Here is a 57,183-nt window from a genome sequence, read left to right as displayed (position 1 = left end):
ACGCTCTGCTCGTGAAGGTGAACCAGATTGGTTCCCTAACCGAGACGCTCGACGCCGTTGAGGCTGCACACCGCGCGGGCTTCAAGTCGATGACTTCGCACCGCTCCGGCGAGACCGAGGACACCACGATTGCTGACCTTGCTGTTGCAACGAACTCCGGCCAGATTAAGACCGGTGCTCCGGCTCGCTCTGAGCGCGTTGCAAAGTACAACCAGCTTCTGCGTATTGAGGAAGAGCTTGCTGACGCAGCGGTTTACGCTGGCCGTAGCGCTTTCCCGCGCGCGAGCTTCTAACTCTTTGCAGCGAGTGGTCTAACCACTAGCTGATAGAGCATCGGGACGGGGCCTTCGGGCCCCGTCCCTTTTGTTTTACCCGCCGCCGGCGCGGTTTAGGCAACTTCGCTTAAGTTTTGTAAAACTAGAGACATGAGTGAGCGTAGGGTCAGCGGAGTTCGTCGTCCAATCATGCCTAAAGGCATGAGGAGCGGCGCGAAGAAAGCTACCACGCAATCCAAGCCCACCGGTATCACGCGAAAGGGGGCGCGGCCGCACTCGGCTACGGCAAGCAGCAGGCCACGCTCGCGGGCAAGAAAGAACAGCGTCACCATGGTGGCAGAAGCTCCCGCTGCGGAGCGAAAGGTGTCGCTGAAGGCGTTCGCCTTGACCTTGGCTTTAGTGGTCGCTCTTTTGGGAGTGACCCAGCCGTTACATCAGTGGTGGTCGCAGCAGCGTGAATACCGTTCGGTTCTAATCCAAATAGAGCAGGCGAAACAGACTAACGCCGAGTTGCAAGATCAGCTGGACCGATGGGGCGATAAGTCGTACGTGGCCTCACAGGCGCGGGCACGGCTACAGTATGTCCAGCCGGGGGAGACGCAGTATCAGGTGCTTGACGCGCCCGGCATTGCGGATGGGATGGCAGATACCAAGCCCGTTGAGGATCAGGGTCCGCCTCGACCTTGGTACCTGGTGGTGGCTGATACTGCGGATGCCGCCGATGATATGAACCAGCCGGTTCGCCTTGACCCGTCGGTGCGCGTAAAGAAAAACGAGGAGTAGGCGTTGGACAAGACGCAAGATGTTGATCTGAAGATTCTTGAGCTTCAGTTGGGGCGCGAGCCGCGTGGTGTTTTAGGGATTGCAGCAAGGTGTGTTTGCGGCGCTCCCCTGGTGGTAGCAACTGCTCCTCGTTTGGAAAATGGTAGCCCCTTTCCGACCATGTTTTACCTGACTCACCCTGCGGCTGTGAAGGGGTGTTCCGTCCTCGAGTCTAATCAGTGGATGGAGCATTTGAATGAGCGTCTTGGCGAAGATGAGCAGCTGCGTAGCGAATACGCCACGGCTCACCTCGCCTACATTGCGGCGCGCGATGCTGTGGAGAAAGTCGATGAGATCAGTGGTTTTTCGGCTGGAGGAATGCCGCAGCGCGTGAAGTGTCTGCATGCCCTGCTTGGCCACGCGCTTGCCGCTGGTCCGGGCGTAAATCCGATTGGAGATTGGACACTTGCCAAGTTAGAGGAGATGGGGCTGTGGGACCAGAAGAAGTGTTCCTGCCTACCTGGCCAAACTCCCGCGGATTTTGAAGGAGCAGACGCGTGAGTGAAGACTTCCCGTGGCTTCTGGGGCGCGAGGGTGGCAAGGTGGCAGCCATTGATTGCGGTACAAACTCCATCAGGCTTCTGATTGGACACATGGAGGCTGGCTCGTTTGTTGACGACCTACGCACAATGGAAATCGTGCGACTTGGCGAGGGCGTGGATCGCACCGGCTGCCTCTCTGAGGCGGCGATTACGCGCACGGCTAACCAGGCGAAGGAATATGCCCAGATCTGCCGCGAAGCCGGCGTGAATAAACTGCGATTTGTGGCCACGTCTGCGAGTCGCGATGCGCAAAACCGCGACGACTTCCGCGCAGCCATTAAAGACGCAGTGGGGATTGAACCAGAAGTTGTGGAGGGCAACGAGGAGGCCGCACTTTCATTTACCGGCGCGGTCTCGAGCTTGCACGAAGCTGAAAATCCCGTGATGGTGATTGATATCGGGGGAGGTTCCACCGAGTTCGTGGCGGGCGCTGCTAAGGCTGGCGTGCTAGGCGCGATCTCTATGAACATGGGATCGGTCCGCGTCACTGAGAAGTTCCCCGAAATCGTAGCCCCTAACCCGGATACTAGCGGGGCCGTAGCGTGGATTGACAGCTTGATTGACGAGGCCGCAGCGGCCGTGCCGTTCACTCAGGTGAACTCGCTAGTTGGCGTTGCTGGTACGGTTACGACCATTACCTGCCACGCCCTGGGGCTTGAAAAATGGGATCCAGAGGCCGTGCATGCGTCGCGCTTTAGTCTTGAGCAGATGGTGGATTCCTGCGACTACATGATCAATGCGAGCGTGGATGAGCTTGCCAGGCTACCCTACATGCCGGCTGGTCGTGAAGACGTCATTAGTGGCGGCGCGCTCATTTGGAGGCAAATAGTTTGCCGCGCAGCATCGGATAATCCGAAGCTACGCGGCAACTGGGTTTCGGAGCACGACATCCTCGATGGAATAGCGCTGTCCATCATCTAGTTGATCCTCTAAGCAGATTACGAGGAGAGCGCGCGCAAGCGGTTCGCGGCCGCGCCACGCGCGTGCAGGTGAGCACGGTAGTGCACCGCGTAACCACCCGCGATGGCCGCAATCGCAGTACCCATCATGACGCCCATCTTGGCGTGCGGAATGTGAACCGAATCGGCAGGGAATGCGAGCCCCGCGATCAGTAGCGCCACGGTGAAGCCAATGCCGGCAAGCATTGCAATGGCTGCAATGTCGGGCATATCCACGCCGGCACCCAGGCGCAGACGCGTGAACTTGGTTAGTAGCCAAACGGAACCCGCGATTCCCAGCAGCTTACCGATTGGCAGGCCGAGGGAGACGCCAATTGCTACCGGGTCGGCAAGCGTCTCTACAATGCCGCCGGATTCCGAAACGTTCACGCCAGCGGCAAAGAACGCGAAGAAGGGGACTACAAGGCCGGCTGAAATCGGGTTGATCTTTTCTGCCAGGTGGTGGGACCACTGCGGCTCGCCGCGCCTACGGACTGCGGGCACCAGCAGGCCCATCGCTACGCCCGCGATCGTGGCGTGCACACCGGATGCGTGCATGAAGCCCCACGCTACTGTTGCTACCGGTATCAGGAGCCACCAGTGCATGTAGCGGCGTTGGCCCAAGAAGCCGAATAGGGCAATGAGTGCCAGCGAAATGCCGAGGGCAATGAAGTTCAGATCAGTGGAGTAAACCACGGCAATGATGATGATTGCGAGGAGGTCATCAACCACGGCCAGGGTGAGTAGGAAGGTGCGTGCCGCAGGGGGCATGCCTTTGCCAAACACTCCGAGGAGGGCCACTGCGAACGCAATATCGGTTGCTGCGGGGATTGCCCAGCCCGAGAACGCCTCGGAACCTGTAAAAATCTGTACCAGCAGGTACACCACAGCAGGGCCTACCATGCCAAAAACCGCGGCAAGCATGGGAAGAGCTGCTTCGCGAATGTCTCGAAGCGCACCGGTTACGAACTCGGTTTTCAGCTCAAGACCAACTACGAAAAAGAAGATGGTCAAAACGCCATCTGCAGCCCAGGCGGAGAGCGGCAAATGTAGGTGCCAAGCCTGCGGCCCAAAGGTGAAGTTAGCCATGGTTTCATAAATGAAGCCGATCGGTGAGTTTGCCCAAGCAAGTGCCAGCAATGCCGCAACCACCAGGAGCATGCCCGCCTTCGTTTCATCCGATACGAAGCGAACGAATGACTTGGGCAGGTCCTTGACGCTCTTTGACGCGTGCGGTCTAGCGGCGTTGCGTTCTCGTTCGATTCGCCTAATCTGCGACGAAGAGAGTGCGAAGGGGCGTTGCATTCCCACGTTTCCCGGCAGGTTGTGTGTTGACCTGCGTTTAATGCTGGGGTCAGGGTTGACGCCGGGCCTTCTACGGCCGTCAGACCACATACGGCTCACCTTTCTTTCAGCTAATAGGTGCCTCGCGCGAGACACACCTTATCCTCGACTCTAATAAATCTGCCCGCCCCATGAGTGGACAAGATTAAAATGTGGGCGAAACCGTGCGATTTGTAACAGTTTGTACCTGCTTCGTGTTGTTTATTGGAAATGGGGCCGGCAGGCGCGTTTGGTGTAACCAGGCATTTTGCCCGTAGAATGGGCGCGAGCCCCCATAGCCCAATTGGTAGAGGCAGTCGACTTAAAATCGACCGAGTGCCGGTTCGAGCCCGGCTGGGGGTACCAAGTTGGCAGTTAAATGTTTCGGCCACGTGCAAAGTTCGTTATATTCATAGCAATTCACGAGACAGCTATATTTAGGAGCGGATGCATATGAGCGGTAATCCCGTGATGGTAGAGCTCGATAGGGAGATTTCTAAAACTCCCGCTGGATATCCAACGATGCCGGGCTACGAGCCGGGCCGCCCTGGTATGCAAGATGCGGGGTCGAGCCGATTTGATCCGCACGCTACAGCGCATCGCCCGCAGGAAACCGCTCCGGGTACCGCGCCCATGGATCAGTTTGAGGACGCCTACAGGGCTCCGGCCGCGGACGCGGTTAATACCGGGCGCATGACCTATGACGACGTGATTGTGAAGACGGGCTCGATGTTTGCCCTCGTGCTTCTAGGCGCGGTTGTGGCTTGGTTCGGGATTCGCATGTCGCCTTCCCTTGCCGTCCCGCTCGTGTTTGGCGGCATGATCGCCAGCCTCATCCTGGCAATGGTGAACATCTTCTCGAAGACGATTCGCCCCGGTCTGATTGCGGCTTACGCGGTTGCAGAGGGCCTCATGCTGGGCGCGTTTTCGCTACTGTTTGAGTTCCTGTATCCGGGTATCGTTTTGCAGGCAGTTATTGCAACGTTCGTGGTGATCGGGGTGGCTCTCGCGCTGTTCGCGTCCGGCAAGGTGCGTTACACCTCGCGCACAAACCGTTTTGTGTTGATTGGCCTTCTCTCGGTGCTGGGATACAACCTGGTGAACATGGTTTTGGTCTGGACGGGGGCTATAACCACGCCGTTTGGCCTGGGATCCATCACGGTGCTAGGAATCCCCCTCGGGGTGATTGTAGGCGGTCTCGCGATCGTGATTGGCACATACAGCCTTATTGGAGATTTTGATGTGGCAAAGCGTGGCGTCGAGGCCGGCGTACCCGCCGTTTTCGCCTGGCGTGTGGCTTTTGGAATCACCGTGACGGCCGTGTGGATTTATGTTGAGGTGCTGCGTCTGCTGGCAATATTGCGCTCTGCTGCAGGAGATTAAGTAGACTGACGCCATGAGTGAATTTTTGAAAGTATCCGATAACTTCTTGCGCAAGCCCACTATTGCGTTCCTTACCGAGGAGCCTCCCGCGGGTCTGCATATTGAAGTGATTCGCGAGGGGGCGGGGGCTCCCATCACACCTGGTAACCAGATCGATGCGCACTACCTCGGTCAGGTTTGGAACGGCAACATGTTCGACAACTCCTATGATCGCGGCGAGCCGCTGTCTTTCACCGTTGGTATCGGCATGGTCATTCGCGGTTGGGATGAGGGCCTGATCGGTATTCGTGAAGGCTCGCGTGTTGTGCTGTCGATTCCGTCTGAACTTGGTTACGGCGATGCGGGTGTTCCGCAAGCCGGCATTGGCGGTGGAGACACGCTCGTGTTCGTGACTGACGTCGTTCGAGTCAGCTAGTTAAACCAATAGGTGAAGCGGCGGCCTTCAGTCCATTTTGGGCGAGGGCCGCCGCTTTGTTTTGCCCGCGTGGCTGGTTACGCGACGCGTCTTAAACGATGCCGATGGGGCAACTCATTCCGTTTGGTCCGTGGTTGCAGTACCCGTTTGGAATGTGGTGCAGGTAGGCCTGGTGGTAGCGTTCGGCAAGGTAGAACGTGCCGGCCTCGCCCTCACTAACAATCTCCGTGGTGATCTGCCCTTTGCCGTGCTCGCCTAGAACGTTTTGGAACGCGTCGCGGGTTGCTAGAGCAGCCTCGCGTTGGCTCTCATTCGTGTAGTAAATCGCGGAGCGGTACTGCGTGCCACGATCATTGCCCTGCCGATTGAGTGTAGTTGGGTCGTGGTTCTCCCAAAACACCTTCAGGATCTGTTCGGTGCTGATCTTGCGCGGGTCGTAAACCACACGGACGATCTCGGCGTGTCCAGTCTGTCCCGTGCACACTTCGTCATACGTGGGGTTTTCTGTGGTGCCACCCATGTAGCCAGCAGCTGTTGCAATTACTCCAGGCAGGCGCCACATGATGCGCTCCGCGCCCCAAAAGCATCCCATGCCTACATAGAGCACTTCATGTGGTTCATCCCAGGGGCCCTCTATGGGAGTGTTTAAAACGGGATGATTTCCGAGGTGGGAGGCAACAGGTGTGGTCCTGCCCACGATAGTTCCGCTATGGGTAGCCATGTGAATACCTTTCTTCTGGTCACAACTTACATGTCTGCGGTAAATGCCGCGACCGCTTGTGCTTGAAAACAGCGGAAGCGGTATACTTCCTTGACGGCAAAATAAAGACTTTGGAGGTCACATGGCCAAGCGTCGTGCCACGCGAGTGAGCGATCCTTTTGATCGTTTTTCTGAACCCCTGTTGAGGGCTCGCGAGTCGATCCAACCCGAACCTGTACGAGTGGAGAGGATTGAGCCTGCTCCGCATTCGGATAGGCGAGTGCAAGATCATGTGAGCTGGCCGCTACAGGTTGCGGCCGCATGGTCTTGGCGGATGGTAATCGTTGTTTTTGCTCTGGGACTTGTCGCATATGGATTGTCGTACGTGACGGTCATTGCGATTCCGGTGGCATTGGCACTATTGCTCGCCGTCTTGCTTGATCCGATTAATAGACTGCTTCACCGCAAGCTCGGTATGCCAAAGGCTGCTAGTGCCACGCTCAGTCTATTGATTGGTATTGGGGTTGTGGCGGGCCTGATCTCTTTGTCTTCCTCGCAAATTATTGCGCAGTTTGGCGATCTGGTTTCGCGCGCAACAGACGGCTTTTCAAGGCTAACTGAATGGCTTAGGACGGGGCCGCTTCCCATTGAGAGTGAAGCGGTTGATAAGTACTTAAATTCGCTTAATGACGAGATCATAAATGCGGTTCAAGACAACTCTCAACGTCTTGCTTCGGGGGCATTATCCATCACGGCCACGGTCGGTAATGTGTTCACCGGTGCCCTGATCGCGCTGTTCGTCCTGTTCTTCCTGTTGAAGGATGGACGCAAGATTTGGATCTGGTTCTTGCGTTGCATGCCAGAGCCTGCGCGCGTGCCGCTTCACGAAGCTGCGGTTCGTGGCTGGACCACGCTCGGTGCGTACGCGAAGGCGCAGATTCTCGTGGCCGCTATTGATGCTACGGGTATTGGTTTGGGCGCTTTCTTCCTGGGTGTTCCCCTGGCTATCCCGCTGGCTGTTCTGGTCTTCCTAGGCTCGTTCATTCCGATCGTGGGTGCATTCCTCACCGGCACCATTGCCGTGTTGGTCGCCTTGGTTGATCAGGGTCTCATGACCGCCGTGTTCATGCTGGTGGTCATCTTGGTGGTTCAGCAGCTGGAGGGAAACGTGTTGCAACCGTGGCTCATGTCGAACGCGGTTTCGCTTCACCCGGTTGCGGTGCTACTCGCGGTGGCGGCGGGTTCGTTCCTGTTTGGCATTGCGGGCGCGCTATTTGCCGTCCCGGTTTTGGCCTTCCTCAACACTTCGATTCTGTACCTGTATGGTTACGACAAGTTCCCGAATCTTGCCACAGACAATGACCGTGCGGGCGGGCCTCCCGGAAGTTTAGAAGAACAGCTTTTGACCTCCTACGATCCCAATATGCGTCGCATCGATCCGGAAGCCGAGCCGGCAGAAACGGCCGACGAGGAAGAGGCGGATAACTCGAAGGTTAGCGAGCAAGTATCAGATTCTGTGAAGGCAGTGCTACAAGACTCCCCGGCCAAAAATGGTGAGGAATCCGCCGAGTAGTCCTCCTATCTTTAGAGAGGTGCTATCAGGTAGGTGAGCGCCGTCTTACCTAGTATCGCCAGGTCAAAATGCGATCTAGAGCGGACTAGCAGATAAAAATATTGGCGGTTCTAGGAATATTTTCTAGAAACGCCCATATTTATGTGTGCGTTATGTGCGCATTAGCCCTTGTACGGAACGGCGTCGATGATCTTCACCGCGATTTCCTTTCCGTTGGGCGCGTAGTAAGAGACGGTGTCGCCCTTCTTAGCACCCATGATGGCTTCGCCAAGAGGAGCATCAGGGGAGTAAACCTCGATCCCTAGTCCCGTGCCCGTCATACGCGAGCCGAGTAGAAACTCCGTGCGCTCGCCCAGGATTTCCGCGGTCACCATCATGCCGAGCTCAACGACGCCGTCATCAGCCGGCGTCTCTCCAACCTCGGCCTCTTTAAGAAGATTCTCAAGCTGCTGGATGCGCGTCTCGTTCATCGACTGCTCGTCGCGAGCAGCGTGGTAGCCGCCGTTCTCCTTAAGGTCGCCTTCCTGCCGTGCCTCGTCAATCTTTCGCGCAATCTCAGCGCGCAACTCCGTGGAACGGTGCGTGAGCTCTTCCTTGAGCCGGTCGTATGCTTCCTGCGTCAACCAAGTCTTTTCGGCCATTGGGCCCTCCCTACAAAACGAACGACGCCGCGACCCGGAAGTTGAAGTTCCAAGTCGCAGGCGCGAGACGTGATCACTCTAGCAAGTAAACCTGTGTTTAGGTAGCTGACAGCACCGCGATAAACGCGGCAACGCAATGAGTTGCCCATCCTGCAACCGTGAACGAGTGAAATATCTCGTGAAAGCCAAAAACGCGTGCGCTTGGCCCGGGCCATTTGAATCCATACACGAGGGCGCCGATTGTGTAGCAGATGCCACCGGCAACCAGTAGCCAAACAACCGCCGGACCACCCGCTTGCCATAGGTCTGGCAGGTACCAAAGCGCCACCCAGCCGAGCAGTACGTAGATCGGGGTTGTGAACCATCGCGGAGCGCTTGGCCAAAATACTGATGTGCCAATGCCTAGTGCGGCTCCGATCCAAACTATTAGCAGCACCTTGGTTGCTTGTGCCGGGCTTAGCAATGCCACACAGATTGGCGTGTAGGTTCCGGCGATGAGCAGAAAGATATTCGAATGGTCAAACCGGCGCAGAAGAGCATTGGCTTTGGGGCCCCAGTTTCCGCGGTGATACAGCGCGGACATTCCAAATAGGAGCAGGCTAGACACGAGGTATGCCACCGATGCCCACCTCGTGCCCGCGGTGGGGGCGAGGATTAGCAAGACGAGGGCGGCGGCGAACGCCAGTGGTGCCGTGACAAGGTGTATCCAACCGCGCATCAGCGGCTTAATGGAGGGGGGTGTGAGTGACCGCGACGAGTTCACATCTGGATCCGATAAGACGGTGTCACTAAGGGGGTGAGGCTGCATTTCTGCTCCATAACTTACGGTGTAGTAACTTAAGGTTACGCGAGAGTAAGTTAGTGGTCAAGGAGGCATTATCTTCAATCCCGATCAAACCTCATCTACTATCGAGGTAAGGCAAGCGTAAAATCATTTTTTGAAGGAGTGAGGGATGGAAAACCGTTTGTTATACAGCCTGTACGAAAAACGGCTGGTATCCGAACTCACTCCCGAGCGCTTGCCAAAGCATGTGGGCGTCATCCTCGACGGGAATCGCAGATGGGCGCGGGAAGGTGGCAATGCAACCGCCTACGGGCATCGCAAAGGTGCTGACAAGATCACCGAGTTCTTGGAGTGGGCCGATGAGCTTGGTATCAAGATCGTTACGCTCTGGATGCTTTCAACCGATAACTTAGATAGAGATGAAGCCGAACTTCGCCCGCTCCTCAAAATCATTGCGGAGGCCGCTAGGCGTCTGGCAGATGATGGGCGATGGAACCTGAAATATGTTGGCGACCTCTCGCTCTTGCCCGATGATATTCGAGACGAACTTGAAGACTGCCTAACCTGTGCAAAAGGCCGAGAACCGGGGTCTTTAGATGTGAATATTGCCGTCGGTTATGGCGGCAGGCACGAGATTACCGACGCTGTTCGCGCGTTGCTTCGCGCATACTCGCAAAAGGGTTTGAGTATTGACGAGGTGGCGGATGTCCTAACCGTGGATGACATTACTGACCACCTATATACCGCCGGTGTTCCAGACCCGGACCTCGTGATCAGAACGTCTGGGGAGCAACGGCTCTCGGGATTCCTGCTCTGGCAGTCAGTGCACTCGGAGTTCTATTTCACCGAGGCATACTGGCCTGACTTTAGGCGAGTTGATTTCTTGCGCGCACTCCGCGACTTCGGGCAGCGCGAACGCCGTCTGGGTAAGTAAAATCACTTTGCTGGCTACCTGTATTTTTTGTTGCGTTTGTGCAGAAAATACGAGCTTGGGTGGTTAAGTGAGCAAGTTTACATATATGTCCGACCAATCAGTGATCACGTTAGGTATCGTTGTTGGTGAAGAGAAAGTCAAATAATCGAAATCGGAGTGTTTAATGTCATTTGTCTCCGTCGACGAGCACGCTGGCCGTGAAAAAGTCGATTTTGCTGAGTGGGAAGGTTTCAACACCGGAAACTGGGACTGGGAAATCGATGTCCGAGACTTCATTCAACGCAACTACACCCCCTACCTGGGTGAAGCGGACTTCCTAGCCGGCCCAACGGAAAAAACTTTGCGTCTATGGCAGACGCTTGAGGAGAAGTACCTCTCGGAAGAGCGCAAGCGCCGCGTTTACGATGTTGATCTTGAAACTCCTGCGGACGTTGACGCTTTCGGCGCTGGTTACATCAGCGAGGATGACGATGTAGTGGTTGGCCTCCAGACCGATGTTCCGCTGAAGCGTGCGATGATGCCTGCCGGTGGGTGGCGCATGGTTGAAACCGCCATCAGGGAAGCCGGTAAAGAGCCGAATGAAGAAGTCAAGAAGATCTTCACTAAGTACCGGAAGACGCATAACGATGCGGTATTCGACATCTACACTCCACGCATCCGCGCGGCTCGCTCCTCGCATATCATCACGGGGTTGCCCGATGCATACGGTCGCGGCCGCATCATCGGTGATTACCGTCGCGTAGCGCTTTACGGCGTTGATTACCTGATCGCCCAGAAGCAGGCTGACAAAGACCGCTGTGCGGACCAGCCTTTCTCGGAAGACTGGGCGCGTGATCGCGAAGAGATTTCCGAGCAGATCAAAGCTTTGAACAAGCTGAAGAGCATGGCTTCGAAGTACGGATTCGACATTTCGCGTCCGGCCTCAACGGCTAAAGAAGCCGTGCAGTGGACCTACTTCGGCTACCTCGGATCGGTTAAGTCGCAGGATGGTGCCGCAATGTCGTTCGGTCGCCTGTCCGGCTTCTTCGACGTTTACTTTGAGCGCGATTTCGCTCGCGGCATCCTCACTGAGGAAGAAGCGCAAGAGATCATTGACGCGCTTGTTATCAAACTTCGCATTGTCCGCTTCCTGCGTACCGAAGCTTACGATCAGATCTTCTCTGGTGACCCGTACTGGGCAACCTGGTCCGACGGTGGTTTTGGCGAGGACGGACGCACGCTCGTAACGAAGACCTCGTTCCGCTTGCTCCAGACCCTGGTGAACCTCGGCCCGGCTCCCGAGCCGAACATCACGATCTTCTGGTCCCCCGAGCTTCCCGAGGGGTACAAGAAGTTCTGTGCGAAGGTCTCGATCGAGACATCCTCGATCCAGTACGAGTCGGATCACCAGATCCGCGACCGCTGGGGAGATGACGCAGCTATCGCATGCTGTGTATCCCCGATGAAGGTCGGCAAGCAGATGCAGTTCTTTGGCGCTCGCGTCAACTCTGCTAAGGCCCTCCTGTACGCCATTAACGGAGGCCGCGACGAGGTGTCCGGCAAGCTGGTTGTGCCTGACCATACTCCGGTTGAGGGCGATGGTCCGCTGGATTTTGATGAGGTATGGAAAAAGTACGAGCAAATGCTCGATTGGGTGGTCGGCACCTACGTTGAGGCGTTGAACATCATCCACTACTGTCACGACCGTTACGCCTACGAGTCTATGGAAATGGCGCTACACGACTCGCAGATCACCCGCACGATGGGTTGCGGTATCGCGGGCCTGTCGATCGTTGCGGACTCGCTGTCGGCAATCAAGTACGCGAAGGTCACGCCCGTGCGTGATGAAACTGGCCTCGTAGTTGATTACGTAACCGAGGGCGAGTTTCCGCGTTACGGCAATGACGATGACCGTGCTGATGACATTGCGGCAACGATTGTTCACACCGTGATGGAGAAGATCAAGGCCATCCCGATGTACCGCAATGCAATCCCGACCCAGTCGGTGCTGACGATTACCTCGAACGTGGTTTACGGTAAGGCCACGGGCTCGTTCCCGTCGGGTCACCAGGCCGGCACACCGTTCGCGCCGGGTGCAAACCCAGAAAATGGTGCAGACACACACGGAATGCTTGCTTCCATGCTTTCCGTTGGCAAGCTCGACTACTCCGACGCGTTGGACGGAATTTCGCTTACCAACACGATCATTCCTTCGTCTTTGGGACGAAACCTGGAAGAACAGATTGAGAACCTCGTCGGTATCATGGATGCCGGCTTTATCAAGAAGGACTAACAAAATGACTGTAAAGAGCTTTGATGAACGCCTCGCATCGATGAAGGCAAACCGGGAAGCGACCGGCGGCGTTGAGGGCCTGTACCACGCCAACATTAACGTGTTGAACCGTGAGACCCTTGAAGATGCAATGGAGAACCCAGAGAAGTACCCGCAGCTCACCGTGCGCGTGTCAGGCTACGCGGTCAACTTTGTGCGTCTTACGCGCGAGCAGCAGCTCGACGTGCTCTCTCGTACCTTCCACGCGGGTATGTAAGCAGATTGAGTGACGTAACTTCGGGGCGGGCTTCGCTTGCTGGATCTTCCGGTTACTCGGAAGGTTCAACGGGGGAGTACCGCCCCGATCCTTTGGAATATGAAGTTCCCCGAGCGCAAGGTGCGGGATTAAACGGTATCGCTGTCGCCCCGCACATGGAACGAACTGAACATTTCCAGGCCGTTCGTGAAGGCAAGCTGGGCTCAGTACATTCGTGGGAGCTTGTGACCGCAATGGACGGGCCCGGAACACGGGCAACTGTGTTTTTCTCGGGCTGTCCTTTGCGTTGCGTGTACTGCCACAACCCGGACACGCTGTACATGCGTAAGGGAACGCCAGTTCTGCTTGATGACCTCATGGATCGTTTGCGTCGGTACAAGACGATCTTCAAGGTGACTGGCGGGGGCGTAACCTTTTCCGGTGGCGAGCCGCTCATGCAACCCGCATTCCTTGCTAACCTGCTTCGCGCGTGCAAGGAGGAGGGGATCCACACCACGATTGACACGTCGGGCAACCTTGGTGTGAACTGCACGGATGACATGCTTGCAGATATTGATCTAGTGCTTTTGGATGTTAAGGCCGGCGATCAAGAGACATACTTCAAAACCACCAAGGCGCAACTAGAGCCCACTATCGCGTTTGGCAATAGGCTCGCGGAGCTTGGCAAAAGGGTGTGGGTCCGTTTTGTGCTAGTTCCCGGGCTTACGGACAAAAAAGAGAACATCGAGGCCGTGGCGGACATCGTGGCAGGCTGGCCCAATGTTGAACGTGTTGAGGTACTACCGTTCCACCAGATGGCGCGAGACAAGTGGGACGCGCTTGGCATGGAATACGAGTTGGAAGACGTAGAGCCTCCAACGCCAGAAGAAACCGAAGCTGCGCGAGAAGTGTTCCGCTCCCGCGAGATCGAAACCCACTAGTTCAGTCAGTAACGGTCTTAAGCTCGTTGCATTTGAGCAGATACACCCATATGGAAACGGCGGTTCAAATCTGAACCGCCGTTTTGTGTTGCCCTATCTACTTGGTGGATTAGATGAGTTCTTTCTTCCACGGCGGGTTTGCGCCGGCACGTGACACCGTGATCGCAGATATCGACCCTGCTCGGCCAAGCATGCGAATAACGCATTCGCGATCAATGTGAGCAAGTGCGTAACGATTGTTTGCTCCCAGCAGGTTTTCGCTCCAGAGCGCATCGATGAGTCCGCCCATGAACGAGTCTCCTGCTCCAACCGTGTCCACTACCTTCACATCGGCTGCGGGAAGGTGTACAGCTTCGTCGCCGAAGTATGCGCTTACGCCCTCGCCACCTCTGGTTACAACTACCAGGGCGGGCCCCAGCTCTAACCATTCGCGGGCCACCTGGTCTATGTCGGAGTTTCCAGTTAGCCACTCAGCGTCTTCGTCGGACATTTTTACTACGTCAGCCAGGCGGACGCATTCCTTGATGCGTTCGTATGCCTTAGCGGGATCTCCCATGATGGTAGGCCGTGCGTTGGGATCGTAGGTTACGGTGGCTACTTCGCGCGCTCCTTCCAAAAGCCGCACGACATCGCTACCGCCCGGTTCCAGGGTTGCGGCAATAGAGCCGGAGTGTACAACCACGGTATCGTCACCGATCTCGCACTCGGGTAGCTTCCACTCGATGTCGAACGTGTAGGTTGCGGCGCCTGTTTCGTCGAGCCTGGCTAGAGCGGTAGAGGTCTTTTCGGCACGCATCGACTCTTCTGATACGACCACGTTGGACTCTTCCAGGTGCTTGCGCACGAGCTGGCCGCGCGCATCTGAGCCCAGCCACGTGAGTAGGCGAGCATTGCGGTCAAGCCGGCCGAGTGTAAGAGCAACGTTTGCGGGAGACCCGCCAGGAATTTCTTTTGACTCACCGCGCTGGGGAACAACAATGTCCACCAGGGCTTCGCCGATTATCAGTGCGTTTGGATTAATCATTGGACTTCCATACTCTCGAGATTTTGATCTCAGTTTATATGTTCACCCTGGGCGCGGTTTGGCCCTTTCGATCTCTGAACGTATGCCGATCGCAGATGAGGGAACCGTTGGGTACTGCCCGGTATCCGGAGGTTTTGAGCTCTTACCGTGGTGAGCCTTCGCTATTCTGCCGTAGTTTCATGAGCGGGGGACGAGTCGGCGCGGGCTTGTTCAATGCGCTGTTCTGCAGCGCTCAAAACAGCATGACAGCGTGCGGCAAGAGCTTCACCGCGCTCCCAAAGAGTAAGCGTCTCCTCCAGCGGAGTTTTCCCGCTTTCAAGCATCTTCACAATCTGTACCAGCTCATCGCGGGCCTGTTCGTATGAAAGCTGACCGGGGTCAATCAACTTTTCCTTATCCATTTTCTCTCTCCTCTTTTGTGAAGTATCTAGTTCGTTGTGGGGGAATCTGATTTTGCAGACTGGTCCGCTTCATCCACCCCATGCGCGGGCTGGGTTCCAAACACGGTTGCGATCATGGAGCCACGGGCAAGCATAATTTCCAAAATGTCACCCTTCTTCACACTCGCAGAGTCTTTAACAAGGCCAACGCCGGGAGCTTTAACAATCGAGTAACCACGCTCCAAAGTGGCCTGCGGTGAGAGCGCTCGCAAGGTCGCGGCTGCCTCAACAAGGCCAGCGCGCTCGCGGTCGATGCGCGCACTCACAAAGTGGCGCATGTTCGTAACCGCCTGAGTTAGCCCAGTCTTGTAGATCTGTAGAGAGCCGGTTGGCTCTTTCAACACGGGCCTGTCTTTTAACAGGTTGAGGTACTCGCTCTCGCGCTTGATCTGCATCTGCGCCCGTGAGCGAATGCTTTCCAACGCGTGCGCGAGATTTGCGTGTTCTTCTTTCAGATCGGGCACGACTTTACGCGCGGCGTCGGTTGGAGTGGAGGCGCGCACGTCTGCAACGAGGTCCAACAGAGGAGCGTCACCCTCGTGCCCGATTGCCGAAACTACGGGCTTGTTAGCTTTGAATGCGGCTCGGATGATGCGCTCATCGGAAAAGGGAAGCAGGTCTTCAACAGATCCACCTCCGCGCGCAACGATGATGACGTCCACGGTTTCAATCGCATCGAGCTCTGCGATGGCTGCACTAACTTCGGGAGGACAGTTGGGGCCTTGTACGAGTACTTCGCGGATTTCGAAGCGTGCGCCGGGCCAACGCGCCATAGCGTTCACAAGCACGTCGTCTTTAGCTTTCGCGTTTCGCCCGCAAATGAGGCCGATGGTGCGAGGAAGAAAAGGTAGAAGCTTCTTGTGTTCGGCGTTGAACAGGCCCTCGGTTTGCAGTTTCTGGCGCAGTTGCTCGATCTGTGCCAGTAGGTCGCCAACTCCAACCGGGTGAATTTCGCTAGCTTGCAGGTTGAGCCGCCCAGAGCGTTCCCAGAACGTGGGTTTTACGTATGCAACTACGCGTGTACCCGCTTGGACAGCTCCGCCCGTTTTTTGAAGGACTCCGCCAAAAACCGTTACATCCATTGAGACGTCCTCATCTACGTCTCTGATGGTCAGGAACGACATGCGGGTGGAGGGGCGCTCGTTGAGTTGAACGATTTGGCCTTCAACCCACAGGGCGGACATGCGGTCAATGTACTGCTTCATGTTCTTAGAGAGCAGGGCGAGAGGCCACGGGTTTTCCCGAGTGGTTTCGCGCGCTACTTTTGCAAGCGCTGGTTTGTCCGCGCCGCGGCCCGGCGTGGTCCTAACTTCCATGCTTCCCCCTGTGAGCGCCCACTAGCGCTAAGTTGTGTTGCTACCTTCTAGTTTACGAAACACGTGGGACATAAATTGTTTCAGTTTGTTACGGGCGGCAAGTTCGCCAGTTTGCGGCTATCTTAGAGGCGTGAGTGACGTATTCGGTAAAAGAATTTTGTTGGCCTCCCCGCGCGGATACTGCGCGGGCGTGGACCGTGCGGTAGATGCGGTGGAGAAGGCTTTGGACTTATACGGTCCGCCGATCTACGTGCGTAAAGAAATTGTGCATAACCGCTACGTGGTAGAGACCCTGTCTCGTCGCGGCGCGATTTTTGTGGAAGAAACACATGAGGTGCCCGAGGGGGCGCGCGTGGTGTTTTCCGCGCACGGCGTGTCCCCGCAGGTGCATGAAGAGGCAGCGCAGCGCGGGCTTTCCACGATTGATGCAACGTGTCCGCTGGTTACGAAGGTGCATAAGGAGGCTGTACGCTTCGCGAAGCAGGATTACGACATCATTCTTGTTGGCCACGAGGGGCACGAGGAAGTTGAGGGCACTTACGGTGAGGCTCCGGATCACATTCAGATTGTGGGCACGCCGGATGAAGTGGATAACGTGACGGTGCGTGACCCGAACAAGGTGGTGTGGCTGTCTCAAACCACGCTTTCGGTCGATGAGACGATGGAGACGGTGCGCAGGCTGCGCGAGCGCTTCCCGGTTTTGATGGACCCGCCGTCGGATGACATTTGTTATGCAACGCAGAACCGGCAAGAGGTTGTAAAGACTATCGCGCCACAGGCTGATTTGATGATTGTGGTGGGCTCGGCAAATTCTTCGAATTCGGTGCGTTTGGTTGAGGTGGCACTGGATGCGGGAGCGAAGTCGGCCTACCGGATCGATGAGGCCGCCGAACTGGATCTGGCGTGGCTGGAAGGCGTTGAAACGGTTGGTATTACATCGGGTGCTTCGGTGCCGGACATTTTGGTGCGCGAAGTGATTGAGCGGCTACAGTCACTTGGGTTTGGTGAGGTTGAGGAAGTGCGTACGCGCACCGAGACGATCACGTTCGCGCTTCCACGCAACTTGCGTCAGGCGCTAAAACGCGAGGGTGCTGACGCGGAGGACGCAACGGGTAGGCGCACGCCGGGCCCGGACCACACCTGCTGACGCGGCTACCCGCCGTTATTCTTGGGATGAGGACAGGCTTCTCGCGGCCTTGTCTATGGGGCGAGGAGCAGGCTTGATGGAGCGCTCTAGGCTGGCGATGTTGATTGCTGTTACTCCCAATCGGCTCTCGAACGATCCGATGGTGCGATTGTAGTTCTCAACCGCGGATTGGAGGGAGCTGCCTAGTTTCCCGAGGTGTTCGCCAAGCACATTTATGCGTTCGGTGAGGGTGCGTCCAAGCTCAAGGATGTCGCGCGCATCCTGCTCTAGGGAATCTTTTGCCCACGAGTATCCAACCACTCGCAGTAGCGTGTGGAGGGCGGAGGGGCCAGCGACAATGATGCCTTTTTGAAGGGCGTCGTCAAAAAGGGCAGGGTCAGCTTCGAGTGATGCAGAGATGAGCGCTTCAGAGGGCATGTATAGGACCACTAGGTCCAAAGAGCCAGCAATGACCTCGCTGTAGCGCCGGTTTGCCAGCTGGTTCACGTGGGAGCGCACCGCGCTTGCATGTGCTCTTAAAGCGCTCGAATCCTCCTCGTCAATGGCTTTCAGGTAGGCGTCCAGGGGAACTTTCGCGTCGATTACGAGAGCACCCTCGCCCGGTAGATTTACAACGACGTCTGGCCGCGCCGGGCCAACCTGCATTTGTTCGAGGAAGTCAATGCGGTTAGTCAGGCCCGACATTTCAAGCACGCGGCGCAAGGAGAGCTCACCCCAAGATCCGCGAGTGGGAGAGGACCTTAGCGCTGTATCGAGCTTTTGTGTGGCGGCAAGAACCTCGCGCCCGGTTTTCTGGCTGAGACCAAGTTCGGAGATGACCCAGTCGAGTTGATGCTTTTGCGCCGCATCCATTTGCCCAACTCGCGCATCAATGGCATGTAGTGCCTGATTTAGCGGCGCTAGCTCTTTAGAAATCTGGTAAGCCAAAGCGTCACGCGCTACGCCCTCGTTCTCGGGGGTGCTCGGGCGCGGCTGGGCGTACCGGCCCGCAAAGTATCCGCTAACGAGTCCGACTACCAGCAGTATTAAAGAAATGATCCAGCCAATTGTTGTCATGGTTCTATTAGACCGGATGGGGCGGACAAAATTTTGGACGCCCTGCCTCGCAATTTTTTAATCAACGCCCGTGGCCTAAACTATAGGCGTGGCTTTGACTATTGGTATTGCAGGACTTCCAAACGTTGGGAAGTCGACGTTGTTCAACGCGCTCACTCGCGCAACCGTTCTAGCAGCGAACTACCCATTCGCAACGATTGAGCCGAATATTGGTGTGGTTCCACTCCCGGATGAACGGTTGAAAGAGCTTGCCGGCATTTTCGGGTCCGAAAAGATCATTAATGCGACTGTGTCTTTCGTTGATATTGCGGGGATTGTGCGGGGTGCTTCCGAAGGTGAGGGCTTGGGCAACCAGTTCCTCGCTAATATTCGTGAGGCCGACGCGATCTGTCAGGTAACGCGCGCGTTTGCCGATCCTGATGTTGTCCACGTCGACGGTAAAGTGTCGCCCAAGGACGATATCGAGACGGTCTCAACTGAGCTCATGCTTGCCGACATGCAAACCCTTGAACGTCAGCTACCGAAGCTTGAAAAAGAAGTGCGGGGCAAGCGCATTGAGCCGGAGTACTTGTCTACCGCGCAGGCGTGTCTCGAAATGCTGGAGCGAGGCACACTCATCTCCGCAGGTATGAAGGCTGCTGGCCTTGACCCGGCCATCGTTAAGTCGTTCCAGCTGATGACTGCGAAGCCTTTTATCTATGTATTTAACATGGACAGCGAGGGCCTTGAGGACGAGGCGAAAATGGCGGAGCTGCGCGAACTTGTTGCTCCAGCGGAGGCCGTGTTCTTGGACGCCCAGTTTGAGTCGGAGCTGGTGGAGCTTGACGAGGACGAGGCTCGCGAGATGCTTGGCGAGGTTGGCCAGGAAGAATCCGGCTTGGATAAGCTTGCGCGAGTTGGTTTTGACACGCTTGGTTTGCAAACCTATTTGACGGCTGGCCCGAAGGAAGCTCGCGCGTGGACGATCCGCAAAGGCTGGACGGCGCCCCAGGCTGCTGGCGTGATTCACACGGACTTTGAGCGTGGCTTTATTAAGGCCGAGGTCGTCTCGTTCGCGGACCTAGTGAAGGCCGGCTCGATCGCGGAGGCCCGCGCTGAAGGCCTGCTACGCCTGGAAGGCAAAGACTACGTGATGCAAGACGGCGACGTGGTGGAGTTCAAGTTCAACGTTTAGGACTCAATCCGGTTTTTCGCCTAGGGCGGCTTCGGGTTTCCGAAGCCGCCTTTTGCGTCCTGCGCTCGCTCAAGGTCTGCATCCGGAACGCGAAGACAGTATCGTTGTGAACCGTTAATAAACTCGTCGATCCCACATAATTACGGATCCAAGACGAGGCTAGCGATGAAATGCCGTTAAGGTGCTCTTTCTCCGGCACCGTGAGTAGGTGATTTTTTCCCCCCCCCATACGTAGTCTGAGAGCCTTTTATTATTTTGGTAGCTCTGAGCTCAACGGGCGCGGTCGAGGCCCAACGTATACACACGGTGCATCTAATAAGTATCCATTTATTTGGGATACGTTTGTGCGAATATCCTCATGGAAATATATGGGCGCATTGGAGATGGGACGCAGGCTTACAACCACAACCGTGACGCCGGCGTTGAACTTGGCATTATTCCCCCATTTAAATGAGGTATAGGCGTACCCGATCTCTACGTCTTGTTCGTGAAGCAGGGGGGGACAGAAGACCGACGTGTTCGCCCTGGGTAATGGAGTTGGTAGAAACAAAGGCCAGCTCGGCACGGGTGCCGGAGATGTAGCGGCGCCCTTGATAAACCAGAGAGAAATGTAGTCGAGCTTCTTCGGGTACTTGGAGCTACCGAAAACCACCGGGTAATCCGCCTTCTGCTCTGTGGTCTGCATGCTCGATCCCACATATGGTGGGTTGCCGATCAGGTAGATCTCGTCTTCGCCGTTGTTCGGGCAGGCCTCGTCCCAGTCTAGGCGCGTGGCGTTACCAGCGTGGATCTAACCTGTTTCTTTCAAGGGGATGAGGGGGATGGAGATGCCGAACTGCTTCTTGAACTCGCGGTTCATTTGGAGTATCCCTTGAGAACTTGTTCTCAAAGATCCTATTTTCAACATGCCGGCCTTGCGCAATTAAAGTGGTAGCGCGTATGCTCATACTGGTCATTAGGTTAGGCTAACAAAAGCTGGAGGGCGAATGATGGCGTTTTCGCCTAGCAGTGCATCGGGCGCGCGAATATCGAAGATTTTAGCGATTTTCCTCTTTGTGGGAGTGTTCTTCGCTCTTTCTTCGTCTCTTACGGCGAATGCACAAGAAGAAGAGGATTGGCAGCCGGTAGTAACAAAAATGGAAGAGTACCTGGAGGGTATTCCTGCCGAGTATGCTTCGGGAGATTCTAAGGCAGTTCAACACTCCATCAGAAAAGCTTACTATGATATTTACCAGGTTTCCGGCCTTGAAGATCAAATTCGCCACAGGCTCGGGCGGGATAGGCAAGAAGACTTTGTTGCAGTTTTGCTAAACGTGCGCACGCTTTCCAATGAGGGGGCACCTCAAGACGAGGTCGAACAAGCGGTAAAAACTGCCATTGACCATCTAAATAAAGACGTTGCCGAACTTGCCACCACTAAGACTATTTCAGATCAGTGGACTAGGGTAGCCCAAGCAATCGTGGAAAATATTGACACCTCTGTTAAAGAGTACGGCGCGGGTGATGTGGATAAGGGCTACAAGCACGCTACCGCTGCCTACTTACAACACTATGAAGCCGAGGGGCTAGAGAAGGCAACAATCTCCTACATAGGGCAGGGGCGAGTTTCTGAAGTTGAAAACGGATTCCGAGATCTGCGTCAGGGAATTCGTGGCGGATTGGCACACGATGAAGTTGTCAAGATAGCTGAAAACTTAAAGTCAATGGTGAATGAGGACGCCACTGAGCTGGACAAGCTGGCTGGTTCCAATGAGGGACTTGGGTGGAAGGGATTCTTTGCCTCGTTCCTAATTCTGCTGCGTGAGGGTGCTGAAGCCCTCCTGGTTGTGGCTGCTGTTATTACCTATGCTATGAAGGCAAAGCGTAAGGATCAGGTAGCTGGAATCATAGTCGGCGTGGTCGCAGCCATCGTTTTGTCGGTAATGATCGCTATAGTGCTGGCTCGCCTCACATCAAACGTTTCAGGGTTGGCACAAGAGTTGATCGAGGGCTTTACCGGTATTGCTGCGGTGCTGATGCTCATATACGTTTCCAACTGGATCTTCTCCAAGTCTCATGGGGCCAAATGGAATGAGTACATGCAATCTGTTGCCGGATCTAAGACTCAGTCGGGTGGCGTATTCGGACTAGCCTTGGTTGCGTTCCTGGCGGTATTGCGTGAGGGCGCGGAAACCATATTGTTCTTCTCTCCTATACTCACCGCGGCGCGTTCCGGTTCGGATTACGCATTCATTTGGCTTGGGGTGGGAGTTGCACTAGTCATTTTGATAATCCTATTCCTACTGGTGTGGGTATTTGGAGTTCGTCTACCAATCAGGAAGTTCTTCCGGTGGACTTCGGTTCTGTTGGGCATGTTGGCAGTTACCATTGCGGGTGGCGCTGCTAAAGAGTTCCAGGATGCAACTTGGCTGCATACAACTGATGTTCCGGGCGTACCGGAAATAGCTGTGCTTGGTCTTTACCCAACGGTTCAGACTTTGGTGGCACAGGCAATTGTGGTTGTAATTCTCATAATTTTGGCTGTTGTGCAATATCGCATCAGCAAAAACACAAAACGGGAGAGCTGTGCTAGCGCAGCAAATAACGAACAAAGATCGGTGAAAGATACAACTTCTGTTTAGTCAGTAACGTTACATCAGTTCTAACATCTCCAATTTTGGCCGGGAAATCCCGAAACACGAAAGGAAAAATAAATGAAGATCAAGAAAGCAATGGTTGCTCTTGGAGCGGCATTCGCGCTTACCTTGAGTCTTGCTGGTTGCTCGAATGATTCTGGTGACAAGCCCAAGGATGAAAAGGGTACTTCTGTGCAGACTACCGCCGACGAAAAGACGAGCTCTGCTGAAAAAGGGCAGGCAGTAGGAATTAACGAAATTCCGGTTGGCGATTCAGGCCCGCAGACCAGTGGTCCGTTAACTGTTGATTTGGTTTACTTCCAGGCAATCGACATGGAGCAAGGCTCGGTGCTAGTACCGCCGGCTTCCGAATCTGACATGCACTTCGAAGTTGACGTTGCTACCAATGAGAAGGCTGCTGAAATCGGTTATGAAGCCGATCAGTTCATGCCTTACTTGGAGATAAACGTGAAAATTTATGATCAGGCCACGGGTGGCTTGGTCAAGGATTTAGGGACGATGATGCCCATGGTGGCTTCTGACGGCCCGCACTACGGAAATAACATCAAGCTGGAACCGGGCGAGTACCGTGTTGAAGTTGAGATTCCTTCACCTGCTGACAAGTTCATGCTGCACACTGGAAAAGATACCTCCGCTGTTGACGGGCGTTTCTGGACCGAGCCACTGAAGTTCACTTTCGAAAACTGGAAGTGGGACGGCCAGCTGCTTTAAGCTAACCGCGTGTGAGAGCTCGGGGCATTGCCGCCGAGCTCTCACACTTATGTACAGTTTCATGATCGGTTATTTTAACTAAATAATCTAGTAGCTATTTTTAACTTTTTGCAGGGATTTACATGTTGGAATTGTTCATTGTTTCAATTCAAACGGCGCTTCCTTTGTGTCTAGCGGTGAGTATTTTGGTAGCCAGCCGAGCTCATGCACCTATGGAGCGACAAACGGTTGCCAAACTAACTTTTGCTTCAACCGCTATTGGCCTTTTGGGCGCGGGTGTTTTCACATGGTTGCGGTTGAACACCCCGCACGTTGATATTCCTGTTTTTACCGCCTGGGCGGGAATCGCGCTGTTTATTACCATGTTCGCGTTTTTGGTAATGCTTTGGTTGTTTGGCGATAGGGATTTGCATGATATAAACCAGGGAATGCGCCACCGGGGGCTGACCGTAACCGCGATATTGGCTATATGTACCTCTGCTCTTTACTATGCGGTTCCATATTTTTATTCCACCGATTCGATTGTGCACACGGGTGGATCAGTTTTTGAAACCGCCTCCCTTTTACGTTTGGCCGGGTTTTCTTTAGGAACAATTTTGGCGGTGGTTGCCTGTTGGGGATATGTCCAATGTGCGAAAAAAGTTCCTTGGTGGGTGCGCACCCTAGTCACTTCGGTAGTTTTCATGGCGATGATACTGCCCCGCATGATTTTGCTGTATCAACAGTTCGCTACGAGGCGGATAGTGCCGTCTTTCCCCGGCCTATTTGACATAGTTTTGTGGATTCAACGCAATGAGGCGATGACTCAGCTGATACTAGTGTTTCTAATTGCTTTCCCTGGTTTTATAGCGCTGTGGACGCAGGTTAAAAAACCTCCACATAATCCTGCAGAGCGCCGTTTACAAAAAGCAGACACCATAAGCCGCCGTCAATTTTTTGGTTTATCTTCGGTCCTTGCAATTGCGTTTGCCTGGTCGTTGACGGATGGAAAGAGACGCTCAGAGTATGTTCCTGAACTAACAGATTTGGAAGCCACGACCTTGGAAGGCGATTTTGTATACGTGGATCGTCTGCTGGTTTCTGATGGTCACCTACATCGTTTTGGGTACAAAACAGCAAACGGAGTGGAAGTTAGATTTTTGGTGGTGCGTAAAAATGAGGTCGCTTTTGGCGTAGGTTTAGATGCCTGTGAAATTTGCGGAGATTCGGGATATTACGAAGATAAGGGAAAAATAATTTGTTCTAAGTGTGACGTGATGATGAACGTGCAAACCATTGGATTCCCCGGCGGTTGCAACCCGATCCCAATCAAATATGAGGTGGAAGATACTCGCTTAAAGTTTTTCGCTGAAGAGTTAGAAAGCCACGAGAAGGTGTTTAGCTGATATGTTTTTCTGGATTATGATAGCCCGCGCGTTGCGTAGGCAGGCAGTTAAACGCCTGATGATAGCTGTGACAGTAATGTTGGGTGCTTCCCTTACAACATCGATGCTGGCGGTGATGTTTGATGTTGGAGATAAAGTGCAAGAAGAACTCAGCTCTTATGGTTCTAATTTGCAGGTTCTTCCCCAAGGTAGGGCAATGGCCGCGGATTTGTACAATATTGACTCTTCCGAGCAGGGCGGCGGCGCGCTGCGGGAAGATGAATTACCGAATATGAAAACCATATTTTGGACGTACAATATTGAAAACTTCACTCCCTATTTGGAAACAAAGCTTGAAGTAGACGGTAAAGAAGAGCAGGTGCGGGGTACCTGGTTTGATAAAGAACTCGCCATTCCAACCGGAGAAAAGGTTATGACGGGTATGGACGGCATGCGGGAATGGTGGAAATGGGAGGGAACTTGGGGAAAGACGCCTAAAGAGGTAATAGTGGGTTCCCGTATTGCCACAAAGAATGATTGGAAAGTTGACGATACTTTACAAATTCGTGATAAAAACGGTGATGTTGTCGATGTGGTTATTTCCGGAATTTTTACGGGCGGAGATGCAGAAGATTCGCAAATATATGCAGATCTTGATCTGGTTCAACAGCTTACCGGGCGGGATAATGAGGTTGATCGGGTAGAGGTACGCGCAATTACTACGCCGGATAATGATCTGTCTCGTAAAGCTGCTGAAGATCCTACATTGCTCACTTTGGACGAGTGGGAAACATGGTATTGCACGGCCTATGTTTCCTCTATTGCCTATCAGATAGAGGAAGTTATGACCAACGCAGTGGCTAAGCCCGTACGTCAAGTTGCAGATACTGAGGGGGAGATCCTTAATAAAACTGAGCTTATCATGGCTTTTGTTGCCCTATTTGCAGTGATTGGATCGTCTTTAGGGATTGCGAATTTGGTGTTCGCTTCGGTTATGGAGCGTTCACGTGAAATTGGTTTAATGAAGGCTATAGGTGCACGAAACCGAGAAATTATTCGACTCATGTTGGCAGAGGTTCTTATCGTTGGGTTGTTTGGCGGAGTTGTTGGATTTGCTTTAGGTTTCGGATTGGCTCAACTAATCGGACACATTGTTTTTGGATCCGCTATAGCTATGCGGCCAATTGTGGCCCCTCTAATGGCGTTAATTGTGTTTGTAACCGTACTTTTGGGATCTTTGCCTGCCATCCGTTCACTGGTACGTGTGCAGCCGGCCCAAGTGTTGCACGGGAGGTAACCGTGAAGAATAAGCATACTGCGATGTATTTGCGCATGATCTGGAAGGCGTTTTTAAATCGGATTACCCGTGTTTTCATTGCCTCCCTGTCAATAGCGGTGGGGGGTACAACTTTGGCCGCATTGGGTTTGGTGGCCTTCACTGTTCCGGCCCAAATGAGTAAGGAGTTGCGTGCGTTTGGTGCCAATATGGTTATATTGCCTGATTCTTCAGAAAACCTTACGGATGGCACATTGCAGGAAACTGATTCCATAGTTGGCAACAGCGTACTTAAACGCGCCGGATACCAGTATGGAAACCTACTATACAATCAGCAGCCATTGCAGGTAATGGCAACGGATTTGGACGCTGTGCAAGGTGTCCGCCCATATTGGAACTTAGATGGGAAAATGCCTGCTAATGATGATGAATTCTTGGTGGGCGCAGATGTGGCTACGCGTTATCGTTTCTCAATTGGGGATGAGGTTGGTCTGATGCAACCCACGTCTGAAAATGCGGTCTCTAAACAGATGAAGGTTTCTGGAATTATTCACACCGGAGGGCCGGAAGACGAGCAGATAGTAATGAGCACTAAAACACTAAGTGAATTTTTAGGAGATCGTGGTTATGACATCATCGAGTACTCAATAGATGCAGACTCTAAAGTAATTGCGCAATACGCCAAACAAATAAACACTAAAGTAAAAAATGCTGACGCTCAAGTAGTGCGCCGTATTTCAGAGGCGGAAACCGGAATCGCCACCACTTTGCGTACCTTAATTTGGATAGTTTCGGCAATAATATCGCTGCTCACCTTGATAGCGGTTTCCACAACTCTTAATTCGATAATTTCGGAACGCTCCAAGGAAATCGGATTGAAGAAGGCTCTTGGTGCACTGCCCGGTGATGTTATGCGCGAATTCGTAGGAGAATCGCTTATGCTGGGAGTATTCGGGGGGACGTTAGGTGCAGCTACAGGGGTGTGGATCGCAGCGGAAATATCACGCCGTGTGTTTGCCATAAACCTGAATATAAATTGGTGGGTCGTGCCAATAACACTCATATTTTCAATAGTCATAGCGATGCTGGGCTGTTTGATACCAGCACGCAGAATCACCAAAATAGATCCTTCACAAGTTCTAGGGGGAGAATAATGCCCGCAGATTCTATATATTCAGTACGCTCGGCTAGTCGGCACTACGGCGATCTTGCGGCACTCGACAACGTGAGCTTGGAAATTCCGCGTGGTCAATGGCTTTCCATAGTGGGCCCATCTGGTTCGGGGAAATCGACCCTGATGAATATTTTGGGTTGTTTGGATTCCCCCACTTCGGGTGAGGTTCTTTTAGAAGGCGACCGCCTAGATAAAATGGGCGAGGTGGAGCTGGCAGATGTGCGCCGTCATAAAATCGGCCTAGTGTTCCAACAGTTCCATCTTGTTAAACACCTAACCGCTGTGGAAAACGTGATGTTGGCGCAGTACTATCATTCGGTTCCTGATGAGCAGGAAGCGCTTGAAGCACTGGAACAGGTGGGGATGAAAGACAGAGCTACGCATCTACCTCATGAACTTTCTGGAGGGGAGCAACAGCGTGTTTGTGTGGCCAGAGCTTTGATAAATCGTCCGGCCGTGATACTCGCTGATGAACCCACCGGAAATTTAGATGAGACTAATGAAAAAATAGTTATAGATTTCTTTCATCGCCTGCATGAAGAGGGAACAACTTTGGTAGTGGTAACGCATGATGCCGAAGTGGCTGCACAAGGGCAGCGACAAATAATTTTAGAGCACGGGCGAATTGCCCAAGAGGTTACCGATCTGGCCGATTCTCCTATAAAAGAATTACGTTTCAGTGAAACTTATTAACAGGAACCGAATAATCACAAAATGCCAAATATTTAAAAGTTAGAAAACTTGGAGGGCCTTATGGGAAGTTCCCGATTGTTAGCTATAGCAGCGATTGTGGGAGTTGCAGTACTTGGCGGATGCTCGGCCGATGTGCCGGCTGCAAACACTTTGCCAGATGGGGAATATGAAGGAGTTTCACAAAAAGAAGCTGATGGTTCTTACGGCACAGTGAATTTCACAATTAGTGGAGGAAAAGTCACTAAGGCAAACTTTTTAGTAAAGGATGCTGATGGTACGCCCCATGATGAAGATTATGGTTTGGGAACCGATGGCAAAGCACATGATCCGATTTTTTATCAAAGAGCGCAAGACGCGATAAAGCACGAAAATAGCTATGTGCAAAAGTTCCAGGAGACGTCGGATCAAAATCAGGTTGAGCGCATCGCTGGTGGATCTCTTTCACACAGATTATTCATGCAGGCGGTTGAAGACGCCGTGCTTAACGCTGGCGCCGAAAAGTAAGACCCGGTAATCTGAGTGATCGGGCATGGTTCATGTAGCTTTCCCGCTATGGGTACGTTGGTGTGCGCCACTTGGGAACCGGCGGGGAATGTTGAAGAAATTCAGCGTCTTATTCGTCAACGAGTTAGGGAACTAGAAAATAGGCTTAGCATATTTAAGCAAACTTCGCAGGTGGTCGCACTTAGCCGTATTTTAAATGCTGGTTCGGAAGATATTTTGAAAAAATTCAGAAGCTCCCTCTTTCATTCTTCCAACGTTTACAGCTTGGCAGAGAGCGCGGAAGTTGGTTTGGAAAATCATGATGCTGGAGCTGAATTACTTTTCCGATTGGAAGATATATTGCAAGCAAATCGGTTTTCTTCCGATCTGGCACGAGTCATGGAAGCATCCGTAAAATTCGCGAATTTGACTCAAGGCGCATTTTACCCGTTTTTGGGCCGTCAAATGCATGTTTGGAAAAAATTGGTGGCTGAAAGGGCGAATAGAGAATTTGAGCTTAGTGATTCCATAATTGATTTTGGAGGTATCGCCAAGGGGTATGCGGCAGATCAGGTGCGTGATTTGGTAGTTTCTAAGGGGGGGAAAAACGTGGTGGTGTCATTTGGTTCCTCCTCTATTTCGATTGCGGGTGACCCAGTATGCGTTGGCCTGCAAAGCCCTTGGGAGGGATTAGAAGAGTTTGGGCACTTGTTGCTTACTCATCCGGCGCTTTCTGTTAGTGCTGATACAGCTACGCGAATAGGTTCGGGTAAGCGCGTTAGCCATGTTTTAGATCCAAGTACTGGAAAACCGGCATTTACGGACCTTGTTGCCGTTTTAGTTTGTGCGGCTGATGGTATGGAGTGTGAGGCTTGGGCAACCGCGTTCTTAGTGTTGGGTTTGGAAAGAGCTATGGATTTGGATGCGACTCAACAGCACATAGACACGGTTTTTTTCACGGCAGATGGTCGGGTGCTAGCTAGTCCTAATTTGCAGATTACTGCTCATCCGGGAGTGCAGCAGTGGCTGGAAGCACAGCGAGTTAGGACTCAATAAAAAGCTTTTAGTTTTGGGTGTAATGCTGATTTAAAACACTGTTAAATACAGCGGTATTAGATAGGCTGGCATATTCCGAATTTGCACCGCACAAGAAGATTGAAGTCTGAGCTGTCGTCGATCCTGATTCCCTCAACTCTCGCGCTTTGTCGAGCTTGCGAACAATTTGTTCGGGCGCGTGTTTACTGAACTTTTTCACCATTGCTCCATTCTCCCCACCTAGTGGCGGGGTATCAATGGACCACACTCAAGTCACCTGGACCTAAAAACCTAGGACACTCCAGGGTGCGTCAGATAAAAAGCACCCGCAAGCCGATCGTGAAAACCCTTTTGCATAAACTTGACGACCAGGCATCCCTAAAATCATCCTACAATACGAGCAGTGCTGGTGAGCAAAGCGCGAGGTAATTAACCAGCATGGGATTTTAATCCTCAAATGGTTAAGTGGTCTTTACAGTATCGTGTGTGAAGTGAAAAGCGTAGCTTGCTGGGGGCGAGCTGGTGTGTGATGTGTTTATTTGCAGGGGAAAGCTATTTTTATGAGCATTTAGATTCGCACCAAACACCGTAAAGACATTGGTAAGGCTTACCTAACAGGTTATTATAGCCTTGGCTCGCGACGGGTGAAGCCTTAGACTCGCACAATGCGTTTCTAATCGACACTGAAGTAGAAGTAAGAGACACATGAAAAACAAATATATCGCTGGAATCCCAGCAGTTCTTTTTGGAACGATGATAGCGATAGCGCCTATGACAATCGCTCAGCCTTGTCCAATTCATGGTGACCATCCGATGATGGCTTGTCACTGGAGCGCTAAAGCCTCGCTCGGTATTGGCGCCATGATAGCCGTACTGGGTCTTATTAACTTCTTAGTAAAGGCTCCAACACGCATTGGCCTAAATATCTCAGTAGCAGCCACTGCGGTATTGGAAATATTAGTGGTTACGTTGCTCATAGGCGTATGTGATATGCCAACCATGCATTGCAGGCAGGTAATGTTGCCAACTCTCGTAATAGTGAGCGTTTTGGCGTTGCTGTGTGCGCTTGTGGCTATATGGTTTGACTGCCGTAGTGAAAAGATCGCGAAATAAAAGTGCGTAAACACTGTAAATAGGCACTCAAGAAGGGTTGTTCCATGGCAGGAAAAAGTTCGTCGGTAGGTGTCGGGCTACGAAAGCTTCCACAGGAAAATCTTAAATATTACTCGGGACGCACGTTAGGTCTTTCAATCACAGTAATTGTTTTAAGTGTTATTTTTTTCTCCGGTACCTTCATGTCATTAGCTCTTAGCCGAGGGTTTTCTGCTATGGAGGAACGCATGGGGGCTGATCTGATTGTGTTTCCAAACGAACACCAGCAGGCAGCCGAAAGCTTTCTACTTGGTAAATCCAAAGAAAAATTTTATTTTAACGATGACTCTATATTGGAAGAGGTACGTAAGGTAGAGGGAGTTAAAGCTGCAACCCCTGAAACCTACTTGACCTCACTTGATGCTGGCTGTTGCGCGGTGGATGTACAGATCATTGGATTCAACCCAAAAACCGACTTTGTAGTGCAACCGTGGATAGCCACTGAGTATGCTGGTGAGCTTAAAGATGACGAAGTTATAGTAGGCGCTGACGTGTTTGCTGACCCAAATGGGCAGGTGCGTCTTTTTAATGAGTTTTGGCATGTTGCTGCTAAGTTAGCGCGCACAGGAACTTCGTATGACACCGTTGTGTTCGTAAATCAAAACACAGTGGAGAAAATGTTTAAATATTCTTCGCAAGTGGAGTATATTCACAACCCTCCAAACGGTAGAGCAATTTCGTCTATCTTGGTAAAAGTTGATCCGAACTATCCGGCAGAAGCCGTAGGGGATGCTTTGGCCAATAAAATGCAACATGTGGGTGTAGTTTCCTCTGCGGGAATGGCATCGCAGGTAAAGGCTAATGCAATAACTATAATCGGTTACATTTGGTTGATAGTTGCAATGTTTTGGTTGGTTGGCCTGATAGTTTTGGTAGCAGTTGTGGCCACATCCGTAGGTGAACGTAAAAAGGAATTGGCATCATTACGAATAATGGGAGCGACTCGTAAGAACCTCATGTTTATGCTAGGGAAAGAGTGCTTTTTCATCGGCTTGGGTGGTGGATTGATTGGTGGCGTATTAGGGGAGGTAATAATGTATCCCTTTGCCAATCTTATACGTGCCAAGTTGGAGCTTCCCTATGTTGATATAAGTTTTGCAACAGCGTCTGTAATAGTTGCTTGCTGTGTAATCGGAGCCCTCCTCATTTCTATACTCGCAGCGATAATAGCTGCTGGTAAAACCTTGAAAAATGAGACTTATTTGACTTTGCGTGCGGCAAGGTAAAGGGAGGGAAAATGGCGAATTCTGTCGTTGTGCAAGCCAGTGGATTAACCCGCGAGTTTTACCGGCGTGGAAGCTATTTTAACGCTGTGGAAGAGGCAAATTTACAGGTTAGTAGCGGGCAGATGGTAATGATTCAGGGCAGATCCGGCAACGGGAAGAGCACCTTGCTTAATATGCTTGCTGGATTGTTGCAACCAACTAGAGGGCAGGTTCGCATATGCGGCCAGCTTTTAGGCGACTTGGATGATTCTGAGCTTTCGACTTTGCGTGGCAGCAGAATTGGATATGCTACGCAACAGGAAACTCTTATCGCTAGTCTTAACGTTCGTGAAAATATTTTGTTACCGGCGTTGATCGCTAAAGAACGGGGTATAGAAAAACCTTACGACGTCAATGCGCGGGCTGAATCACTAATGAAAGCTTTGCAAATTGAGGGCCTAAGCGAGGTTTACCCGCGGGAACTATCTGGGGGTGAGACGCGCCGTGTAATAATTGCGCGCACATTGATAAACATACCTGAGGTGGTCATAGCAGACGAGCCCACGGGAGATCTAGATGAGGAGTCTACCGGATTGGTAATGAATTTGTTGCGATCAGCTACTGATGACGGTGCCGCGGTGATAGTGGTTACACACGATTCGGACACATCTAGCTTTGCCGATCAGATATACACGATAACCAAAGGCGTGCTGAAATAGAATCCAAATCCGACGCGTCTAGTGTTCCCTGAATTGCACTGCACGTATCCGACACTTTCGACTGGAATAATTGCACCTTGCCTTCGGTGTCGGTGAATATAAGTGGAGTTTTGTTTTCGCATCCCTTGATAACTTGGGTTATTACGGCATTTTCATCAGCATCTATATCTAACGTTATTTCGCGTTGAATTTTATTTAGGGTGCTGGCTAGCGCTATAGGGTGCGGATTTCGATAACCTTATTCGCGTGAGTACTGAAGCGCAGGAATGGAATGCACGTTACGCCTCGGAAGAGCGCCTGTGGAGCGGTAAAGTCAACGCTCTCCTACGCAGAGAAATTGAAGACATGAAGCCAGGTACCGTCCTCGATGTTGGGGCGGGCGAGGGGGCAGACGCGATCTGGCTGGCCCAGCAAGGCTGGCAGGTGAGTGCCGTAGACATTTCACAGATTGCTATAGACCGAGCCGAGACTGCGGCTCACAAGGCCTCAGTGAATGTGCGCTGGATTGTCGCTGACGCTCGCGAAGTTAGTGGGGAATATGACCTAGTCAGTGCCTTCTACCCCGTGATTCAGAAGAGCTCCGACTTCTTCGATCATGTTTGTGCGCTCGTGAAACCAGGCGGAACCCTCCTGTTTGTGCACCACATGCCTGACCCGGATAAGCCACGCGGACACGGCCCGGACTTTTCGAAGGTTATGAGCGCGCGCGAAGTCCTCGAAAATCTGTCGCCAAAGTGGACGGTCGAGAAATACGAAGTCATTGAACGAGGCGCAAACTCAAAGCACCCCTATGACGAACTGGTACGCGCCCGAAAACTCGTGTAACCAAGAAAAGCGGCCAGTAGACAGTAAGCACCGGCAACGGTGCAAATCAAGGGGAATCTGGCGGGTTATTATTCGCATTTCGCCGAGCCCTAATCTTGTCCGCCTTCGCCAGAGTCCTATCCTCGCGGTACGTGCGCAACCGTTCACCAGTCTTTTGTATCTGCTCCACACCTCTCTGGCGGCTTTGGTTGACTGCTTGTACAGAGTCGCCTACAAAACCCGATACAGACTCTTTCCACCCCCGTATTTGAAGTTCGCTTTTTTCTTCAAAGCTGAGATTAACGTGAAGGGCAAAACGCTGAATTGAGCTTTCTGCCCTGTTAGCTGCTTCGATTATCTTTCTAGTTCGTTGGTAATGCGTGGCCCAAACACTGTTCCCCAAGTTCGCAGTGGCACGAATAGAATCGTTCATTCTCAGTAACCGACAGGCTACAGATTCGATTCTTTCCTGACGGGTTCTTTGGATTGAAGCGTGGTAGCCGTCGAAGTGGTCGGGTTCGAATTCTTGTGCGTGTGCGATCTCCAAGACATAAAACCGGTCATGTAGCCAAATACTCCAGCCAAGATTACCGAGCCAGAATGAAAGGTTCTCATCTAGGCTCTGGAAAGATTCGGCTGTTTTCTTCGAGTTACCTTGGCCTGCCGCCAGTTGTTCCACCAAACTCGATATCTGCTCAAGCGCGGTAGTTTCCATGGTGTGGAGGGAGGCGCCTAGGTGGCTGATCGTTAACCATTTGGTTACTGAAACACTGTTATTTGTTCGGTAGTAATCTTCAACTTCTTTGAGAGCATTCGAGATGCCTTCGAGTTCTCCCAAAGACTCCACTTTGCTCTGTCGCAGAAGCGTGTCGAGCTTTGCTTCGATAGTTGCTTGCGCGATTAGGCTAGCTCCCGCAGTCACGAATGCCGGGGCCAAGGTGCCAGTACTTCGTATCTCAATTTGTCGAAAAACTGACCCGGGTTTCCGGCAAGATTGAAATCACCGCGCCGAAACGCTCCTCTCACGGGCCCTTTGGTGACGCGTTGCCTCATAAGCTTCGCTGACTCCGGGCTGAGTTTCACGTAGCGGCTTGAGCGCACTTGAAATTCGCTGAATGTGGAGAAAACATTCTGAGCGCGAAATAGGACTTGGGGAGAAACCTTTGAAACGGAAAACCCATCACGGTTATCGAACTCTTCTAAATCCTCATCCTGACTGAAGATAATGAGGCCTTCGCCATCAGAGAGGAATTCGATTTGTGATCCGGAACTCGTCATAGCCAAGACTCTACCGAAAAGCTATGCCTTAAAGAGAGATATTTGGGTCGAGAAAGCTGGAACGTGCATTAACTTTCACACCCCGGTCGTGAGATGTGAAATGAGCATGGTTGTGTTGGGAGTGCTACTGTCGCCTGGACTCGTGATGCCACTTCGAGCGAGTTAGTTTAAATTTGAACAGAACCGCATTCGTTTTGAGAGGAACAGGAATGTCTAAGCCGGTATTGCAGGTTGTTGTTTCAAGTGTTCGCCCCAGTCGAGTGAGCCCAATCGTGGCCGAATGGTTTGCGGAGGAGGCGCGTAAACACGGCGCATTTGAGGTTGAGGTTACCGACCTGGCGGAGCTGAACCTGCCGCTTATGGACGAGCCGAATCATCCCATAATGCAGGCCTACCAGCACGAACACACTAAGCGTTGGGCAAATATTGTGGAACGCTCGGATGCATTCGTTTTTGTTGTGCCCGAGTATGATCACGGCTACCCGGCGCCGCTTAAGAACGCGATTGACTATCTATTTAAAGAGTGGGCGTACAAGCCGGTCAGCTTTGTTTCATACGGCGGTATCTCCGCTGGCCTCCGTGCTGTGCAGCAGTTGAAGCCAGTGCTTTCGGCGCTGAAAATGGTACCAATCACCGAGCAGGTTATGATCCCGATGATTGGCGCACATATTGTGGACGGCAAGTTTGCGCCAAATGAGATTATCGCCGGATCTGTGGCGCCCGCTCTGGATGAGCTGGCCAAGATGGAACGCGCACTCGCCTCGCTACGCTAAAACCTGATACGGCCCATCCATTTCGTGTCCGAGGACGAAGCGAGCAAACAGTCCAGGTAAAGTTTGTTGCCGGCACCAAAAGGTGCCGGCAACAACTGTATGAGCTTGCCTAGCCTCGGCCTCGAACACACATCACGTTAATCTCGGGCATGGGCGCTAGCGGGCTAGACGAGGTCTGCGAAGAACTTATCCCACGGAATATCTAGGGGAGCGTCCTCGGCAACCACGGAGTAGAGGAAGCGGCACAGCGGGTATTCCTCCTCGCGAACCACGCCGCGCTCGGTCAGCTTGCGCAAAGCCGCGCCAACAACGTTGATCGCGGCAACGCCCTCGAGCGTGACACCCTTCATCAGCTCGTCGCGCACGCGAGAGAACGGGATGCCCTCACCAACGTAGCCGCCCGCCTTCACGTTGCGGCCACCCATGGAGGTCACGAACATGTCGCCAACGCCGCCTAGACCGTCAGCCGTTTCCGGCTTGCCGCCCATGAACTTAACGAACGAGCGCAGCTCCTTCTGGCCCTGAGCAAAGAGAGCAGCCCCCATGTTGTACATGACGTAACGGTCATTTTCCTTGCCCTGGCTGCGAAGCAGGCCGTCTGCGAAGCCAGCAGCAAAAGCGTAAATGTTCTTCGTCGCGGCGCCAGTCTCGTGGCCAACGAAGTCAGTGGACGTCCATACGTGGTAGTAGTCCGTGCGGTAAAGGCCAGCCAAGTACTCCAAAGCTTCCTTGTCTTCGCCGGTGAACACAACCGCGGTGTCGTGGTGAACCGCAACCTCACCTGCAATGGAGGGGCCAACAACGGCGTTCCACGTGATCGAGTCGGCGAGCTTAGGATCGAAATAGGAGCGATAAACATCGGGCAGTAGCTTCAGGTTGCCATCCTCATCCGCGCGCATACCCTTAGTTACGCACAGGAAGTGCTGACCGGGCTGCATCATGGCGGCCAACTGCTCGCCCGCCCACTCAACGCCAAACGAGTTCACACCACCCATCACGACGTCCGCGTCCTTGATGACCTCCGTAGCCTCTTCAAGCTGGTGGGCCTGAACCGACTCGGGGACCTTCAAATCAAGGTTGGGGTGCACACCCGTGGTCTGGATCGATTCAATAATCTCGCGGTCCAAGAAGGTGCCAACCAGGTGCACCTCGTTGCCGTTCTCTGCCGAAGGGAACGCAAGTGCCGTCCCCATAATTCCCGAACCAAATACGACTATTTTTGCCATCACTTCTCCTAGTCTTCAACATTCTTCATATCGGTCATAAGCTCCGCAAGGAGTGGGTAAATACGGCTATGTAGCCGCATCCAAGTAACATATTTTTCGTGAGCCTGCGGATTCGGTTCCGTCCTCTCACCCAAATGAGCCATCGCTCGCGCAGCCGATTCAACATCGGGATATGCGCCAACGCCAGCCATTGCAATCATGGCAGCTCCGTGTGCGGACAGCTCATCAACCTCAGACATTACGATTGGAAGGCCCGTAGCGTCTGCAAAAATCTGCCTAATAAAGGGGGACCTGGCCGACCCTCCTGTGGCACGAAGTTCAACCAGCTTTCGGCCCGTCACTTCCTGCACGCGATTCAGATTCTCTGCCAGTAGCATCGCAGTGCCCTCAACAATAGATCTGAAAACGTGGGCACGCGTATGCCCCGTGGTGAATCCCACCATTGCTCCAGTCGCAAACGGATCCCAATCTGGTGATTGGCCTGCATTCCAATGCGGTAGCGTCAACAAGGCGTCAGAACCAGGGGCAATACGGCTCGCCTCTGCCTCCAAAGCTGGGTCCAAGCCTCCCTCTAGAGCAGGATCGCCAAGATTCTTCCTAAACCAGTTGTAAAGCACCGAACCAGAGTTCTGAACGATCTCCAGTACGTAAGTGCCCGGAATACCGCCGATCAGTGTGCGGTAAGCGCGATCGAACTGATACTCGTTCGAATGCGTTCCCGACACAACCGAGGTGCCGATATTCACGTAAGCTACATCCGGGTCAATCGCGGCCGTGCCAAGACCAGCGGCCTGACCATCACCAACGCCCGCAACCAGTACAACCTCCGGACTCAATCTCCATTCGTTAGCGAGGCTCGGTAGCAGCGTGCCAATAACATCACCCGCCCTGGTGAACTCCACCATCTGATCTGGGCGTAGCCCCGCGATCTCAAGTAGCTCTTCAGAGAATGTTCGCGCCGCAATATCAAACAGGTTAAGAGTGTCAATCGAGCCTTCTGCAGAAACCCACTTTCCGGTAAGCGCGTGGGACAAGTATGCGTGCACATCAACCAGTTTGAAGGCCTGACTTAGAGCTTCTGGTTCGTGCTTCTTAAGCCAAGCCAGCTTATACAGTGCGGGTGTAGTATCAGCCGGCTTGCCGGACAACTCGTGGATGTGGTCAGATCCGAACTCCTTGATCTGTTCACCCGCTCGCGAATCGAGCCACAAGATTGCCGGGCGGATCGGGTTGCCATCCTCGTCGATAAGCGCAAACGATTCGCGCTGGTGCGTAATCCCAATAGCGGCAATACGCGCCCTGTCGCTCTCGCTCAGGCTACTGACCGCCTCCGTGATTGCCTGATGCGTGGAACCCCACCACTCGCGCGGGTCATGCTCGTAGTGATTCATCTGCGGGGAAAGGAGCTCAATTTCCGCTCGTCCCATCGATATAACGTTTCCCGACGTGTCGATCACAACCGCCTTCGTGGCGGTAGTTGAAGAATCAATAGCGATTACTAATGGGTTGTTCATCTGCTTATGTCCAATCTCTACGCCGTCGTATGTCTCGACCGCAGTGATTTAATCAGTAGCTAAACGCTTATAAGTGGTAGATATTTCCTTGAACTGCTTCACATGATGTCGATTAATCTGTTCATCACTAGATTAACATTGCGAATGTTATTCATAACGTCTGACGAGAGGTTTAGGACGGCGTATTCCGAGTGGCGGCCCAACCAAACCATGTTCAAAAATGCAAGGAATAGAGATGTTTAAAGAGGTCGTGCCTCGCGTGCTTTCGGACGCCGCAGACCTTGTTGAAATCGTCCACGAACTGCGTCAAGTGCTAAACGTCAAAGGGAAGTGAACGGCGCGGAAATAAATGTCAAGAACGCCACATCCGAAGTGTTCCGAGCATTACGCAGATTCCACACAATGGGGAACTAAATGAGATAACTGTCTTAAAATTCGGCACCCAGACGGGATAATTATGAACCGTAGTGGTTGCAAAAACGTCTGCGCAGAATACTAGGAGGTAGGCCTTAAAAACCGGCCGGAAGGTCGATAAACCTCGATAAAATGCCTTTCTGGTTTCTCATTTGCCACGAAATTCACTAAAGTCAATACACAGTTTTGACAATAATTCTGAAACCATCAGGAAATTTTGCGAGCTAAGAGGAATACCAAACACCTTATGCGACAAACATGACCTGAAGAAAGTCAGAGCCTATGTTCTACTACCTGGCACGCAGGCTTGCCAACTATGCTCTCCTGCTGTTCATTGCCGTGTCACTGGCGTACATTATCGCCTCCAACACGCTAGACCCGAAGGCCGCTTACGACCTCACGGACCCCACGCGTGACTGGGACGCGCTTGAGCGAATGTTCATTGCATACAACATCTCAGACACTGTGCCCGTGTGGGATAGGTACACTATATGGCTTGGCCGCGTGTTCACCGACTGGGACTGGGGCATGACGCCAACGGGCGCCTCCGTGAACTCCATCATCGGCATTCGTATCTGGGTTTCTGTCAGGCTTATTATCATCGGCTCGATCATCGGCATGGTCGGTGGCGTGGCTGTGGGTGCGTGGACTGCAACTAAGCAGTACTCCAAGACCGACCGCATCGTTTCGATCCTCGCCCTCATCATCATCTCTACGCCGGTTATTGTTCTTGCTAACCTCTTGCAGATCGGAGCGACCCAGTTCAACGTCGCAACCGGTACGCAGTTTTTTGAGTTCACAGGCGAGACCGGAACAGTAGGTAACTACTTCGGCGCGGCCCTTGTGGACAGGATGCAACACCTACTGTTGCCTACGATTTCCATGTCACTAACCGGCATTGCCTCCTACTCGCGTTACCAGCGCAACTTGATGCTTGACACGCTCGGAGCTGACTACGTGCGGACCGCGCGCGCCAAGGGTCTCATCAAGTCGAAGGCTGTCACCCGCCACGCACTGCGTACTTCGCTAGTCCCGATGGCAACGTTCTTCGCTTTTGCAGTAGCCACCCTGTTCCTCGGCGCAACCGTTACCGAGCAGGTGTTCGGCTGGCACGGCATGGGCATCTTCGGCGTCTCATCCATTCGCGGTCAAGACATCAACGGCACCACTGCAGTAGTTGCCTTCTCAGGCGTCTGTACGCTAGCCGGTGCGCTTTTGTCTGACCTCCTCATCGTCGTTGTCGACCCGCGTGTAAGGGTGAGCTAAACATGTCGAACCAATCTCAACCGCAAGAGCGCGACGTCCGCAACGCTGAAACTGCGCGCGGCGAAACCGCCCTGACCGCAGGTTCGGACCTCACAAAAGAGACCGCGCCCAACGGGGCGGACGGCAAGAACGAAAAAGGCAAATCCAAGCGTCTCTCTCGCGCGACCCTAATTCGTCGGCGCTTCATGCGCTCAACCACCTCCAAGATCGGTGTTATCGGCTTCGCGCTGGTTGTTCTCATCGCGATCTTTGGCCCCATGGTGGTTCCGTGGGACTACCAGCAGGTCACTAGCTCCTTCCTGAAACCTCCAAACGCTGAACACTGGTTTGGCACCACCCAGGGTGGGCGCGATGTCCTCGCACTAACTTTGGAGGGGCTGCGCAAGTCACTAATCATTGGCGTTTCGGTATCAGCAATCCAGGTAACTGTTGCTGCAATCGTTGGCGCTTCCGCAGCCTATTTCGGTGGTTTCTTTGAAAAAGCTGCGCTGTGGGTTATCGACCTTTTACTCGTAATCCCGTCCTTCCTCATCATCGCTGTTATCTCGCAGAAGACCGGTGGGCAGAACTCCTCGACGTTCCTGTTTATCCTTCTGCTGGCAGGATTCGGCTGGATGCTGACCGCTCGTGTTGTTCGCTCGATGACGCTTTCGGTTAAGAACCTTGAGTACGTAACGGCGGCGCGCTACATGTCGGTACCGGCACGCGTCATCATTACCAAGCACATTATTCCGAACGTGGCGTCCTACCTGATCATCGATGCGGCGCTCGGTTTCGTTGCAGCGGTCATGTCAGAAACGGTGCTTTCATACTTTGGCTTCGGCGTGCAACCGCCGGAGACCTCGCTCGGCGTTCTCATTGCGGAAGGGCAGGGCATGGCAACTACCTCGCCGTGGATCTTTATGGCTCCGGCTGCCATCCTGACCCTGACCCTCATTTTCGTAAACTTCATCGGCGACGGACTACGCGACGCAATCGACCCGTCCTCAAAGTCTGGAGGTCAAGCATGAGCAGCAAAAACCGCAAGCTAGACAACACGCCGGTACCGCAGCGCCAAGAAGGCGTTCCGGTTCTTGACATCCAGGATCTAAACGTCAGTTTCCCCTCCGAAGACGGCGTTGTGCGCGCTGTTCGCGGCGTCAACCTGAAAGTTCACCCCGGCGAGGTGCTGGGCATTGTTGGTGAATCCGGCTCCGGTAAATCCGTTACCTCGCTGGCTGTCATGGGCCTGCTTGACGAATCTGCCAAGGTTGAAGGCTCCGTGAAGCTACACGGGACCGAGATCCTCGGCAAATCTGACGCGTGGATGTCAAAGATCCGCGGCAAAAAAGTCGCGATGGTGTTTCAAGATCCGCTATCTGCACTAACGCCCGTTTACACGATTGGCGATCAGATCGTGGAAGCCTTGACCATTCACCAGAAGATGAGCAAGACCGCGGCGCGAGAGCGAGCGATTGAGCTACTCGAACTCGTTGGCATTCCAAACCCCGAGGTTCGATTCAAGGCATTCCCGCACGAATTCTCCGGTGGTATGCGCCAGCGCGTGATGATCGCAATTGCAATCGCCAACGATCCGGATCTAATCATCGCGGACGAGCCAACCACCGCACTGGACGTAACCATTCAGGCGCAGATTCTTGACCTGCTAAAGAAGGCACAACGCGAAACTAACGCAGCTGTCCTCATGATTACCCACGACCTCGGTGTCGTTGCGGGTATGGCTGATCGCGTTGCCGTTATGTATGCGGGACGTTGCGTTGAATACGGCTCGGTTGATGACATTTACTATCACTCGACGATGCCGTACACGGTTGGGCTTCTCGGTTCTCTGCCGCGTCCAGATCAGGACTCTTCTGAGCCCCTCGCATCTGTTGAAGGTAACCCTCCTTCGATGCTGCAAGAACCCACGGGCTGCCCGTTTGCGCCTCGTTGCCCGATCTCCACGGACGCGTGCCTTAACGGCGAGCCGGAACTTCGCGTCTCACCCAATAACAATCCGAACGACGGCGTCGATCACACCGTTGCTTGTGTGCGTGCTGAAGACATCGTTGAAAACAACTGGGATCACGCGGGCATTTACCCGATACCGGAAGCATTCAGCTCTCCGATTGCCGATGAAGACCGCATGAAGCGTGACGAAGTCATGCGTGTGACCGACCTCAAGAAATACTTCCCGCTAATGAAGGGCGCAGTATTCAAGCGACAGGTGGGTACGGTTCACGCCGTTGATGAGATTTCGTTGGACATTCGCGAGGGCGAAACTCTGGCCCTCGTAGGCGAATCCGGCTCCGGTAAAACCACAACTCTTCTGGAAGTACTGAACCTGCAAAAGCCGCAGGGTGGCACCATCGTTGTGTTCGGTAAGGATGCTTCCACCATGTCTGGCCGCGAGCGCCGCAAGGTGCGTGAAGACCTACAGGTTGTATTCCAAGACCCGATGGCTTCGCTTGACCCGCGCATGCCGATTTCCGACATCATCGCGGAGCCGTTGAAGTACAACAACTATCCAAAGGACAAGATCGACGAGCGGGTTGAGGAACTCATGACACTCGTTGGCCTTGAGCCTGCGCACCTTAACCGCTACCCGCGTCACTTCTCCGGTGGTCAGCGTCAAAGGATTGGTATCGCACGTGCGCTCGCGTTGCGTCCGCGCTTACTCGTGCTTGACGAGCCGGTTTCGGCTCTCGACGTGTCGATTCAAGCTGGTGTCATTAACCTGCTTGAGGAGTTGCGTGCCAAGCTCGGCCTCTCATACCTATTTGTTGCCCACGACCTCTCCGTTGTACGCCACATCGCGGACCGAGTGGCCGTCATGTACCTGGGCAAGATTGTTGAAATCGGTGCGGTTAAAGAGGTATTCGACAGGCCGCGTCATCCGTACACGCAAGCTCTGCTTTCGGCTATCCCAATTCCGGATCCACGCAAGGAACGTTCCCGTGAACGCATCCTGCTTGAAGGCGACCTTCCGTCGCCCGCAAACCCGCCTTCGGGTTGCCGCTTCAGGACGCGTTGCCCGAAGTTCCTCACTCTAGGCGAAGCAGAACAGCAACGGTGTGTCAACGAACATCCTGAGCTCAAGGGTGACGGCGACGTCGACTCGATGAACGCCTGCCACTACCCCGAAGAGGCCCACATGTTCTAGCCGGGTGGAGTAACGCCTTGTGCGCACGCTTCACCACTGACCAACTTCAAAGCCGGCGGTTTGCAACCAAAAATGGATGCAGGCCGCCGGTTTTTGTAAACCGATATCTAGGATCAAAATGGCGAAAGGTTGTTGACCGCATTGCGGTCAAGGGCGGAAGTTAGAAAGGTGAGCAGACATCGACAAGCGAGATCACGCGCCGCAGACATATACGAAAATCTTGGCGAATGCTCGTTTTCTCATTATTTGGGACTTTTGTTGCGATTAGAACAAGGAGGGACCGAAAGGCGGCTCTCAACTATCAAGAAGCCGGTGCGCTAAAGTAGCCTATCCATCGTGGCCGGGTACGCCCGGCAAGAGATGTCAACATTATGGAGGTACAACAGTGAAGCGTTCACTACGTTCATTCGCTGCAGTAGCTGCCGCCGCAACCCTCGTACTCGCAGGGTGTGCAGGTGGCGGAGAATCGGGATCCGGCGGCGACGCAAATCTGCCGGCGCTCTCCGATATCAACGCACAAGCCCGCGACAAGGTGCAAGAAGGCGGCGAACTACGTTTCGCAATCGGCCAGTTCCCTGAGCAGTGGAACATCCTGCATGCTGCCGGAAACCAGGTGGACAACAACGAGATTGCCGGCTGGGTAATGCCTAGCAACTGGATTTACGCAGAGGACTCCACCTTCGAGCCGAACAAGAACTACGTTCTCGATTACGAGGTAGTGGACGGACCTCCGCAGGTAGTAACCCTTACTCTGAACCCGGATGCACACTGGGGCAACGGCGAGCCGATCACGTGGGAAGACTACGAGGCAACCTGGAAGGCCGCTAACGGCTCCAACCCTGACTACCAGGTAGCTACCACCGACGGTTTCCGCGAGGTTGCAAAGGTCGAGAAGGGCAAGGACGAGTTCCAGGTCGTAATCACGTACAACACGACCTACGCTGACTGGTCTGCAACCTGGTCCGGCGTTGAGCCGAAGGCTGCCATTTCTACACCTGAAGACTTCGACAACGCGCGTAAGGATAACCCGAACAACGACTTCACCGCAGGTCCGTTCAAGTTCGGTGAGGTAGACCGTTCGCAGCGCGTCGTCACCCTCGTTCCGTCCGACACCTGGTGGGGCGATGCTCCGAAGCTCGACAAGGTAAGCTTCCGCGAGCTCGACCCGTCGACCTCGACCCGTTCCTTCGCTAATAAGGAGATCGACGTCGTATCCGGTCTTATCAACGCCGACCAGTACCAGACTGTTGCCGGCCGTGCAGATGCGGAAATCCGTGAAGCAGGTGGCAAGCAGTGGCGTCACTTCACGTTCAACACGAACTCTGGCCTCTTGCAGGACAAGGGCATTCGCCAGGCAATCGTTAAGGGCCTGAACCGTGAAGCTATCGCAGCATCTGACCTTGCTGGTCTGCCCGTTGAGCCGGCAGAGCTCATGATGGGTAACCACTTCTTCATGCCTGGCCAGGAAGGTTACGCCGACAACTCCGAAGACTTCAAGTTCGATCCCGAGGCTGCAGGCAAGCAGCTTGACGAGCTCGGCTGGAAGCTTGATGACGGCGCAGAATTCCGTACCAAGGACGGCCAGACCCTCGAAATCGAGTACCAGCTACTCCAGGGCATCCCAACCTCTGAAAACGAAGGTAAGCTCCTTCAGTCTGACATGGCCAACATTGGCGTAAAGGTCAATATGGTTAACAAGTCGCCGGATGACTTCCCCGGATTCCTGCTTGATGGCACCTTCGGTATCACCTCGTTCGCATGGCAGGGTACCCCGTACCCGATGGCTAACGTAGGCCAGATCTACGGTTGCGATTCCGACTCGAACTTCTCGGGCCTATGCGACGATGAGATCAGCGAGCTGATCAAGAAGATCGACGTCGAGATGGACCACAACAAGCGCGTTGAGTACACGAACGAAGTTGACGCTGCCATCTGGGACCGTGTCATGACTGTTCCGCTGTACCGCCGCGTCGAGTACGTTGCAGTTCCGAAGACCCTCGCCAACTACGGCGCCTTCGGCTTCTCTTCCGGCAAGGTTGAGGACATCGGCTACGTCTCGGAGTAACACTTGGTGAAACGAGCCTAGCTGAATAGCTAACGTGGCAGGATCGCCCCGCACAATGTGCGGGGCGATCCTTCATGTAACGGCAAGCCTAGCGGGGGCGCGAACTGAGTCAGAGGCGCGGAATGAATGTGGCCAGAAGCAACACGAGTGCAGCCAGCAGGGGGGCGGTGTTGAGCTTGCGCTCTACCTTCGTAGTGGCATTCGTCATCCCCGCCTCGAGGTGGCGTTCATAGTAGGTGCGCAGCAACTCGGCTGTTTGAGATGAATCCAAGTCAAGAAGGTGGCTCGGCACCTCCTCGTCAATGTGCGGAAGTTGCAGGGGGCCGTACTGCGCTTTCATGTTTCGAACGCCGGTACGAGGACGAGCGGCGGCTGCGCGAATATCGATGTCACGCGTCTCGAGGATGAGACCCAGGTTCAGGCGCGCGCCCGTGTAGCGCTCCCACGGCACGGTCCACGAGAAAATCATGTTACGCACCGTTATTTTGTCTGGCGCGATAGTAAGGCGCGGCATCCACCACAGCATGAAAATCGCCCAAAATACCAGCCAAACATACGGCAGGGCTGCAACAGCTACGGATACGCCATCACGCGTAATAGTCACAATTGAAACGGCCAGCGCCAGCACGGCAAAAAAATATGTTCCGTAGCGTGCAGGAGCAGAGGCGATCTTAATCGTTGGATGCATGCCTCCATTTTAGATGGCAACGCATTATCGGGTAGTGGCGCATTTCGCAGAAACCTAAGTGCGTGATCGAAAGCTCCGGGGCATAAGGTAGTAGGGCGCATGTTTTAGCGAAACCACGCTGGCGCGCACGCTTAGAAGAAGAGGCCAGGAGGCAAAATGACTATTCGCGAAGATATTCGTAACGTCGCGATCGTTGCCCACGTGGATCACGGTAAGACGACTCTCGTGGATGCAATGCTATGGCAGTCCGGAGCCTTCTCTGACCACGACACCGTGGAGTCGCGTGGTGAGCGCGTCATGGATTCTGGTGATCTAGAGCGGGAAAAGGGCATTACGATCCTCGCGAAGAACACGGCCGTTCACTATCGGGGTCCTTCTGCACAGAAGCTAGGCTTACCTGAAGGCATCACGATTAACGTGATTGATACGCCTGGACACGCAGATTTTGGAGGCGAGGTCGAGCGCGCTCTCTCCATGGTTGATGGCGTGCTCCTCCTGGTGGATGCGGCTGAGGGCCCGCTACCGCAAACGCGTTTTGTGCTCCGCAAGGCGCTGGAGTCGCAGCTACCGGTTGTTGTGGTGGTGAACAAGGTTGATCGCCCGGATCAGCGTATTGAGGAGGTCGTGGAAGAGACCATGGACCTGCTCCTATCCATCGCGGAAGATCTGCAGAATGAGGGGCGCGAGGTTGACGTGGACGGCCTGCTTGAAGTGCCCGTCCTGTACGCGTCGGCAAAGCTTGGTAAGTCCTCACTTGAACAGCCCGCTGTTGGGGAGGTTCCCACGTCGGGCCTGGAGCCACTGTTTGAAACGCTGCTCCACCGTATTCCCGGTCCCTCCTATGACGAAGACGCGCCCCTGCAGGCGCACGTCACGAACCTTGACGCATCCCCGTTCCTTGGCAGGATCGCCTTGCTACGCATTCACAACGGTGAACTCCACAAGGGACAGAACGTGGGCTGGGCGCATGCCGATGGTTCCCTCACCTCCGTGAAGATTACCGAGCTGCTCCGCACCGAAGGCCTGGATCGTGTGCCAGCCCAAACCGCGAAAGCCGGCGACATCGTGGCGGTTGCGGGTATTCCAGATATTACGATTGGTGAAAGCCTCGTTGATTTAGAAGATCCGCGTCCGCTACCTCTGATTACGGTTGATGAGCCCGCGATCTCTATGACCATTGGAACAAACACGTCGCCGATGGCTGGCCGCGAGAAGAACACTAAGGTTACCGCGCGCCAGGTGAAGGACCGCCTTGACCGTGAGCTGGTCGGCAACGTTTCTCTGCGCGTCCTACCCACCGAGAGGCCGGACGCGTGGGAGGTGCAGGGCCGCGGTGAACTGGCCCTCGCAATCCTTGTTGAACAAATGCGCCGCGAGGGCTTTGAACTGACGGTTGGCAAGCCCCAGGTTGTTACCCGCGTTATCGATGGCGTCAAGTGCGAACCTATGGAGCACATGACGATTGACGTGCCTGAAGAATACATGGGCGAGGTAACGCAGCTTCTGGCCGCTCGCAAGGGCCGCATGGAAAGCATCGCTAACCACGGTTCGGGCTGGGTGCGCCTAGAGTTCCTAGTCCCCGCTCGCGGCCTGATCGGCTTCCGCACGCGCTTCCTTACCGAAACGCGTGGCACTGGCATCGCTTCTTCCTACGCGGCGGGCTACGAACCGTGGCAGGGCACCATCATTTCGCGCAACACTGGCTCACTCGTAGCGGATCGCGCCGGACAGGCAACGCCTTACGCGATGATCAATCTGCAAGAGCGCGGCACGTTCCTTGTGCAGCCTGGCAGCCAGGTTTACGAGGGGCAGGTTGTGGGTGAAAACTCGCGCAATGAGGACATGGATGTGAACCTCACGCGTGAAAAGAAGCAGACGAACATGCGCGCAGCATCGGCAGACTCCTACGAAGGATTGAATACGCCGCGCACGCTCACGCTTGAAGAGTCGCTAGAATTCGCGGCTGAGGACGAGTGCGTTGAGGTTACACCCAACGCTGTTCGCATCCGCAAGAACGTGCTTTCCACTCAGGATCGTTTCAAGATAGCTGCGCGCGCACGCCGCGAATCAAAGTAGTTCGATACCCGAGGCCGCGCGGGCGCGCACTGGTATTAATGCCGCCATGCTGGCTAAAACCGGAGCGGGCCTTTTGCCTGGGCGAACTGAAATCATCTAGTTGCCGAACGGTGATTCTGGCACTCGCTTGCCGGTAACCATGACGCTAGCTGGAACGGTAACGAGCCCTTTGCGTGTGTTTACCGTGACGTGGGTTGGCGCCACCTCCGTCAGGTGGCCGAGGGCGTCATACAACCCATCAGGTTTGCGGTAGCGGACAACAACGCGCTGGCCCACCTGCCACTGCATCCACGGCAGGCTTGGGGGAGCCTCGTTCGGGTCGGGTGTCGAAAAACTGCTCATGGTGAGATAATAAACCCCATATGAGGCACGAAAAGTAGCCGGGGTTTTCAGCCCGCGAATTTTCGACGCAAAATGACTTAAGGAGACCGTTTTGACCTACGTTATCGCGCAACCTTGTGTAGACGTTAAAGACCGCGCATGCGTTGATGAATGCCCAGTTGATTGCATTTATGAAGGCGCGCGTAGCCTATATATCCATCCGGATGAGTGTGTAGACTGCGGTGCTTGCGAGCCCGTTTGTCCGGTTGAGGCGATCTTCTACGAAGATGACCTTCCTGAAGAATGGTCCGAATACTACGAGGCAAACGTGCACTTCTTCGACAAGCTTGGCTCACCAGGTGGCGCTGCCCGCACGGGCGCTGTGGATTACGACCACGAGGTCATTGCGAAGCTACCTCCCCAAAATCAGGATTAGCCAGATTTTTGTAATGGGGCTCGGCGTTTGTCGGGCCCTTGTTGCATATCTTTATCGAGGGGAAAGCTCGGCTGAAACTCGTCCACTTGAACTTTGCGACGCATGCAAGACGCAGAGGGTTTCGCATATGTCGAGGCGGGTGCAAAAGGTCGCTAGAGTGCAACCAGGTATAGCGGGGGAGAAGAGGGGCAAGCTATGACAAGCTCATTACCGCGCGGCGTTGATCTGCCGCAGTTTCCGTGGGACACGCTGATCGACGCGAAGAAGGTAGCTAGCGCACATCCGGGCGGAATCGTGGACTTGTCCATCGGCACTCCCGTAGATGAGACGCCGCAAATAATCCAAGATGCCTTGAAAGAGGCAGCAAATGCGCCGGGATATCCCACGGTGGTTGGAACGGAGGAGGTCCTCGAAGCCACCAAGGTTTGGGCTCGTGCGCGCGGAATCTCCGCATTAGACGAGGGGGCGGAATCAGTCCCAACGATTGGCTCTAAAGAAATGGTTGCGTGGCTTCCCCTCATGCTGGGGGTGAGGCCAGGAGATCGCGTTCTAATCCCGAGGTGTGCCTACCCGACCTACGACATCGGGGTGCGCCTGGCTGGCGCCGAGCCCATTGCAGTGGATGAGGATCCCGCGCAATGGCCAGACGCTCAGATGGTTTGGCTTAACTCGCCGGGAAACCCTAACGGTCATGTGCTCGACGTGGAGCAACTGCGCAAAATCGTCTGGTGGGCAAGGAAGCGCGGCGCGGTTGTGGCGTCGGATGAGTGCTACGCCGCCCTCGTTTGGGATGAATCCCTACTTGATGGGGGAGTTCCCTCTTTGCTGTCCGACGCGGTGTGCGAGGGCGATGCGAGCGGCCTACTGGTGCTGTACTCGCTGTCCAAACAGTCCAACATGGCCGGCTATCGCGGGGGCATCATGATGGGTGACCCGAAACTGGTTGAGGCGGCGGTGGCGGTACGCAAGCACGCAGGAATGATGGTGTCGTCACCCGTGATGCACGCAATGAGCGTGGCGCTACTCGATAGCGCGTCGGCATTCGCTAACCCCCGCGAAGGACTCCAGCAGGAGTCGGATAACGCAGAAGTGGACATGCGCGAACAGGTTTCACACGTATCTATCCAACGGGGTATCTACTCTAGGCGCCGGGCTAAACTCGAAGCCGCGTTTGCGAGCGTCGGCCTCGAAAATGACCCCCAATCGCGTGCCGGCCTATACCTGTGGCTGCGTGACAAGCGGGGCGAGGCGGGTGGGCGCGCTCTTGTGGAACGACTTGCCGAGCTCGGAATCCTTGTAGCCCCGGGAGAATTCTATGGAGAAGGTAACGAGGAGTTCATAAGAGTTTCTCTATCGGGTAAGGATGAACGCATCGACGCCGCTGCTAAGCGTTTGTCACAGGTAAAAACTCTATTCGCCGCGAAAAAATCTCGATGTTGAGATAATCTGCTTTTGACGGCTTCGTCAAAGGAGCGAAGCCAAAGGTTTTCCGCAAGCTCAGGAGGAAGGCGGAGATGGCAACTGAAAAGGGCAAGACCCCAAAGGAAGAAGTAGCCGAGAAGGTGGAGGACACCAAGAAAGCAAACGGGCTACTCACGGTTGATGAGCACAAAGTTGAGCTTCCGCGAGTAGTGGCCACCGCTGGCTCGGACGGTCTAGGCATCAACAAAATTCTTGCAACCGCCGGCGTAACCACCTACGACCCCGGCTTCACCAATACGGCGTCGGCCTCGTCCTCGATTACCTACATCGATGGCGGTGCAGGCATCCTTCGCTACCGGGGATACCCGATTGAGCAGCTCGCAAAGAGCTCCAGCTTCCTCGAAGTCGCATACCTGCTCATCTACGGCGAGCTTCCCGATGCGGTAACCCTCGAAGCGTTCATCCGCCGCGTGCAGCGTCACCGTCTGCTACACGAGGACTTCCAGGCCTTCTTTGGTGCTTTCCCCAGCAACGGCCACCCCATGGCCATCCTGCAGGCTGGCGTTGCCGGCCTCGCAACGTACTACCAGCACACGCTGGATCCGGACGATGATGAGGCGATGGATAAGGCATCCGTGCTGCTACTGGCAAAGGTGCCAACCATGATCGCGACCATCGCGAAGCGCGCTGCCGGCCTGCCGCCGCTGTATCCGGACGCTCAACGTTCCTACACCGAAGACTTCATTCGCATGACGTTCGGCCTGCCGTACCAGTCGTACGATATTGACCCGGCTATCGTTCGCGCTCTCGACATGCTTCTGATTTTGCATGCTGACCACGAGCAGAACTGCTCCACCTCTACCGTGCGCATGGTTGGCTCCGCGAAGGCGAACATGTACGCATCCGTTGCCGCAGGTGTTGGCGCGCTCTCCGGTCCGCTTCACGGTGGGGCTAATGAGGCTGTGTTGCGCATGCTCGCGGAGATTCGCGGCTCGGATATGACGGTGAAGGACTTTGTAGCGAAGGCGAAGGACAAGTCTTCGAGCGTCCGCCTCATGGGCTTTGGCCACCGCGTGTACAAGAACTATGACCCGCGCGCTGCCATCGTCAAGGGTGCTGCCCACGATGTCTTGGAGCGCCTGGGCAAGCAGGACGAGCTTTTGGACATCGCGTTGGAGCTTGAGGAAATGGCTCTAAACGACGACTACTTCGTTGAGCGCAAGCTCTACCCGAACGTCGACTTCTACACGGGCCTCATCTACTCGGCTTTGGGCTTCCCAACCAAGATGTTCACCCCACTGTTCGCAATGGGTCGCCTACCAGGCTGGATTGCGCAGTACAGGGAGATGGCTCGCGATCCAGAGGGACGCATTGGCCGGCCGCGTCAGGTTTACGTTGGCGAAACCGAGCGCGAATACATTCCGCTACGCAACCGCCTTCGCAAGAGCAACTAAAGCTCACGCACGAAGCTACTAAGCAGGGGGTGGGTTGGACCGATTCTCGGTCCAACCCACCCCCTGTCTGCGTATTGCGGTAGCCGTACTACTTGTTCCACAGGCTAGGCCAAAAGACGCCAAGATCCTTGGTGATCCGGCGAAGAAGAGGCAGCGAGATTCCCACAACCGAATGCGGATCCCCAGTCACTCCCTCAATGAACGGGCCGCCGAGGCTATCAATAGTGAATGCTCCGGCAACTTCCAAAGGTTCTCCCGTGGCCACGTAAGCGCGGATCTCATCTTCATCGAGCTCGCCGAAATGAACCGTGGTGGCACACGAGTCATAGCGAGTCTCCAGAACCGTTAATCCATTTGGGCTACCGTTCGAGCTTCCTAGCGAGACGGCCGAATCATAATCTATGCGCAGCAGCGTGATTGCGTGACCTGTATGCAACACCACGTCATTGCGTGAAAGCTCGCGAATACGACGCGCCGCCACCTCAGGGGAATGAGGTTTGCCAACCAGCGCGCCGTTGACCTCCAGCATTGAATCACAGCCAACCACGATAATCGAGGAGGGGGCGGGCATACCTTGCTGGCGTGCGAACTCGAAGATCTCAGTTGCGCTAAGTGCCTGGGCTACTGACCCGGCCTTCACCTTCGCTAGGGCCATGACCTTTTGCGCCGCCTGGTTAGCGGACCCCGAGTTCTCAAACTGGGCGAGGACGGCGTCTTCATCCGCATTTGACACGCGGATAAGTGGTTCGATGCCCGCCGCGCGGAGCGTTTTGGCCCGCGCGGGTGACGCCGAAGCCAGCACCAGGACAGTGCTGGCCTCCCCGTGATTGCCACGAGAAAGGGCGGGGGATTCACTCACCGCTCATCACGTCCTCAAGTACGGCGAGTGGAAGGCCGCCAAGTGCAAGCGCAGTGTCGTGGAACTCGCGCAAACGCGTGTCACTGGAACTACTCTGAGCCGCTTGTGCAGTCGGCGCGGACAGCCACTTGCTACGCAGATCCTGCCAAACCCGCTGGCCCACCTTGTAAGAAGATGCTTGCCCTGCCCAACCCAGGTAGCGGGTGGTCTCGAACTCTAGGAACTTCGGATCCATAGCCACATTCAAGCTCATAAATGCCCACAGGTCGTTGCGATCCCACACGCCTTTTGCTGTGTCAGGTTTACCTAGGTCTAAGTACGGGGAGGAGTTCAAGGCATCCTCGTATGCGGCGTTGCAAATGCCAATAGAAGACAGGTAAGCGTTTGAAGGCCTTTCAAGACCCAGGTGAACGCCAATATCCACGAGGACTCGTGCGGCGCGTAGTCTTTGCGCATCCAGCATGCCGAGCCGCTCAGCAGGGTGCTTTAAGAATCCGAGCTCATCCATGAGCTGCTCGGCATACAGCGCCCAACCCTCACCATGACCGGAGAACCAGCACAACTGGCGGCGCCACGTGTTCAGCGTGTCTTTCAAAGACACTGCGCGGCCAAGCTGCATGTGATGGCCGGGCATTCCCTCATGGTAGACGGTTGTCTTCTCCTGCCAAGTGTGGAACACCTCCACGCCCGGCGGCACAGCCCACCACATCGTTCCCGGCCGGGAAAAATCATCCGTTGGCTGAGTGTAGAAAATGCCCCCATCGCCAGCTGGAGAAATCTTCGCCGCCAACTGGCGCATTTCGTCCGTCACCGTGAAATGGCGGCCCGACAAGTACTCCACAGCCTCGTCCGAGGTCTCCTGCATCCAACGCTGGAGCCCGTCCACGCCGTGAACCTGGTGAGCCGGATCGCTATTGAGCTTGTCAAACGCTTCACCTACCGTCACCGAAGGTCCGTAAAGCTCCTTGACGATTGCCTTTTGCTGGGCGTGAATATCGCGCAGTTCCTCCAGTGCCCACTCATACGTTTCTTCTGGATCAATCTTCTTGCCCAAGTAGTGAGCAGACTTTAGGATGTACTCGTCTCGCCCAACCGCATCGCGATTAGTTGCAACCGGAGCTACCTTCTGTTTAAGCCAAGTATTAAAATCACGCGTTGCAGCCTGTGCGCTCCGTGCGGCTTCCTCCAGTCTCTTGTGCGTCCCCGTATCGCTGGCCACGCTCGAAGCATTGAACTCCTTCAACAACCTGCCATACGGATCCTGCGCGCCACCTTGGGCCGTCAGATCGCCAAGCACGAACTCAACCTGCGCTCTCGTGGGGACACGCCCGGCCTCAATCGCCCATTCAAGACCACGCTTATAAGAGCTGAACGCCCGTGGAACCTCCTGCACGCGCCGAACCAAATCATCCCAGTGCTCTGCGGTCTCCATTGGCATCAGTGTAAACGGGTCGCGGATTGCCTGCACCGGCGAATCAATATTGTTCAACTCGCCAACTGCTAAACCGGCTTCGAACAACTCCAGCTGGTTACCCAAATCCCACGCCACAGCCTTGCGAGTAACCGAATCAACCTCGTCCTCATCTTGCACGCTCGCAACATTTTCAAGCGTGTGCCTATATAGCTGTGCAAGCTCCGCGGCGCCCTCGGGAGAAAAATCCGAGATTGTCCTGTCCGCGAACGGCGCACCCATGCCAATCGCTACTTCCGGAACCAAACCAATAAGACTTGCTACAAAATCATCCGTTACGCGATCCAACGCAGAAGGTATACGCATCATCATCCTTTCTAAGCTTGCCTCTCAACTCTAAAACACGGAGTAGGGCAAACAATACAGAACAAAACAACCCTCTGACTCGGCTAGAAATACCGGACACCCGAATAATCTGCTCAAAATCTAAAAACACCCGCGGGAAGCCCATGAACACGCGAAAAACTAGTGATCTTAACACGATTTTTAACGGGCGTAAAAATACGGCTAAAAAATGTGGGAAATTACCCCAAAACGCTCAAAACTCGCTGTTTCAAGCTGACAACTCGCATTTAAACCCTTAGTGTGTGGATGTGAGAGCGAAACTCGCTCGTAACTGTTCATATTGGTTTTCTACCGGAAGGTTCCAACATGTCCGTAAACCGCACTCAGCTTGTCGCTAAGATCGCCGAGAAGGCTAACCTCACCAAGGTTCAGTCTGACGCTGCCCTAGCCGCATTCCAGGAAGTCCTAATCGAGTCCCTGTCCGCTGGCGAGCCCGTCAAGGTAACCGGCCTCTTCTCCGTTGAGCGTGTTGAGCGCGCAGCTCGCACCGGCCGCAACCCGCAGACCGGCGAGCAGATTCAGATTCCTGCAGGCTTCGGCGTGAAGATCTCCGCTGGCTCCACCCTGAAGAAGGCTGTCCAGAAGTAAGCATCGCGTGAAGCGAACTGAAGAAAAGTGGCGAGGATAACCTCGCCACTTTTCTTCTTCCTAACAAATCGGTCTAGGTGAGGGTGCATATAATCTAATAAGTAGCTTGGCTACGCTAACCAATCTAGTTAAGGAAACCGAATGAAGATCGCAATTCTTCCAAACAACGAAGCTATTGGTAAAGTCGGCGCCGATATTCTCGAATCGGTACTCAAAGATAAGCCTGAGTCTGTAATTGGTTTGGCCACGGGCTCTAGCCCCTTGCCTCTGTACAAAGAACTCATCGCACGTCACCAGGCTGGTAAGATCAGCTTCGCCCAGTGCCGCGCTTTCACTCTGGACGAGTACATTGGCCTCGAAGCTGGACACCCGGAAAGCTACGTGAACTTCATTCACCGCGAATTCACTGACCAGGTTGACTTCGCTGACGGAGCGGTAAACACGCCTAACGCGCTTGCTACCGACCTCGATGCCGCTGCCGCGGAATATGACGCTTCCATCCGCGAAGCTGGAGGAGTTGACTTCCAGGTTCTCGGCATCGGTTCAGACGGTCACATCGCGTTCAACGAACCGGGAGAATCCCTCGCATCACGCACCCACGTTGTCTACCTTCACGACCAAACTCGTCGTGACAACGCTCGTTTCTTTGACGGAGACATTGACCAGGTGCCCACCAGCGCCATGACGCAAGGCCTTGGCACTATCCTCGAGGCGCGCAAGATCATCCTGTTCGCTCAGGGTAAGGGTAAGGCGCGTGCAATCCGCGAAATGGTAGAGGGCGGTATTTCGTCGCGCTGGCCGGCGTCCGTGCTCCAGCTCCACCCCTCCGTATACGTGCTGGTAGACGAGGAAGCCGCTTCTGAGCTTGAACTTGCCTCCAACTATCGCGAGGACTGGCAGAACTACTACTCAGCCAACTTCTAAGCTAACTCGAAGGGCGCGCAGGCGAACTTTTCAAGTTCTGGCCTGCGCGCCCTTTTGTGTGTTCTCAGCCGGGCGGGGGTTCGAGGTGCGCGAGCGGGGCCTCTAAAATTTCGTCCGTGAGGGGAAGTGGCGGTTTTGACGCTGTTTTCTGCCGCTTTGGGTCGGAATACTGTTTCGGGTGGCTTCTAGAACCGCATCCGTGAGGGGAAGTGCCGATTTTGACGCTGTTTTCTGCCGCTTTGGGTCGGAATACCGTTACGGCAGTTCGGGTATGAATCGTTGTGTGGGCCAGCGACGGTGGATCAGGGGATGGAAACTACCTAAACTAGAGGCATGTTCAGCCTCAACTTGGATGCGCCAGACCAGCCGCAGGCGCCAAGCGCGCCCTCGCGCTCAACCAGCACTTCGGTGCTGGAGCGAACCGAAACTAAAGAGCAACACTCTCCAGGTGATGGTGACCGATTTGCTCACTACGTGCGCCGCGACCGCGTAACCAAGTCTTTGATCACCGGGCAACCCGTGATCGCGCTGTGCGGCAAAGTGTGGATCCCCATGTCGGACCCATCCAAGTTCCCGGTCTGCCCGCGCTGCAAAGCCCTGCGCGATGAAATGGGGGCACACGGCCCCAACTGGCCCTACTCCGACGGTAACGAGTAACAGAGTCCATCAAACCCTGATAGGGAAACAAGCCCAGAAAAGAAAACCGCCCAAGGGGCGGTTTTCTTCATAAACGAGTGGCGGCCGCCAAACGCGGCCGCCACCAAACTTCCATGCGGGAGTGTCCCTTCTGAGAGGCTATTCCTCCCAACGAGGCTATCTCTCCAAACGCTGGGCTAGTCGTCGAGTTTGACCATCCTGGTGGGGATTGCCGGCTCGCCAGCTGACAGGCGCCACGCGGCGTACGGCAACTCGTTGCGCGACTGGCGGTGGCGTTCCGCGGCCGCCTCCAGCGCGCCAGGCCCCCACAGCTCCGAACGGATCTGCCCGCCCGTAACCAGCGGAATCTGCAGCGGACGGGCCCCCTCCGCCTCCAAAATCTTGTGTGCCTCCTGCACGGTTCCACCGGCAACGATGAGCTCTTCGGAGGCGTAGCCCTCCTCGTCCCTAATGCGGCCCGCGATCTTGCGACCGCCAACTGTGGACTTTGACGCGGACTTCTTCCCCACCTTCACCATGTTGCCGGCGCCATCTTCGCGCGCAACAAGCTTGTAGACGAGGGCGGCGGTGGGAACACCTGAACCCGTCACCATCTTCGTGCCTACACCGTACGAATCCACGGGAGCGGCACCCAGGGCGGCAATCGCGTACTCATCGAGGTCATTTGTCACCGTGATCTTAGTGGATTTCGCATCCAGCGAATCGAGCAGTCCGCGAACCTTAAATGCCAGGGCCACGAGATCACCAGAATCCAAGCGGACTGCGCCAAGCTCACCGCCCATCTCACGGGCGAGCTTCACACCCCGCTCCACTGCCTCAAAAATGTCGTAAGTGTCCACGAGGAGCGTGGTCGATGGGCCAAGGCTTTCAATCTGGAAGCGGAACGCGTCTTCTTCGCAGTCGTGTAAAAGCGTGAACGAGTGCGCGGACGTGCCAACGGTGGGGATTCCGTAGCGGATGCCGGCCTCCAGATCGGAAGTACCCACAAATCCTGCAATAACAGCGGCGCGGGCGGCCGAAACAGCGGCGCGCTCATGCGTCCTGCGTGCTCCGAAGTCCACGCACGGGCGGCCATGT

General features: G+C 54.4%; 55 protein-coding genes and 1 tRNA gene (2 of these 56 running past the window's edge). 38 read left to right on the top strand and 18 right to left on the bottom strand.

Going from position 1 to position 57,183, the window contains the following annotated elements:
• The 4 genes from eno to BQ7114_RS01010 all read left to right on the top strand — a co-directional run.
• On the top strand, positions 1–293 hold the end of the coding sequence (eno, locus tag BQ7114_RS01030; protein ID WP_072340729.1) for a phosphopyruvate hydratase. It extends 988 nt beyond the left edge of the window; the window shows 293 of its 1,281 coding nt (coding positions 989–1,281); its start codon lies off the left edge, out of view; its stop codon occupies positions 291–293.
• Positions 294–425: 132 nt separating this feature from the next.
• A complete protein-coding gene (locus BQ7114_RS01020) occupies positions 426–1,058 on the top strand; it encodes an FtsB family cell division protein (protein WP_083431677.1) in 633 nt (210 codons plus the stop codon).
• Positions 1,059–1,061: 3 nt separating this feature from the next.
• A complete protein-coding gene (locus BQ7114_RS01015) occupies positions 1,062–1,598 on the top strand; it encodes a DUF501 domain-containing protein (RefSeq protein ID WP_072340718.1) in 537 nt (178 codons plus the stop codon).
• Positions 1,595–2,560, top strand: coding sequence for a Ppx/GppA phosphatase family protein (locus BQ7114_RS01010; protein ID WP_326844857.1), 966 nt, complete (start codon positions 1,595–1,597; stop codon positions 2,558–2,560). The genes BQ7114_RS01015 and BQ7114_RS01010 overlap by 4 nt, the downstream gene beginning before the upstream one ends.
• A 17-nt stretch (positions 2,561–2,577) precedes the next feature.
• Here the strand turns inward: BQ7114_RS01010 and nhaA are convergent, their stop codons facing one another.
• Entirely contained in the window at positions 2,578–3,972 is a 1,395-nt protein-coding gene (gene nhaA / locus BQ7114_RS01005; protein ID WP_072340713.1) for a Na+/H+ antiporter NhaA, read from the bottom strand.
• A 217-nt stretch (positions 3,973–4,189) separates the two neighbouring features.
• Here nhaA and BQ7114_RS01000 point away from each other — a divergent pair.
• From BQ7114_RS01000 to BQ7114_RS00990, 3 genes are all read left to right on the top strand, one after another.
• A tRNA-Leu gene (locus tag BQ7114_RS01000) sits at positions 4,190–4,266 on the top strand.
• Between the two features lie 87 nt (positions 4,267–4,353).
• The gene (locus tag BQ7114_RS00995; RefSeq protein WP_070621002.1) at positions 4,354–5,283 is read left to right on the top strand and encodes a Bax inhibitor-1/YccA family protein; all 930 of its coding nucleotides are present in this window, start codon (positions 4,354–4,356) and stop codon (positions 5,281–5,283) included.
• Positions 5,284–5,296: 13 nt separating this feature from the next.
• Positions 5,297–5,698, top strand: a complete 402-nt coding sequence (locus BQ7114_RS00990) for an FKBP-type peptidyl-prolyl cis-trans isomerase (RefSeq protein ID WP_072340710.1) — start codon at positions 5,297–5,299, stop codon at positions 5,696–5,698.
• 91 nt (positions 5,699–5,789) lie between these two features.
• On the opposite strand, the gene msrA is transcribed toward BQ7114_RS00990, so the two are convergent.
• Entirely contained in the window at positions 5,790–6,419 is a 630-nt protein-coding gene (gene msrA / locus BQ7114_RS00985) for a peptide-methionine (S)-S-oxide reductase MsrA (RefSeq protein ID WP_072340707.1), read from the bottom strand.
• Between the two features lie 121 nt (positions 6,420–6,540).
• Between msrA and BQ7114_RS00980 the strand changes: the two genes are divergently transcribed.
• Positions 6,541–7,971, top strand: a complete 1,431-nt coding sequence (locus BQ7114_RS00980) for an AI-2E family transporter (RefSeq protein ID WP_072340704.1) — start codon at positions 6,541–6,543, stop codon at positions 7,969–7,971.
• A 161-nt stretch (positions 7,972–8,132) separates the two neighbouring features.
• Here BQ7114_RS00980 and greA read toward each other — a convergent pair whose 3' ends face one another.
• Entirely contained in the window at positions 8,133–8,612 is a 480-nt protein-coding gene (greA, locus tag BQ7114_RS00975) for a transcription elongation factor GreA (RefSeq protein ID WP_034509328.1), read from the bottom strand.
• 97 nt (positions 8,613–8,709) lie between these two features.
• Positions 8,710–9,420, bottom strand: coding sequence for a PAQR family membrane homeostasis protein TrhA (trhA, locus tag BQ7114_RS00970; RefSeq protein WP_083309454.1), 711 nt, complete (start codon positions 9,418–9,420; stop codon positions 8,710–8,712).
• Positions 9,421–9,565: 145 nt separating this feature from the next.
• On the opposite strand from trhA, the gene BQ7114_RS00965 reads away from it, so the two are divergent.
• The 4 genes from BQ7114_RS00965 (at position 9,566) to pflA (ending at position 13,778) form a co-directional block, all read left to right on the top strand.
• Positions 9,566–10,330, top strand: coding sequence for an isoprenyl transferase (locus tag BQ7114_RS00965; protein ID WP_070620995.1), 765 nt, complete (start codon positions 9,566–9,568; stop codon positions 10,328–10,330).
• A 163-nt stretch (positions 10,331–10,493) separates the two neighbouring features.
• Complete coding sequence (locus tag BQ7114_RS00960) at positions 10,494–12,602, top strand: pyruvate formate lyase family protein (RefSeq protein WP_070620993.1); 2,109 nt, start codon at positions 10,494–10,496, stop codon at positions 12,600–12,602.
• Positions 12,603–12,606: 4 nt separating this feature from the next.
• Positions 12,607–12,858 carry an autonomous glycyl radical cofactor GrcA2 gene (gene grcA2 / locus BQ7114_RS00955; RefSeq protein ID WP_034509318.1) on the top strand — a complete coding sequence of 84 codons (252 nt, stop codon included), beginning with the start codon at positions 12,607–12,609 and terminating at the stop codon, positions 12,856–12,858.
• A gap of 5 nt (positions 12,859–12,863) precedes the next feature.
• Complete coding sequence (pflA, locus tag BQ7114_RS00950; protein WP_072340701.1) at positions 12,864–13,778, top strand: pyruvate formate-lyase-activating protein; 915 nt, start codon at positions 12,864–12,866, stop codon at positions 13,776–13,778.
• 109 nt (positions 13,779–13,887) lie between these two features.
• On the opposite strand, the gene BQ7114_RS00945 is transcribed toward pflA, so the two are convergent.
• The 3 genes from BQ7114_RS00945 to xseA form a co-directional block, all read right to left on the bottom strand.
• Positions 13,888–14,802, bottom strand: coding sequence for a carbohydrate kinase family protein (locus tag BQ7114_RS00945; protein ID WP_072340698.1), 915 nt, complete (start codon positions 14,800–14,802; stop codon positions 13,888–13,890).
• Positions 14,803–14,963: 161 nt separating this feature from the next.
• Entirely contained in the window at positions 14,964–15,203 is a 240-nt protein-coding gene (locus BQ7114_RS00940) for an exodeoxyribonuclease VII small subunit (RefSeq protein ID WP_070620989.1), read from the bottom strand.
• A 26-nt stretch (positions 15,204–15,229) separates the two neighbouring features.
• Positions 15,230–16,558: an exodeoxyribonuclease VII large subunit gene (gene xseA, locus BQ7114_RS00935; protein WP_072340695.1), complete on the bottom strand. Its 1,329-nt coding sequence runs from the start codon at positions 16,556–16,558 to the stop codon at positions 15,230–15,232.
• Between the two features lie 130 nt (positions 16,559–16,688).
• Between xseA and BQ7114_RS00930 the strand changes: the two genes are divergently transcribed.
• Positions 16,689–17,705 (top strand): 4-hydroxy-3-methylbut-2-enyl diphosphate reductase, encoded by a 1,017-nt coding sequence (locus BQ7114_RS00930; protein WP_072340692.1) that lies wholly within the window; start codon positions 16,689–16,691, stop codon positions 17,703–17,705.
• 15 nt (positions 17,706–17,720) lie between these two features.
• Here the strand turns inward: BQ7114_RS00930 and BQ7114_RS00925 are convergent, their stop codons facing one another.
• Complete coding sequence (locus BQ7114_RS00925; protein ID WP_052038928.1) at positions 17,721–18,761, bottom strand: DNA recombination protein RmuC; 1,041 nt, start codon at positions 18,759–18,761, stop codon at positions 17,721–17,723.
• A gap of 88 nt (positions 18,762–18,849) precedes the next feature.
• Between BQ7114_RS00925 and ychF the strand changes: the two genes are divergently transcribed.
• The gene (ychF, locus tag BQ7114_RS00920; protein WP_070620983.1) at positions 18,850–19,935 is read left to right on the top strand and encodes a redox-regulated ATPase YchF; all 1,086 of its coding nucleotides are present in this window, start codon (positions 18,850–18,852) and stop codon (positions 19,933–19,935) included.
• Between the two features lie 250 nt (positions 19,936–20,185).
• On the opposite strand, the gene BQ7114_RS09110 is transcribed toward ychF, so the two are convergent.
• Positions 20,186–20,725: a DNA methyltransferase gene (locus tag BQ7114_RS09110; RefSeq protein ID WP_407638940.1), complete on the bottom strand. Its 540-nt coding sequence runs from the start codon at positions 20,723–20,725 to the stop codon at positions 20,186–20,188.
• Between the two features lie 199 nt (positions 20,726–20,924).
• Between BQ7114_RS09110 and BQ7114_RS00915 the strand changes: the two genes are divergently transcribed.
• From BQ7114_RS00915 to BQ7114_RS00855, 12 genes are all read left to right on the top strand, one after another.
• Complete coding sequence (locus tag BQ7114_RS00915; RefSeq protein ID WP_230205929.1) at positions 20,925–22,556, top strand: FTR1 family iron permease; 1,632 nt, start codon at positions 20,925–20,927, stop codon at positions 22,554–22,556.
• Positions 22,557–22,628: 72 nt separating this feature from the next.
• Positions 22,629–23,282, top strand: a complete 654-nt coding sequence (locus tag BQ7114_RS00910; protein ID WP_186822309.1) for an iron transporter — start codon at positions 22,629–22,631, stop codon at positions 23,280–23,282.
• A 122-nt stretch (positions 23,283–23,404) separates the two neighbouring features.
• Positions 23,405–24,667 carry a DUF2318 domain-containing protein gene (locus BQ7114_RS00905; RefSeq protein ID WP_034509282.1) on the top strand — a complete coding sequence of 421 codons (1,263 nt, stop codon included), beginning with the start codon at positions 23,405–23,407 and terminating at the stop codon, positions 24,665–24,667.
• A gap of 1 nt (position 24,668) precedes the next feature.
• Positions 24,669–25,943 (top strand): ABC transporter permease, encoded by a 1,275-nt coding sequence (locus tag BQ7114_RS00900; RefSeq protein WP_016444850.1) that lies wholly within the window; start codon positions 24,669–24,671, stop codon positions 25,941–25,943.
• 2 nt (positions 25,944–25,945) lie between these two features.
• Entirely contained in the window at positions 25,946–27,076 is a 1,131-nt protein-coding gene (locus BQ7114_RS00895; protein ID WP_083431676.1) for an ABC transporter permease, read from the top strand.
• On the top strand, positions 27,076–27,789 hold the full coding sequence (locus tag BQ7114_RS00890) for an ABC transporter ATP-binding protein (protein WP_072340689.1): 714 nt from the start codon (positions 27,076–27,078) through the stop codon (positions 27,787–27,789). Before BQ7114_RS00895 ends, BQ7114_RS00890 begins: the two co-directional genes overlap by 1 nt.
• Positions 27,790–27,885: 96 nt before the next feature.
• Complete coding sequence (locus BQ7114_RS00885; protein ID WP_230205928.1) at positions 27,886–28,293, top strand: FMN-binding protein; 408 nt, start codon at positions 27,886–27,888, stop codon at positions 28,291–28,293.
• A gap of 48 nt (positions 28,294–28,341) precedes the next feature.
• Positions 28,342–29,328 (top strand): FAD:protein FMN transferase, encoded by a 987-nt coding sequence (locus BQ7114_RS00880; RefSeq protein WP_072340687.1) that lies wholly within the window; start codon positions 28,342–28,344, stop codon positions 29,326–29,328.
• A gap of 684 nt (positions 29,329–30,012) precedes the next feature.
• Positions 30,013–30,420, top strand: coding sequence for a DUF4418 family protein (locus BQ7114_RS00870; RefSeq protein WP_034509278.1), 408 nt, complete (start codon positions 30,013–30,015; stop codon positions 30,418–30,420).
• A 44-nt stretch (positions 30,421–30,464) separates the two neighbouring features.
• Positions 30,465–31,685 (top strand): ABC transporter permease, encoded by a 1,221-nt coding sequence (locus BQ7114_RS00865; protein ID WP_016444857.1) that lies wholly within the window; start codon positions 30,465–30,467, stop codon positions 31,683–31,685.
• A gap of 11 nt (positions 31,686–31,696) precedes the next feature.
• Positions 31,697–32,383, top strand: coding sequence for an ABC transporter ATP-binding protein (locus BQ7114_RS00860; protein ID WP_070620975.1), 687 nt, complete (start codon positions 31,697–31,699; stop codon positions 32,381–32,383).
• Between the two features lie 246 nt (positions 32,384–32,629).
• The gene (locus BQ7114_RS00855; RefSeq protein ID WP_072340684.1) at positions 32,630–33,208 is read left to right on the top strand and encodes a class I SAM-dependent methyltransferase; all 579 of its coding nucleotides are present in this window, start codon (positions 32,630–32,632) and stop codon (positions 33,206–33,208) included.
• Between the two features lie 46 nt (positions 33,209–33,254).
• On the opposite strand, the gene BQ7114_RS00850 is transcribed toward BQ7114_RS00855, so the two are convergent.
• Together BQ7114_RS00850 and BQ7114_RS00845 are read right to left on the bottom strand one after the other, a co-directional pair.
• On the bottom strand, positions 33,255–34,109 hold the full coding sequence (locus BQ7114_RS00850) for a hypothetical protein (protein ID WP_072340681.1): 855 nt from the start codon (positions 34,107–34,109) through the stop codon (positions 33,255–33,257).
• Positions 34,106–34,465 (bottom strand): hypothetical protein, encoded by a 360-nt coding sequence (locus BQ7114_RS00845; RefSeq protein WP_072340679.1) that lies wholly within the window; start codon positions 34,463–34,465, stop codon positions 34,106–34,108. The genes BQ7114_RS00850 and BQ7114_RS00845 overlap by 4 nt, the downstream gene beginning before the upstream one ends.
• A 209-nt stretch (positions 34,466–34,674) precedes the next feature.
• Between BQ7114_RS00845 and BQ7114_RS00840 the strand changes: the two genes are divergently transcribed.
• On the top strand, positions 34,675–35,238 hold the full coding sequence (locus tag BQ7114_RS00840; protein WP_072340676.1) for an NADPH-dependent FMN reductase: 564 nt from the start codon (positions 34,675–34,677) through the stop codon (positions 35,236–35,238).
• 164 nt (positions 35,239–35,402) lie between these two features.
• Here BQ7114_RS00840 and BQ7114_RS00835 read toward each other — a convergent pair whose 3' ends face one another.
• On the bottom strand, positions 35,403–36,464 hold the full coding sequence (locus BQ7114_RS00835) for an NAD(P)H-dependent glycerol-3-phosphate dehydrogenase (protein ID WP_034509267.1): 1,062 nt from the start codon (positions 36,462–36,464) through the stop codon (positions 35,403–35,405).
• 8 nt (positions 36,465–36,472) lie between these two features.
• A complete protein-coding gene (locus tag BQ7114_RS00830; RefSeq protein ID WP_083309451.1) occupies positions 36,473–37,978 on the bottom strand; it encodes a xylulokinase in 1,506 nt (501 codons plus the stop codon).
• A gap of 696 nt (positions 37,979–38,674) precedes the next feature.
• On the opposite strand from BQ7114_RS00830, the gene BQ7114_RS00825 reads away from it, so the two are divergent.
• The 4 genes from BQ7114_RS00825 to BQ7114_RS00810 all read left to right on the top strand — a co-directional run bounded on the left by BQ7114_RS00825 (position 38,675) and on the right by BQ7114_RS00810 (position 44,865).
• Positions 38,675–39,658: an ABC transporter permease gene (locus BQ7114_RS00825; protein WP_034509261.1), complete on the top strand. Its 984-nt coding sequence runs from the start codon at positions 38,675–38,677 to the stop codon at positions 39,656–39,658.
• 2 nt (positions 39,659–39,660) lie between these two features.
• Positions 39,661–40,668, top strand: a complete 1,008-nt coding sequence (locus BQ7114_RS00820; protein ID WP_034509259.1) for an ABC transporter permease — start codon at positions 39,661–39,663, stop codon at positions 40,666–40,668.
• Positions 40,665–42,800 carry an ABC transporter ATP-binding protein gene (locus BQ7114_RS00815; protein WP_034509258.1) on the top strand — a complete coding sequence of 712 codons (2,136 nt, stop codon included), beginning with the start codon at positions 40,665–40,667 and terminating at the stop codon, positions 42,798–42,800. Before BQ7114_RS00820 ends, BQ7114_RS00815 begins: the two co-directional genes overlap by 4 nt.
• Positions 42,801–43,185: 385 nt before the next feature.
• A complete protein-coding gene (locus tag BQ7114_RS00810; RefSeq protein ID WP_072340673.1) occupies positions 43,186–44,865 on the top strand; it encodes an ABC transporter family substrate-binding protein in 1,680 nt (559 codons plus the stop codon).
• A gap of 109 nt (positions 44,866–44,974) precedes the next feature.
• On the opposite strand, the gene BQ7114_RS00805 is transcribed toward BQ7114_RS00810, so the two are convergent.
• Positions 44,975–45,553 (bottom strand): PH domain-containing protein, encoded by a 579-nt coding sequence (locus tag BQ7114_RS00805; protein WP_072340671.1) that lies wholly within the window; start codon positions 45,551–45,553, stop codon positions 44,975–44,977.
• A 156-nt stretch (positions 45,554–45,709) separates the two neighbouring features.
• On the opposite strand from BQ7114_RS00805, the gene typA reads away from it, so the two are divergent.
• On the top strand, positions 45,710–47,629 hold the full coding sequence (gene typA / locus BQ7114_RS00800) for a translational GTPase TypA (RefSeq protein WP_034509248.1): 1,920 nt from the start codon (positions 45,710–45,712) through the stop codon (positions 47,627–47,629).
• A 96-nt stretch (positions 47,630–47,725) separates the two neighbouring features.
• Here the strand turns inward: typA and BQ7114_RS00795 are convergent, their stop codons facing one another.
• Entirely contained in the window at positions 47,726–47,971 is a 246-nt protein-coding gene (locus BQ7114_RS00795) for a putative acetyltransferase (RefSeq protein ID WP_083309450.1), read from the bottom strand.
• Positions 47,972–48,062: 91 nt separating this feature from the next.
• On the opposite strand from BQ7114_RS00795, the gene fdxA reads away from it, so the two are divergent.
• The 3 genes from fdxA to BQ7114_RS00780 all read left to right on the top strand — a co-directional run bounded on the left by fdxA (position 48,063) and on the right by BQ7114_RS00780 (position 51,262).
• On the top strand, positions 48,063–48,386 hold the full coding sequence (gene fdxA / locus BQ7114_RS00790) for a ferredoxin (protein ID WP_034509243.1): 324 nt from the start codon (positions 48,063–48,065) through the stop codon (positions 48,384–48,386).
• A 195-nt stretch (positions 48,387–48,581) separates the two neighbouring features.
• Positions 48,582–49,826: a succinyldiaminopimelate transaminase gene (gene dapC / locus BQ7114_RS00785; RefSeq protein WP_072340668.1), complete on the top strand. Its 1,245-nt coding sequence runs from the start codon at positions 48,582–48,584 to the stop codon at positions 49,824–49,826.
• 74 nt (positions 49,827–49,900) lie between these two features.
• Positions 49,901–51,262: a citrate synthase gene (locus tag BQ7114_RS00780; protein ID WP_072340666.1), complete on the top strand. Its 1,362-nt coding sequence runs from the start codon at positions 49,901–49,903 to the stop codon at positions 51,260–51,262.
• An 88-nt stretch (positions 51,263–51,350) separates the two neighbouring features.
• On the opposite strand, the gene BQ7114_RS00775 is transcribed toward BQ7114_RS00780, so the two are convergent.
• Both BQ7114_RS00775 and BQ7114_RS00770 read right to left on the bottom strand, forming a co-directional pair.
• Positions 51,351–52,121 carry a Maf family protein gene (locus BQ7114_RS00775; RefSeq protein WP_072340663.1) on the bottom strand — a complete coding sequence of 257 codons (771 nt, stop codon included), beginning with the start codon at positions 52,119–52,121 and terminating at the stop codon, positions 51,351–51,353.
• The gene (locus BQ7114_RS00770; RefSeq protein ID WP_195906687.1) at positions 52,114–53,898 is read right to left on the bottom strand and encodes a DUF885 domain-containing protein; all 1,785 of its coding nucleotides are present in this window, start codon (positions 53,896–53,898) and stop codon (positions 52,114–52,116) included. Before BQ7114_RS00770 ends, BQ7114_RS00775 begins: the two co-directional genes overlap by 8 nt.
• A 345-nt stretch (positions 53,899–54,243) precedes the next feature.
• On the opposite strand from BQ7114_RS00770, the gene BQ7114_RS00765 reads away from it, so the two are divergent.
• The 3 genes from BQ7114_RS00765 to BQ7114_RS00755 all read left to right on the top strand — a co-directional run bounded on the left by BQ7114_RS00765 (position 54,244) and on the right by BQ7114_RS00755 (position 56,106).
• A complete protein-coding gene (locus tag BQ7114_RS00765; protein WP_016444879.1) occupies positions 54,244–54,525 on the top strand; it encodes an HU family DNA-binding protein in 282 nt (93 codons plus the stop codon).
• 141 nt (positions 54,526–54,666) lie between these two features.
• Positions 54,667–55,449 (top strand): glucosamine-6-phosphate deaminase, encoded by a 783-nt coding sequence (gene nagB, locus BQ7114_RS00760; RefSeq protein WP_072340660.1) that lies wholly within the window; start codon positions 54,667–54,669, stop codon positions 55,447–55,449.
• A gap of 333 nt (positions 55,450–55,782) precedes the next feature.
• Positions 55,783–56,106, top strand: a complete 324-nt coding sequence (locus BQ7114_RS00755) for a DUF3039 domain-containing protein (protein ID WP_072340655.1) — start codon at positions 55,783–55,785, stop codon at positions 56,104–56,106.
• Positions 56,107–56,282: 176 nt separating this feature from the next.
• On the opposite strand, the gene BQ7114_RS00750 is transcribed toward BQ7114_RS00755, so the two are convergent.
• On the bottom strand, positions 56,283–57,183 hold the 3' portion of the coding sequence (locus tag BQ7114_RS00750; RefSeq protein WP_072340653.1) for a nicotinate phosphoribosyltransferase. It continues 446 nt past the right edge of the window; 901 of the gene's 1,347 nt are visible here — the last part of the coding sequence; its start codon lies off the right edge, out of view; the stop codon is at positions 56,283–56,285.

The sequence above is a fragment of the Actinomyces urinae genome (assembly GCF_900119695.1).
In the GTDB taxonomy this organism is placed as follows: Bacteria; Actinomycetota; Actinomycetes; order Actinomycetales; family Actinomycetaceae; genus Gleimia; species Gleimia urinae.
The sequence above is the reverse complement of the archived record's forward strand: the minus strand, read 5'-3'. Positions and strand labels throughout refer to the sequence as shown.

What these genes read in the sequence shown, in the direction of transcription:
- BQ7114_RS01020 (WP_083431677.1), top strand. Translation starts at nt 426, where the DNA reads ATGAGTGAGCGTAGGGTCAGCGGAGTTCGTCGTCCAATCATGCCTAAA.
- nhaA (WP_072340713.1), bottom strand. Translation starts at nt 3,972, where the DNA reads ATGTGGTCTGACGGCCGTAGAAGGCCCGGCGTCAACCCTGACCCCAGC.
- BQ7114_RS00995 (WP_070621002.1), top strand. Translation starts at nt 4,354, where the DNA reads ATGAGCGGTAATCCCGTGATGGTAGAGCTCGATAGGGAGATTTCTAAA.
- BQ7114_RS00990 (WP_072340710.1), top strand. Translation starts at nt 5,297, where the DNA reads ATGAGTGAATTTTTGAAAGTATCCGATAACTTCTTGCGCAAGCCCACT.
- msrA (WP_072340707.1), bottom strand. Translation starts at nt 6,419, where the DNA reads ATGGCTACCCATAGCGGAACTATCGTGGGCAGGACCACACCTGTTGCC.
- BQ7114_RS00980 (WP_072340704.1), top strand. Translation starts at nt 6,541, where the DNA reads ATGGCCAAGCGTCGTGCCACGCGAGTGAGCGATCCTTTTGATCGTTTT.
- greA (WP_034509328.1), bottom strand. Translation starts at nt 8,612, where the DNA reads ATGGCCGAAAAGACTTGGTTGACGCAGGAAGCATACGACCGGCTCAAG.
- trhA (WP_083309454.1), bottom strand. Translation starts at nt 9,420, where the DNA reads ATGCAGCCTCACCCCCTTAGTGACACCGTCTTATCGGATCCAGATGTG.
- BQ7114_RS00965 (WP_070620995.1), top strand. Translation starts at nt 9,566, where the DNA reads ATGGAAAACCGTTTGTTATACAGCCTGTACGAAAAACGGCTGGTATCC.
- BQ7114_RS00960 (WP_070620993.1), top strand. Translation starts at nt 10,494, where the DNA reads ATGTCATTTGTCTCCGTCGACGAGCACGCTGGCCGTGAAAAAGTCGAT.
- grcA2 (WP_034509318.1), top strand. Translation starts at nt 12,607, where the DNA reads ATGACTGTAAAGAGCTTTGATGAACGCCTCGCATCGATGAAGGCAAAC.
- BQ7114_RS00945 (WP_072340698.1), bottom strand. Translation starts at nt 14,802, where the DNA reads ATGATTAATCCAAACGCACTGATAATCGGCGAAGCCCTGGTGGACATT.
- BQ7114_RS00940 (WP_070620989.1), bottom strand. Translation starts at nt 15,203, where the DNA reads ATGGATAAGGAAAAGTTGATTGACCCCGGTCAGCTTTCATACGAACAG.
- xseA (WP_072340695.1), bottom strand. Translation starts at nt 16,558, where the DNA reads ATGGAAGTTAGGACCACGCCGGGCCGCGGCGCGGACAAACCAGCGCTT.
- BQ7114_RS00925 (WP_052038928.1), bottom strand. Translation starts at nt 18,761, where the DNA reads ATGACAACAATTGGCTGGATCATTTCTTTAATACTGCTGGTAGTCGGA.
- BQ7114_RS00915 (WP_230205929.1), top strand. Translation starts at nt 20,925, where the DNA reads ATGGCGTTTTCGCCTAGCAGTGCATCGGGCGCGCGAATATCGAAGATT.
- BQ7114_RS00910 (WP_186822309.1), top strand. Translation starts at nt 22,629, where the DNA reads ATGAAGATCAAGAAAGCAATGGTTGCTCTTGGAGCGGCATTCGCGCTT.
- BQ7114_RS00905 (WP_034509282.1), top strand. Translation starts at nt 23,405, where the DNA reads ATGTTGGAATTGTTCATTGTTTCAATTCAAACGGCGCTTCCTTTGTGT.
- BQ7114_RS00900 (WP_016444850.1), top strand. Translation starts at nt 24,669, where the DNA reads ATGTTTTTCTGGATTATGATAGCCCGCGCGTTGCGTAGGCAGGCAGTT.
- BQ7114_RS00890 (WP_072340689.1), top strand. Translation starts at nt 27,076, where the DNA reads ATGCCCGCAGATTCTATATATTCAGTACGCTCGGCTAGTCGGCACTAC.
- BQ7114_RS00880 (WP_072340687.1), top strand. Translation starts at nt 28,342, where the DNA reads ATGGGTACGTTGGTGTGCGCCACTTGGGAACCGGCGGGGAATGTTGAA.
- BQ7114_RS00870 (WP_034509278.1), top strand. Translation starts at nt 30,013, where the DNA reads ATGAAAAACAAATATATCGCTGGAATCCCAGCAGTTCTTTTTGGAACG.
- BQ7114_RS00865 (WP_016444857.1), top strand. Translation starts at nt 30,465, where the DNA reads ATGGCAGGAAAAAGTTCGTCGGTAGGTGTCGGGCTACGAAAGCTTCCA.
- BQ7114_RS00860 (WP_070620975.1), top strand. Translation starts at nt 31,697, where the DNA reads ATGGCGAATTCTGTCGTTGTGCAAGCCAGTGGATTAACCCGCGAGTTT.
- BQ7114_RS00845 (WP_072340679.1), bottom strand. Translation starts at nt 34,465, where the DNA reads ATGACGAGTTCCGGATCACAAATCGAATTCCTCTCTGATGGCGAAGGC.
- BQ7114_RS00840 (WP_072340676.1), top strand. Translation starts at nt 34,675, where the DNA reads ATGTCTAAGCCGGTATTGCAGGTTGTTGTTTCAAGTGTTCGCCCCAGT.
- BQ7114_RS00835 (WP_034509267.1), bottom strand. Translation starts at nt 36,464, where the DNA reads ATGGCAAAAATAGTCGTATTTGGTTCGGGAATTATGGGGACGGCACTT.
- BQ7114_RS00830 (WP_083309451.1), bottom strand. Translation starts at nt 37,978, where the DNA reads ATGAACAACCCATTAGTAATCGCTATTGATTCTTCAACTACCGCCACG.
- BQ7114_RS00825 (WP_034509261.1), top strand. Translation starts at nt 38,675, where the DNA reads ATGTTCTACTACCTGGCACGCAGGCTTGCCAACTATGCTCTCCTGCTG.
- BQ7114_RS00820 (WP_034509259.1), top strand. Translation starts at nt 39,661, where the DNA reads ATGTCGAACCAATCTCAACCGCAAGAGCGCGACGTCCGCAACGCTGAA.
- BQ7114_RS00815 (WP_034509258.1), top strand. Translation starts at nt 40,665, where the DNA reads ATGAGCAGCAAAAACCGCAAGCTAGACAACACGCCGGTACCGCAGCGC.
- BQ7114_RS00805 (WP_072340671.1), bottom strand. Translation starts at nt 45,553, where the DNA reads ATGCATCCAACGATTAAGATCGCCTCTGCTCCTGCACGCTACGGAACA.
- typA (WP_034509248.1), top strand. Translation starts at nt 45,710, where the DNA reads ATGACTATTCGCGAAGATATTCGTAACGTCGCGATCGTTGCCCACGTG.
- BQ7114_RS00795 (WP_083309450.1), bottom strand. Translation starts at nt 47,971, where the DNA reads ATGAGCAGTTTTTCGACACCCGACCCGAACGAGGCTCCCCCAAGCCTG.
- dapC (WP_072340668.1), top strand. Translation starts at nt 48,582, where the DNA reads ATGACAAGCTCATTACCGCGCGGCGTTGATCTGCCGCAGTTTCCGTGG.
- BQ7114_RS00780 (WP_072340666.1), top strand. Translation starts at nt 49,901, where the DNA reads ATGGCAACTGAAAAGGGCAAGACCCCAAAGGAAGAAGTAGCCGAGAAG.
- BQ7114_RS00770 (WP_195906687.1), bottom strand. Translation starts at nt 53,898, where the DNA reads ATGCGTATACCTTCTGCGTTGGATCGCGTAACGGATGATTTTGTAGCA.
- BQ7114_RS00765 (WP_016444879.1), top strand. Translation starts at nt 54,244, where the DNA reads ATGTCCGTAAACCGCACTCAGCTTGTCGCTAAGATCGCCGAGAAGGCT.
- nagB (WP_072340660.1), top strand. Translation starts at nt 54,667, where the DNA reads ATGAAGATCGCAATTCTTCCAAACAACGAAGCTATTGGTAAAGTCGGC.
- BQ7114_RS00755 (WP_072340655.1), top strand. Translation starts at nt 55,783, where the DNA reads ATGTTCAGCCTCAACTTGGATGCGCCAGACCAGCCGCAGGCGCCAAGC.